The sequence below is a fragment of the Halobacillus sp. 12SKB genome (genome assembly GCF_052941655.1).
The window spans coordinates 2,033,553-2,090,209 of record NZ_JBRFWR010000001.1; the positions used below are offsets into that span (position 1 = coordinate 2,033,553).

Sequence of the window (56,657 nt, forward strand, 5' to 3'; positions counted from 1 at the left end):
TTCCTTGCCTTTATGGGCCACCTGGTATATATCGCTGGTGCTCCTGATTTCACTAAAGTAAAACCCTTTACTACCGTTGTTTCGTACCATGAAATTGCCCTTGCAGCGGCACATAGAGCGGATGTAGAGTCTCAAAAGGATCTTGCAGTTATCGGGAATGAAATGCTTAAGATGATGGTGGATGGTAAACTTTCTTCTCTACTGGAAGAAACCATTTCATTGGAAGAGGTTCCACAAGCTCTTGAGCGTCTGTCCGAACGGCATGTAAAAGGTAAAATCGTGGCAAAACTAAAATCATGATGAAGGAGTTTTAAATAATGTACCCATATCCAAGAAGTTTTTCACATATCGGTTTGTCTGTACCAAATTTAGAAAAAGCGATTGAGTTTTATACCGAGTTATTCGGGTGGTATGTCATTATGGAACCATCAGACGTCCATAACGATGATACACCAGTCGGTCAAATGTGCCGGGACGTTTTCGGCAACGATTGGGACACATTCAGAATTGCTCACCTATCGACCGGAGATAAAATTGGCATTGAACTTTTTGAGTTCCCGCATCAGGAAGAGCCGGAAAACAACTTCGAATATTGGAAAACAGGTATCTTCCATTTCTGTATTCAAGACCCGGATATCGAAGGCGTTGTGGAGAAAGTGAAGGCCAAAGGCGGGAAACAGCGCATGCCTATCCGCGAATATTACCCTGGAGAGAAACCGTACAAGATGGTTTATGTTGAAGATCCTTTCGGTAATGTCTTCGAAATTTACACCCACAGTTATGAATTGACCTATTCCAAAGGGGCTTACTAAGGAACCATTTTGAGAACAGGAAGCTTAGGTGAAGAAAAAGAGCCTGCGCATTGCGCAGGCTCTTTTTTTAGTCTTTATCGTCACCGATAATTCGAACTTCTCTTTCCAAATCGACGCCGAATTTTTCTTTCACCGTTTTTTGAACGTGCTCAATCAGAGAAATGTAATCAGAAGTTGTTGCATTATCTTTGTTAATGATAAACCCAGCATGCTTTTTAGAAACCTCGGCACCACCAATATTGGTCCCTTGAAGGTCGCTGTCTTGAATCAGCTTACCAGCGAAATATCCAGGAGGTCGTTTAAAGACACTTCCGCATGAAGGATATTCAAGTGGTTGTTTAGATTCACGCTTGTACGTTAAGTCGTCCATCACTTCTTTAATTTCATCATATTTCGCAGGTTTCAGATGGAAGGTGGCCTCTACTACGATATCTCCATTAGCAGAAATATTACTTGTTCGATAATCAAGATCAAGTTCAGCGGCGAGACGTTTCACGAGATTTCCATGCTTATCTACCACATACGCGTAATCAAGTACATCTTTAATTTCTCCACCATATGCACCCGCATTCATGTACAGAGCCCCTCCGACAGTTCCTGGGATTCCGCAGGCAAACTCCAATCCGGATAAATGCTTATCAAGAGCGTAACGAGAGGCATCAATGATACGGGCACCGCTTTGGGCGACCACTGTGTTCCCTTCAGAATAAATGGTGTCCAGATGTTTTAAGTTGATGACGATTCCACGGATGCCGCCATCTTTAATGATTAAGTTGGATCCATTTCCAAGCAAAGTGAAAGGAATGTTGTCTTCATTCGAAAGCTTAACGACATTTTGAACTTCTTCGTAGGATGTTGGAGTAATGAAAAAGTCGGCTTTTCCACCGAGCTTTGTGTACAAGTGGTCTCTCAACATTTCATCCACTTTCACATTTTCCTCTTTCACGAGTTCCAACAATTTATTATAGATCTTTTGTTTCTTATTCATAAACACCAGTCCTATTATAAGTTGATTATATTCTGATTGGACCTCAATCAGTCTTTCCAGCGATCTCTTTTAATACAATTTATGAAAGAACGTGGGAAAAGTTCATTTTGACCATTTACAATCACGCTTCCTATTCTATCACAAAACAAAGTGGTCATTGTGTAGGATTTTACTTCAGGTTTTTTATGGGCACCACTGACACGTATATTGAAAGTCCTATTAGCAGAAAATAACCGCTATAGGGAGGTGTAAGAGAATGGCGCTGGATGTAAAATGTGAAGTCCGAAACTGTGTTCATAACAATGACGGAATTTCCTGCGGAGCGGATGAGATTTTCGTTGTCAGTCATAAAGGTAAAAAAGCAAGTCACAGTGAGGAAACGGATTGTAAAACATTTGAACCTGCAAATGTGTAATATTCCCCCTATAGATCGAGGTCTGCTTTAATAGCAGGCCTTTTTTTCATTTTTTTCTATCAATGAAAGCGTTTTAATTGTAGGGAATGTTTATTATATTCAGAAAAATCATTGCTATGCTCCTTACTTGTTAGTATTATCATGGTAAGTTCATTCATTTACACAATGATTCGACCATTTTTTATAAGGAGTGTTAGGGATGGAGAAAACGAAAAAAGATCTAAGAATAAGAAGTAAAGACATCAGTGAAGGCGTCAATCGAGTCCCGAACCGCTCGATGTTGAGAGCTGTTGGATTTACAGACGAAGATTTCAAAAAACCGATGATCGGAATTGCGAGTACGTGGAGTGAGGTTACTCCTTGTAATGTACATATCGATAAACTTGCGCAAGAAGCGAAAAGTGGTGCAGGTAAAAATGGTGGAGCACCGATGATTTTCAATACCATAACAGTAGCTGACGGTATCGCGATGGGACACGAGGGGATGTTTTACTCTCTGCCAAGCCGTGAAGTGATTGCGGACTCCATCGAAACGGTCACCAATGCTGAAAGGTTGGATGGTCTGGTTGCCATTGGCGGCTGCGACAAAACGACACCAGGCTGTTTGATCTCCATTGGCCGTCTGAACATTCCTTCGGTGTATGTATATGGAGGAACCATTCAGCCAGGAAAGCTTGATGGAGAGGATATTGACATTGTGTCGTCGTTTGAAGCTGTAGGGAAGTACCATGAAGGGCAAATTGACGATGAACAGCTGCACAGAGTGGAATGTCATGCATGTCCAGGAGCGGGTGCTTGTGGTGGAATGTACACAGCGAACACAATGGCCTCTGCTGTAGAAGCTTTAGGGATGAGCATTCCTGGATCTTCCTCTACACCAGCGGATAACGATTATAAAGAAACGGAATGTAAACAAGCGGGCGAGCTTGTCATCGAGCTGCTCGAAAAAGAAATTTATCCTCGCGACATCATGACCAAAGAAGCATTTGAAAATGCTATCACCGTCGTTATGGCCCTTGGTGGATCGACAAATGCGTTCCTTCACCTCCTTGCCATGGCTCATTCTGCAGGAGTGGACCTGGATCTTGATGACTTTGAGCGTATCAGACAGGAAGTCCCTCACATTGCTGATATGAAACCGAGTGGGAAATACGTCATGCAGGACTTGTATGAAAGTGGCGGCGTACCGGCTGTTATGAAATTGCTCCTTGAGGAAGGTTTATTGCACGGGGACTGCCTTACAGTCACTGGGAAAACGGTCGCTGAAAACCTGGCAGAGGTCCCTTCTCTCAAAGAAGGCCAAAAGGTCATTGTTCCTTTTGACCAGCCAATTAAAGAAAAAGGACCACTCGTCGTCTTAAAAGGAAATCTGGCTCCAGAAGGTGCTGTAGCTAAAATGTCAGGACAGAAAATCAGCCGTTTCGAAGGACCTGCACGGGTGTACAACAGTGAAGATGAAGCGACGGAAGCCATCGTTAACGATGAAATCAAAGAAGGAGATGTCCTCGTCGTTCGAAACGTAGGTCCAAAAGGGGGACCTGGCATGCCTGAGATGCTTTCTATTACAGCCATGATCGTAGGTAAAGGGCTGGGTGGAAAGGTTGCGTTGCTTACGGATGGTCGTTTCTCCGGTGGATCACATGGTTTCGTAATCGGTCACGTGGCTCCTGAAGCAGTGGTAGGAGGTCCTATCGGACTGCTTCAAGAAGGAGATACTATCACGATTGATAGTGATACGCAGCAAATTAACTTTGAAGTTAATGATGAAGAATATGAGCGCAGGAAGAATGAGTGGAAACGTCCAGAACCTAAGCATAAAAGAGGCGTGCTGGCGAAATATGCCAGACTCGTATCTTCCTCTTCCAAAGGTGCCGTTACAGACTTGGACCTTGATGAATAAAATTATATGCCTCATGAAAAGCCCGGATTCCACTCCGGGCTTTTCTATTTAACCCACAACAATCTTCTACTAAAGCTCCCTTTCTTGAAGACTCAGTTTCGAGATGTTTCCGTTGTTCGTTGCCTGGTTGAGCGTTAGGGGTGGCCGGGAAGCAACTCGCTTTCCTGTGGGGGAGCGTCGAGCTTCCTCGGACTGCGTCCTGCGGGATCTCGCCTAACTCCTTCTCCCACGGGAGTCTCGCAGCTTCCCAACCACCTCATTTAATGTATGTCAGAAACGAACCCCTTTACCAAGTTGGATTTTCTTTCGGGTATCCCGATTGTTAAAAGCATAGAACGCTCTGTATTAAGCTCTCAGAGTGCAAATACCTGGGCACGGGGATTTTATCCTTTTTCTCCCATTAAACTGAATAGCTGATTATTCGGGGAGTGGTTTCGAGACACTGATATAGCAAAGGGGCGGAGGGGAATGGCGAGACTCCTAACTTAAGTGTGCTGGCGCCTCGATCAGCGGCGTATGGACTGGACTGAGCTGGCGGAGATAAAGGAAACACGAAGAACGGAGTGATTCGATGTTGACTTATCGTACAGAAGCGAGGGAAGTCTCACTAGCCGCTAGGCGCCGGAACCGGATATCGAAGAGGAAAAAAGTGCATGGTGAGACCCCACAGGACGCAGTCCGAGGAGGCTCACCGCGCTCCCGCGGAAAGCGAGTTATTCCCCGTAGCCCCCATCCACTCAATAAAAACCACGAAACTGAGCCTTCAAGAAACCTGCCATTATGTTTAATAAGCATTTATGAAGGAGGTAGGTTTGAAGGATATGATCGTCTTGTTGTAGAAAAAGAAGGAGGGAGGTGAAGGAATAATGACGAAGGTTGCATTGATTAGACATGGAAGTACACCATGGAATAAAGAAAAAAGAGCGCAGGGAAGCTCTGATATTCCTTTAGATGAAGAAGGCATGGTGGACGCTTGGCAATTAGCTGAGCGCTTACATAAGGAAACATGGGATGTGCTTTATTCAAGTCCTTTGAAAAGAGCGGAGCAGACAGCGGAATTCATCAGTGAAAAAGTAGGATTGACCATCCATTTTGACTCTCGGATAGAAGAAGCCAGTGGTGGTCAGATCGAAGGAACTACAGAACCTGAGAGAATCGAAAGATGGGGAGAGGACTGGCGTTCTAAGGAATTGGGCATTGAAACCCCTGAGAGTGTTGTTTCGAGGGGAATGTCGTTTGTGGATGATGTTTTGAAAAAGCATAAAGGGAAGAAAGTTATTGTTGTTAGTCATGGTGCTTTAATCAGCCATTTATTGAGGGAACTGGACAGTGAAAATGTTCGCGATGAACATATGAAAAACACTTCTTTATCAGAAGTTCATTTTAGAGAGGGACAATGGGTTTGTGATCGTTTTAATTGTACGATCCATTTGGATTGAGAGAAGCGGCTCAGAGGTGAGCCGCTTTATTTATTATTCTTTTGTATAGTTCAAATCCCAAGTTATTCCGTAAGGGTCTTTCACTTTCGCATAGATCGCACCCCAAAAGGTATCCTGAAGTTCCATTACCACGTTTCCGTCTTCTTTTAATCGGTCGTAATAGGTTTGAATTTCATCGGCACTGTCACATTCTATTACGAGGGCTATATGGTTCCCGGTCTTAACACTTTGATCAGTGAATGAATCAGAAACCATAAAGAACAAGGCATCTTTTTTGAACTGAGCATGCATGACTCGCTCGTCCATTTCCTTCGGTGTTTCAAATTCTGCCTCGCCGAAAGTTTGGAGATTGATAACGTCACCATGGAAAATTTGTTTGTAATAGTCCAGCGCCTCTCTTGCGTTACCATTAAAACTTAAATAAGGGGTAGCTTGATGCTTCATAGCCGCGAAACACTCCTTTTGGAATTTATTTGCTTCACCATCATTATAAGGTGTTGGGAGGAATAAAACAAGAACATTTGTTCGTTATTTTTTAAAGGCGTTATTCCATGCCTTCATCTTATCCAAGGCGAGCAAATCTTCCTTGATTTCTCCAGGTTTGACGGCATTGCCTATCACATAATCTTCGAATGGCATTCCTACAAAATCGAAAATATGACCGAACTGTTGAATTAAAGGCAACCCTGTGACATATGGATTGCTCCCGCCTGTTGTAATCACATAGGCCTTCTTACTGCGTACCTGTTTTTTGAAGTCAAATCGATCATCACGCATATATTGGGACCAGCGGTCGAAGAACAACTTCATGTGGGAAGTCATTCCAAACCAGTAAATTGGAGTGACAAAAATAATGAGATCATGAGCTAGAAAAGCCGACAGTACGGATTCATAGTCATCCTCAACAGGTGAAAAACCTTCATCCGTATGCCTCATATCAATGATAGGGTTAATCTTATAATCACTCAGACGTAACTGTGTATGCTCAAGACCTTCAAGTGCTTGTTTGACAAGGTATTCAGAATTACCGTTCTCTCTTGAACTTCCTAATATAGTCAATATTTTCATTAAACACGGCCTCCTTTGCTTCTAAAAAGTATATCATTGAACAAATCATCACAGTTATCTATACTTATCGATAATAACTATTGTAAAAAATGATAGAGGTGTATGTATGGATGTTTCTTATCTTTATACATTTAAAGAAGTAGCCAAGTGGGGGAGCTATACCCGCACAGGGGAAGAACTCGGTTATGCTCAGTCTAGTGTGACGACACAAGTGAAAAAACTTGAAGATTACTATGGGGTTAGACTTTTTGAGCGGGCTGGACAAACGATGCGTCTAACCCAGTCTGGTGAACAACTCTTATATTATGTCGACCAGGTCATCGACTTATTGGAAGAAGCGGAAAGCAAGCTTTCGGATTGTGTTCAAATGCGAGGGACTGTGAGAATTGGAGCTGTTGAATCCTTGGCCGCTTATTTTATATCCAAGTCTTTGAAAGCTTTTAAAGAGCAAAACCCCGACTTGCGCATTCAGTTGGAATCAGGACTTTGTCCAAATCTAAAAGATGATGTGTTAGAAAGCCATTATGATCTCGCTGTCGTACTTGATGAAGAAGTGAAGCATTCTCATTTGAAAGCTTTACTTCTTCGAAAGGAAAATATGGTTATGGTCGCTGCTAAGGAGCACCCACTAGTTGGTGAGAAGGAAATAGACTTGCAGTGTATAGAGGACGAAACACTCATTCTGACAGAAAAAGATTGTTCCTATAGAAACATGCTGGAGCGGCTTTTAAAGAAACGTGCAGTAGAACCCCGCTCGGTAATTTCCTTTACAAGTCTTGAAGCAATCAAACAATGTGTGATTGATCAACTGGGGATCGCCATGCTCCCAGAAATGACAGTCGCCAGGGAACTTGAAAATGGAAGTCTTTGTGCTTTGGATTTTGACCATGAAGAATTGGCTTTATACATCCAAATCATTCATCATCATAAGAAATGGTTATCTCCATCGTTGGAGAAGTTCATTGAATTGCTTTATGAGAAAAAATGAAGATGAATTTGTCTGTATTAAAACAGTAATTTTAGTCAAATCAAGTAGTATATTCATTTTTCAGTAAGAAACCAAAAGAAATTAAGATACAAAAAAGGCGCTGAATCCTTTCGCAGCGCCTTTTTTGTATGCGGCAAATGCCTAAATTAAAAAAACTTTCAGAAAACGGTTGCAATTTCCTCTTCCTCACAGTAAACTGTACCATAACAGATAAACAAAATAACTTCTGTTATAACAAAGGAGGAGCTAAAATGAAAAAACAACAGAATGTCCCTTGTCCGCAGTGTGGTTCTAAAATCGAAGGTCATACTTACAATTACATGATGGAATGTGATCGTTGCCTTTCCAAAAAAGATGAATAATTTTTTTGGTGTAACTGTTATATATCAGTGATTATTATTCGTTATTAGTATACAACAGAGGTGGCGATTCAATGGAAACCAAATTGTCTGGAATACAAATTCATGGAACGATGCACGACGGATTTTCAGAGATTTTAACAGACGAGGCATTATCCTTTATCATTCAATTGCATAAAAAATTTAATGACAATAGAAAACAGTTACTTGCAGACCGGCTCGAAACCCAAAAGAAAATTGATCAAGGAGTACGGCCTGATTTCCTGAAAGAAACCGAACATATCAGGAAATCTGACTGGACGATATCCCCCATACCTGACGATCTTAAAGATCGTCGGGTGGAAATTACAGGGCCTGTGGATCGGAAAATGGTGATCAATGGCCTGAATTCCGGGGCGAAAGTATTTATGGCTGACTTTGAGGATGCGAATTCTCCGACCTGGCTGAATACTATTCACGGCCAGATAAATTTGAGAGATGCGGTTAGAGGAAACATTCGTTTTGAGAATCCAAACGGGAAAGTATATGAGTTAAACGAAAACACCGCTGTACTCAAAGTACGCCCACGTGGCTGGCATTTAGATGAAAAGCATATGACATACAATCAGGAACGGCTCTCAGGTAGTCTCGTGGACTTTGGTCTCTATTTTTTCCATAATGCAAAAAAACTCATAGAAAATGGTTCGGGGCCGTATTTTTACTTACCGAAGCTTGAAAATCATCGAGAAGCGAAGTTGTGGAATGATGTGTTTGTCTTTGCTCAAGACTATCTCAATATCCCACAAGGTACTGTGAAAGCGACTGTCTTGATTGAAACGATTTTAGCTGCATTTGAGATGGATGAAATTCTTTATGAATTAAGGAATCATTCCGCTGGGTTAAACTGTGGCCGTTGGGATTATATTTTCAGCTACTTGAAAAAGTTCCGTCATGATGAAAGTTTTTTACTGCCTGACCGTGCGGATGTGACGATGACTGTTCCATTTATGAGGGCCTACTCGCGGTTAACGATTCAAACCTGTCACAAGCGGAACGCTCATGCCATGGGTGGGATGGCGGCTCAAATACCAGTGAAAAATGATAAAGAGAAAAACGAAGCTGCTTTTGAAAAGGTACGTGCAGATAAGGAGCGGGAAGTGAAAGATGGGCACGACGGGACGTGGGTCGCCCACCCGGCCATGGTAGAGACAGCGATGGATATTTTTAACAAACATATGCCTGATGAAAATCAGATTCAAAGAGATCAAGCAACCGTCTTTTACCGTGCAGAACAATTACTCGAAGTACCTGAAGGATCTATTACAGAGCAGGGGTTAAGAACAAATATTAATGTTGGGATCCAATATATGTCGTCATGGCTGGATGGCAGAGGGGCAGCACCGATCCATCACTTGATGGAGGATGCGGCAACTGCTGAAATCTCGAGAGCTCAAGTATGGCAGTGGATCAGACATCCGAAAGGCATATTAAAAGATGGCCGGGAGATCACGATGGAGCTTTACGCATCGTTGAAAGAAGAAGAGATGGAAGCGATACGGTGGGAAGTTGGAGAGAGTGCTTTTGAAAAAGGTTCCTATATGGAAGTCGCTCAGTTGTTTGACCAACTGATTCGAAACGATGAATTTGCTGAGTTTTTAACTTTAGAAGCTTATAACCATTTATCTTAAGGGGGATTTCATAATGAATGATCGTATAGAAAAGTTGCGTCACCAGTGGCAGGATGAGAGTCGATGGAGCGGGGTGCAGAGACCATATGAAGCCGAAGAGGTCATTCGGTTAAGAGGGTCCATGGATATTCAACATACCTTAGCGGAAAAAGGTGCTGAAAAGCTTTGGAAGTTAATGATCGAGGAAGATTATGTGCACGCTTTAGGTGCTTTGACAGGAAACCAAGCGATGCAGCAGGTGAAAGCAGGGCTGAAGGCCATCTATTTGAGTGGGTGGCAAGTGGCGGCTGATGCCAACCTTTCAGGTCACATGTATCCTGATCAAAGTTTGTACCCGGCTAATAGTGTACCGCAAGTGGTGAAAAGGATTAATCAAGCTTTGCAACGAGCGGATCAAATCCACCACATGGAAGGCAAAGACGATATCGACTGGTTTGCGCCTATTGTCGCAGATGCGGAAGCTGGTTTTGGAGGGCAGTTGAATGTGTTCGAGTTGATGAAAGGAATGATTGAAGCGGGTGCGGCAGCCGTTCACTTTGAAGATCAGCTTTCTTCGGAGAAAAAATGTGGTCACCTTGGAGGTAAAGTCCTCTTGCCGACACAGACGGCGGTTCGAAATTTGATTTCCGCAAGGTTTGCTGCGGATGTTATGGGAACACCAACGATCATCATTGCAAGAACCGATGCGAATGCAGCGGACCTGATTACGAGTGACGTGGACCCATACGATGCGCCATTCATTACTGGGGAGAGAACGGCTGAAGGTTTCTTCAAAACAAGGTCTGGGTTAGATCAAGCGATTGCACGTGGTTTGGCTTATGCGCCATATGCTGATCTTGTTTGGTGTGAAACATCGGAGCCTAACCTGGATGAAGCCCGTCGTTTTGCAGAAGCCATTCACGAACAATATCCTGGGAAGCTATTGGCTTATAACTGCTCTCCTTCTTTCAACTGGAAGAAGAAGCTGGATGATGAAACGATTGCAAACTTCCAGCGGGAGTTAGGAAAAATGGGATACAAGTTCCAATTTGTTACATTGGCAGGTTTCCATGCATTGAATCACGGCATGTTCGAACTTGCTCGTCAATATAAAGATCGTGGTATGGAAGCCTATTCAGAACTTCAGCAGGCAGAGTTTGCGAGCGAAATTCACGGATATTCTGCGACGCGACATCAGCGTGAAGTTGGAACAGGATATTTTGATGAAGTCGCTCAAGTCATCTCAGGTGGAACCTCTTCTACAACGGCATTGAAAGGGTCAACAGAAACGGAACAATTCAACACGGAAACCGTCAGCCCTTCTTCCTAATAGGAGCAAATAAATGAGTGAGAAACGTCGGGAGTGTTGAACTTCCTGGCGTTTCTTTTTATTGTCCATAAAGCACAATTCCCAGCCAAATTAATATGGTATGATATCAGTTATTTTCAGTGATTGCGAAAATCAGGAGTGATATCATGCCGGTGATTTCAGGAAAAGAATATATGAAACGGATCGATGCGATGCATGCGGAAGTGTGGGTAGCCGGTGATAAAGTGACGGGAAATATTTCTGAACATCCTGCTTTTAAAGGGATCATCAACAGCCAGGCGGAACTCTACGATCTTCAATGTGATAATAAGGAAGACATGACTTTTTCCTCGGAAACGACAGGGAACCCATTAGGGCTGTCTTACTTAATTCCAAGAACGAAAGGGGACTTGGAAAGAAGGAGAAAAATGATTCAACGGTGGGCTCTTCATTCTGGAGGAGTGATGGGGAGAAGCCCGGATTACATGAACACCGTGCTCGCTGCCTTCGCCGCATCTATTGATGTTTTGGACGGCGAAGAGAACTGTCATCCGGAACGGCTTCTGCAATTTTATGAATATGCCCGAGAGAATGATTTGTCGTTTACCCATACGTTCGTTAACCCTCAAAGCAACCGCTCCAAGTTAGCTTTCTTAGAAGAGGATGTCACCAATGCTCGAATCATGGACCGGACCGAACAAGGTTTGATCATTAAAGGAGCGAAACTTCTGGCCACTCAAGGAGGAATAACGGATGAGATCATTGTCTTTTCCGCTCCTGGTGCACAGGAAAATGCTCACGCCTACTGCTTTTCAATTCCGAGCAACACAAAAGGATTAAAGTTTATATGCAGGGAATCGTTCGCGAATCATGGACCATCTTATGATTATCCTTTATCCTCACGTTTCGAAGAGATGGACACGATCGTTATTTTTGATGATGTCCTCGTTCCATGGGAGCGGGTTTTCATCCACGATAATATCCGAGCAGCAACCCGTTTGTATGTGCAGGGGAAATTTGTTCCTTTTACGTTACACCAAATTGTTTCACGGCAAATCATTAAAACCGAATTTTTACTAGGAATTGCTCAAGGAATCGTGGACACCATTCAAATCGGTGATTATCAACATGTTCAAAGTAAAGTTGTGGAAATAGTCAAAGGATTGGAAGTTATGAAGGCACTTATCATCAAGTCCGAACAGGAAGCGTCTGTGGATGCTTCAAGGATTATGGTTCCTGCAAAGCAACCGTTATATGTGGCTGTTAATCAATTTCAAGAATCCTATCCGAGATTTGCTGAGATCCTTCAGATTCTTGGAGCCAGCGGGATGATGTCAATTCCGCAAAAGGCAGATTTTGAAGGGGAAGTCGGAGAGCAACTGGACCATTTTTTACAGGGGGTCGAGGTGAGTGGGAAAGATCGAGTCTCCCTTTTTCGGTTAGCCTGGGATTTGACGATGAGCAGTTTTGGTTCCAGACAAACGCTTTATGAACGATTTTTCTTCGGGGATCCTGTCCGGCTCTCGCAAACCATTTATCAACTTTATGATGAAAATCATGCTTTGAAAAGCATTCAAGCGTTCTTACCAAAAAAAGCTGACAAGTAAATGTCAGCTTTTTAACGTTTAGCGTTCGCTTTTTTTGCTTTTTGTTCTAACTGAGAGCGAGGTTGCTGATCGGCGACATCTTCAGAAAGTCCCTGCGGGTTTACCGTATTGCCGGCATTTCTTTTAAATGCATTGCTTTTCTTACTCATAAGCACACCTCCTATTGCTTATTTTGGAATATTGATCGATTTTTATCCATGTTTTTAATAGGCAAAAGCTTACAACGAATGGGTTGTTCAAACATGCAAAGGCTAAGCTTAAAGGAGGAATGAGGTATGAAGCAAAAGCAAGATAAGCGTAAACATAATCAGGACACGAGCGACTTCGGTTCCCAGGGCTTAGCCATTACACAGGAGCAGGTATCCGACACGCTCACGGAGGGGACGTATGATGCCAAGATTGATGAAGTGGATGAAAATGGTCAGTTGATCAGCCATAAAGGTGAGGATATCAAAAAAGGAAAGAAGCGTGACTGATCATGGCTCGAAGAAATAAACTGCTTGTTCCAGAAGCGAGGGCAGGGCTGGATCAAATGAAAGCTGAACTCCTCCAGTCCTCCTCTCCTGATCAGACGAAATATGAAGTGGCAGAGGAACAGGGAATCCCCTTAAAAAGAGGAAACAATGGTGATCTGTCTACGCGGGATGCAGGTAAAATCGGAGGGCAGATTGGCGGACGAATGGTAAAAGAATTGATTCGCAGAGCCCAACAACAAATGGAAAAAGATCAAAGGTAAGAGGCGCGAAGCAGCGCCTCTTTTATGACACTGTATGCTATTCGGAAAAGCTTATGTTTTATTAGCTAACATGTCTTTTGGATGCATCATTCTTAACTGATCAAGTTCTTTTTTATGGTAAAGGAATTCGGATTTATTTTTATATACAAGGGCCTGATCAATCTGGTGTTGATGCACAAGAATGGCTAATTCAAGATCCATTTCTGTATAGAGTGAACGGTCCTCATATTTTTCATCAATAAAAGGAATCGACATATAAAAAGGGTCCGCATCATTTTTTCTAACCGCGATATACCATCCTGCATTGTCTACATAAAAAGGATCTTCCAGGATGTGAAGGTGATCCCCTTGGTTGAATTCAATGATTTCATGGCACGTGCATTCTTGATTGCCTTTTTCGTATGTGAACGTTTGTAGAACGGTTAAGGTATTCTCCATAGCCATTCTCCTTTCAAGGTGATAAAACAATAATAATTGATAATGATTATCAATGTCAAACAAAAATCCACTTCTTTTTCTGATAATTTTGGTATAATGATATAAATAAAATGGATTTTTCATAGAGGAGAATCTTTATGGGGAATATCAAAGATTTGGTTGGAAACGTACAGTTTGATGGGAATTGTGCCATCGTTGTACCTCGTGAATTCCAATGGATCGGCCAAGGAAGAAGTGCCGTGGTGTACCGGTTGAAAGGGACAGATACAGCGATAAAGATTTTTTATCCAGGTTATGAGGATCTGGCCCTTATTGAAGCAGAAGTTTATGAGAAGCTTAATAATCATGAGTTTTTTCCAGCTTTTTATGAAAAAGGAGAAGGTTATTTAACCATGCAGTACGTGGAAGGGATCACTTTTTATGACTGTCTCGTAAACGGGGTGGCTATCACGGAAGAGATGGTCCAACGTGTAGATGAGGCGCTTGAATTTGCCTGTCGTTTAGGCTTCAACCCTTCTGATACTCATTTGAAGAACATCCTGCTTACTACTGATGGTGAAGTGAAAGTGATTGATGTCGTTCGTTTCACTCAGGAATTTGATTGTCCGCATTGGCGTGATTTGAAAAAAGCCTATGCAACCTTTTACCAACGCCGCTATGTCCCGAAAAAATTCCCGAGATTTTTTATAGAGTTTATCATTCGCTTGTATCGTAAAAGGTTGCTGCCGATTTAAACATTCCCGTTGTTTGATCATCCAATTTTCTGGGAAAACCATGAACTAGAAAGGTGGAATGTGATCATGACACAGCATCGTTTAAGTGATGTAGAAGTCGGTAAAAACTACAAGGCCAAAGAGTTAGACAGTTTTGTATCCACAACTGATGTTCTTGTTCTTTCCAACAATGATTCACAACTTTTCACAGAACCTGAAAGGGAGTATAAAGTTGTCGATGTATTTGGAGGTTTTTTTGAACATTCCTCTGAAGATGGAGAGAAATATTTCCGTGAAAAGAAAGCCTATGTCGTTGAAAAGGTATAGAAAAAAGGCGTCCAGGAAGGGCGCCTTTTTATGTTGAAAAATCAGTATCTTAATTTCATGAGAATTTCCCTGATGTCCTCGTCGGCGATGAGAATTTCCTCGTATTTCTTCGTAATTTCAGTCAATGCCACATCATGGTAGAAGAATTCAGTAAAGAATTTCACTAATGGTTTGGATAAGGTATGAATCCCCTGAAATGCATCCCCCTCCACACCTGCAAATAAAATTTCCTCATGATCAATAATTATAAGCTTGTGCCTCTCAAGGGCTTCGTGTTTTTCGTCGGGAAGGAGGATATGGGTGTGCAGTTTTTCTGAATCCAGTTCACCGACAGAAAGCAGCTCTACTTTTATACCTTCTTTCTTTTTTTCTTCCAAAAGGGGAAGTAGGGGAGCCAATTCATCACTCCATCCAGTAACGAGTATTTCCTCCGTTGCGGTTTGAATCCGCTCTTTTAATAATGCATTGATAGAAGCATCATTTTGAATCGTCCACACACGTTCATCTGAATCATGAAGCTTAAAAGTCGAATTTCTTATTTCGTCTATGTTGGATTGAAATTCAGTCGTCAGCTTCTCAATCGTGGTCTCCAGTGAAAGGGCGGTGTAAAGTTTTTTTCTTTCTTGAAAAGAAGTAAGAATCAACCCTTTTTCTACAAGACGCTGAAGGACTTCATAGATCTTCGATTTCGGGACTTGTGAATATTTGACGATGGATGTGGCATCCATAGGCTCTTCACTTGCTGTAAGGACTTCGAAAACTTGGCTTTCATACTGAGTGAATCCGAATTTCTGTAACATCATGTACCTCGCTTTTTGTGAACAGATTTTAGATTAATTGTAGAATAACCTTATTCAATATAATGGCAGGATTGTGGCAGACTCAGTTTCGAGATGTTTCGGGGTTCGTTATCGTGTTGAGCGCCAGGGGTGGCTGGGAAGCTACTCGCTTTCCTGCGGGGATGACGGCAAGCCTCCTCGCGCTTCGCACTGCGGGGTCTCGCCAGCCAATCCATTCCCGCGGGAGTCTCGCAGCTTCCCAACCACCCCTTTCAGTGTAAGGGAGAAACGAACCCTTGTACCAAGTTGGAGGGTCTTCCACTATCCAACTGTTAGAGGTATAAACCGCTGTGGATTAAGCTTCTAAGTTTATGGAGGTGTTCTATAACCCACTTCCCATAATTATATGAGCTGACCTTTTGGTAGTGGTTTCGAGGATCTTCCTTGGCAAAGGGGCGGAGGGGGATGGCGAGACTCCTGCGGGAAAAAAGGGCAGGGTGAGACCCCACAGGACGAAGTCCGAGGAGGCTCACCGCGCTCCCGCGGAAAGCGAGCTATTCCCCGCAGCCCCCCATCCACTCAACAAAACTCTCGAAACTGCCACAAACGGGAGCTTTAGTATAATGCAATCATTTTATTGATGCTTTAGATTTAGAATACATGGAGGAATGAAAAACGTAAACATTTCCTCTTGTTTTATCCTTTCCTAATGGTTACCATTGTAGTGGTAACCTAATAGAAAGGGTCATGCAATCATGAATAAAAAAGTTTATTTGTTAGCACTTGTTGCATTTGTTGTTGGAACCGTTGAATTGATTATCGGTGGGATTTTAGACCTTGTTGCTGATGATCTAGGGATTACTCTTGGTCAAGCTGGTCTATTAATCACTATTTTTTCCTTAGTATTTGCGGTGGCATCACCGATTTTACTCACGGCAACCGCCCGGTTTGACCGAAAAAAATTGATGCTTGTCACGTTGGTTATTTTCTTTCTTGGAAACATGCTCGCCTATTTGAGTCCGAATTATTCCACAATCATGCTGGCGAGGGTAATAACAGCAGCGAGTGGATCATTGCTTGTAGTGCTGGCTGTGACGATTGCCTCTGCAATTGTGACTAAAGAGTACAGAGGTAGAGCGATTGGTACCATTTTTATGGGCATCAGTGGTTCTCTTGTTCTTGGAGTTCCTATTGGATTGACGATTGGGAACAGCTTTGGCTGGAGAGCACCTTTTTTACTGATTAGTGTACTGTCTTTGCTCTCTTTTGTGGCCGTTTGGATTTCATTAGGGAAAATTGCTCCGAAACCCGTCATTTCTATTAAGGAGCAATTGAGAACGTTGAAAGATAAAAAGATTTTCTCTGCACAGCTGACCTCATTTTTGTTTTTAACGGGTCACCTTGCTCTGTATGCTTATCTGACTCCATTTCTTAAGTCGGAAATGGGGATGAACGGGACTTGGGTGAGCATTGTTTACTTCATCTTCGGTGTCGCTGCCGTTATGGGTGGAGGAGTCGGAGGATTCTTGTCAGACAAATTTGGATCTGAGAGAAGCATTCTGGGCATTATTCTAGTTTTTGCGGTCGCTATCTTTACCATTCCGCATGTCACGTTCTCTCTACCCTTATTTTTAATGGTGATGGTGATTTGGAGCGCATTAAGTTGGGCGGTCACACCTGCACAGCAAAATTATCTGATTTCCTCAGCACCTGAAACTTCAGATATTCAGCAAAGCCTGAACAACTCTGCGTTACATTTCGGGATTGCTTTTGGTTCTTCTATCGGTGGTATTGTCATCGAGCAGACTTCGGTCATTCATAATGCAACCGTTGGAGGATTTTTCGTGCTTATCGCTCTGGCTACCGCCTATTTTTCCATTACTCGCGGAAGACAAATGTATGAAAAAGAAGCTTTGCAGCAATAGCAGTAAAACCCACCGTACTCGGTGGGTTTTTTTATTCTCCTTTATATTCAATAGCAATCATGTCCCAGTATTCCAAGTGAGGGAGGGTGAAGGAAAGTTGCTCACCGGTTTGCTCAAATTCAACAGGAACCGGGATCCCTTTCTTCAAATCAGGGGAGGCCATCCAAACTTTCTCTACTTGTCGTGTTTCATCCATTTGAATAGAGAGATCATTTTTCACTTCTGGTTTCTTTTGTGTTCCATTGGGATCACGCCAGTTCATATGCTCAGCATCTGTAAAGTTAAGAAGGTGAACAATCTTTTTGTCCTTGGTTTTTTTGCTGAATGTATAAACCGAACCCTTTTCTGGTTGAAGAGAGATATTTGTTGTATTTGAAGCGATAGCTAACTCATCGGGGGAAAGCTCATCTCCTCGTAAAAGGTTTTGATAGCCGACCATAAAATCATAGTAATGGACGAGACGCTCTTCCAAGTTTTTTGTCATCGTCAAGTGATCGTTTGGAAAGTACTCTTTGGACAGCATATGTTCTCCAAGTTCTATATGGGCGCCGCCATGAGCAAAAATCAATGCGTCTGTAAGCAAAATGCCTGGAAGGTTAAACACGCCTTCCTGATCTGCAAGGTCATAGTTCATGTATGCAGCCAAGACGGTATTTTTATTCCATTTTTGCTCGTTTTCAATCAAGACGTTCTTTAATTGTTCGTAGGTAGTGATTGGATCCCATACTTCCGTGTAAAGAAATGGAGCACCAGCATTGGAAATTTCCTCTTGGCCATATTGATTGACCGCATTCATAATGAAAGAATAATCAGGAAACCTTGACCTCACAGCCTCGAGAAAATGTTTGTAACTTTTCTTCATGAATAAGGGGTCACCAGAATTTTTGTAAACATCCCCACGCTCTCCTAATTGATCGATATGCCAACCATCAAAGGAAAGAGCATCATACACGTTCTGTTGTTTTGCAAAAATGTAGTCCTGCCATTCAGGGTTTCCTGGGTCGGTTAAGAAGATATCACTCTTCCAATTGTCAGGAAGGGCGTGGCGGTCTACTTCAATCGTATCCTTGTCTTTATAAACATACCATTCCGGACGAACACCATCATGCTCAGCACCTGATAGAGTCCCGTATAAAAGGTTGTAAGCCATTGCCTGCATGTCTTTCTCGTGAGCTAAATCAATGTAATGGTCTAATGTATTAAATGCTACGGGCTCATTGGCTATGTTGGACCAGAGATTGAGTGGTTCTTCATTAATCATATTTAAAGGCTGGTGGTGCTCGTCATGCCAGTCATAAAATTGAAGCGCATTGATATGGAAACGACTCAAGCGATTGATGACTTCCTGCTGCTCTTTTTCTTCCATCATATGAAATTCAGATAAGAACCCATATCTAGGGAAGGCTGTCCATGAAGAGGAAACATCAACAGCGATCGTCTTCGTTGCCTTGCTGTCATTAGAAGGCTTCACTTCAACTAAATATCCCTGGTGATCTCTTTTCGGTGGAGTCCAGGTCCATTCTAGGGATTCTCCCTCTTGTTCAACGGTGGTACGTTCGATGAGTTGGCCTTTGTAATAATATTGAACAACAAAATTGGTCATGTCCTCGTTATTGATTTTCGCTGTAAATTCTACAGCCTCTCCCGGGTTATATTTGGCCTGGTCTTTGGAAAGCTGTTGGATTTCCACATGAGGTTCTGGTTTGTCATTACATATTGTAATGATTACCAATGCTTGGAATAAAAGGAGGATTACTAGTACGATCGATTGTTTGTTCATGAAATCAGCCTTTATGACAAATGGCTAGCAGAAAGACTGCTAGCCATTTGTATATTATTTAAAATGGTTAAAGAAAGCGAAATGGAATTTTTCTTTAAAGAATTGGAAGAAGATCGAATATAGTTCTTGTTGTCTTTCTTCTTTAGATTTCTCTTCTTCTTTATCTTCTGATTGATCACTCTCGTGGTCATCATCCTTATTCCATTCAGATTTCTTATCGCGATTCTCTTGTTCATCACGATCGTTGTCTTTGTCTTCCTCATGTTCATCATCACGATCTTGTTGCTCATCGCGGTGGTCATCTTTGTCTTCCTCATGTTCATCATCACGATCTTGTTGCTCATCGCGGTGGTCATCTTTGTCTTCCTCATGTTCATCATCACGATCTTGTTGCTCATCGCGGTGGTCATCTTTGTCTTCCTCATGTTCATCATCGCGATCTTGTTGCTCATCGCGGTGGTCATCTTTGTCTTCCTCATGTTCATCATCACGATCTTGTTGCTCATCGCGGTCGTCGTCTTTGCTTTCCTCATGTTTATCATCGCGTTCATTTTGCTCATCACGTTTGCCTTCATGATGACCAGGTTTGTCGTCTTTCTTACCATTGAAGAAAATCTTCACTTTATGTTTCTCATCTGCTGGTACATTCACATAAAGAGCTTGTTCTTCATTGTCATAGAAGAAGGACTCTTGATTTGATTTTACTTCCTCTACAGAGCTGACTTCCATGTATTTCGCTTTTGCAGCACGTACACGTGTAGGTGCTTCTTCTCCATTAAGCTTCAGTGTATAAGATTCTAAGTCAGTATCGTAGCCTGTAGCTTTTTCTTTTTTCTTGAATTCAATGTGTTTCCCTTTACGTTTCACTTCCAGGTCCGTCACATTGTACTCGCCATCCTTGTAATCTAATGTTGCGCCATCATCTTCATAGAAAGAGTAGGTTGCTTTCTCATCCAAGTAGGTGTCTAGAACAAGGTTTTCAAGTGGCTTTTCACCGGTATATTGCTGAACTTCACGTGTAGGGATCATGGAATCCTTTTTAACGTAAATGGGAAGGTGGTCCAGTTGTGCTTCTGTCGTGATGGTCTGACCGCCGTCAAATTCTTCACCCGTCCAATAGTCCACCCATGTTTCTCCTTCAGGCAGGTATACGTCACGTTCCGTTTGCCCCTGCTTAACGACAGGTGCAAGCATCATTTCTTTACCAAACATGAATTGATCACTTACGTCATAGGTGTTCTCGTCTTCTTGGAATTGGTAGACAAGCGGTTGCTGGACAGGTGTTCCATTTTCAGCCGCGTCGATGAATGCGTTGTATAAGTAAGGCATGAGTTGATAGCGCATTTCGATGTATTTTCTGCTGATGTCTTCCACTTCTTGACCGAAAGCCCAAGGTTCTTGAGCTTGTTTCTTTCCTTCTGCTTTCTTATCACTATCATAGTGTACACGGGAGAATGGCAGGAATGCCCCTACTTCCATCCAGCGTGCAAACATTTCGGCATCTGGTCGACCTGCGAACCCGCCGATATCGTTTCCTACGAATGGAACACCAGAAAGTCCAACGTTCATGTTCATAGGTAGAGACATGGCTAAGTGATCCCATTCACTTACATTATCGCCTGTCCAAAGAGCAGCATAACGTTGAGAACCTGCATACATATCACGTGTCAATACGAATGGACGCTCGTTCGGCTTGTACATTTCGAAAGCATTGTATGTAGCTTCTGCTTCGTCATGTCCATAAAGGTTATGATATTCTTCGTGTGTTCTTTGTTTTTCGCCTTCGCCAAATGTTACATCCAACGGCATGGTGTGATAAGGACCATCGAAGACAGCTGGTTCGTTCATATCATTCCAAACCCCATCGATTCCTTTATCAAAGAGGATGTCATGCTTGCCTGCCCACCAGTCACGCACTTCTTCTTTTGAGAAGTCAGGGAACATGGAGTCTCCAGGCCAAACTTCTCCTACAAAGTTTGTTCCATCAGGATTTTTGGCCCAGTAGTCGTTGGCTGTACCTTCGTCGTACATGAAGTAACCAGGATCTTTTTTAACGGCAGGATCGTTAATTGTGATTTTTTTGAAGTTCATGTCATCCAGTTTTTGGTGTAGAGCTTCGTCACCAAATTTATCGGACCATGTAAAGACACGGTATTCATCCATATAGTCAATATCGAAGTGCATCGTGTCTACAGGGATCTCTTTTTCACGATACGTTTCTGCTACACGTTCGATATCTTCCGCTGAATATTCCCATTTGGATTGGTGCAAACCAAGCGTCCACTTGGCGGGCTTGTCCATTTTACCCGTCAATTCTGTGTAACGATCAAGAACATCTTCAATTTCAGGACCATACATGAAGTAGTAGTTTAATGTGCCGTCATCGGCGTAGAAGTAATAGTAATCGTCGCTTTCACTCGCCATTTCAAAATAAGAACGGTTCGTGTTATCGAAAAACATTCCGTATGCTTTTTCATTTTTCAAACCGATGAAGAAAGGAATGGATGTGTATAAGTATTTCGTGTCTGTTTCATATGCATATGCGTCCGTATTAAACATTCCAATGCTTTCACCACGCTGGTTCACATCAAGCCCAGATTGTTCGCCAAATCCGTAAAAAGCTTCATCTTCTGTCGTTTTCTTATATACGTATGGCCTTTCACCATCATATCCAGAACCGTTTTCCATGTAATCTTCGTTGATTACATTCCCATCCTTATCAAGGAATTTAACGCCGAAAGGTTCTTTTTTGATTTTGATGGTGATCTCTTCAGTGGCGAGAGTAATTTCGCCTTCTGCATCAGACATATCAAAAGAAGGGGTATTCCATTCTTTTTTGCTGATGGCTTCAGAGAAGTACTCTTCTTCTCCCTCTTTTAAAATCGAAACTTTTGCCATGTCTTCAGAAAAAAGACGGATAAAAGCGGTTTGATCAGAGGATAAATCGAGCTTCACTCCATTTTCAAGCTGTTCAACACCTTCTACCTGAAGTTGTTTCTTTACAGCTTCCTGGTTCAGCTCTTGATCAGGGTGGGGTTGTGTTACCGCTAGTACGTTCGGTGCTTGTGCTGCCAGTACCGTAGCGGCAATAGCCGTTGTAGCAACTAAGCGGGAAATTTTTCTGGATGGTTTGTTCATCTTCGTTATTCACCTCGAATGGAAATATTTGCGTCAACCGGTTGCGCAAATCAACTGTATACCGAGAGTGAAAAACTGACAATATAGGAAATATGGAATCGTTACCATAAGTCATAAGAACCATAAGCCTTATGATTAAGGCAATGGAAGCGGTTGATAGAGATTTTGTAAGAGTTTCCAAAAAAAAGTGAGATTCCAACCAATGGTTCATGATTTACGATTCCTTAACAAATGTGGGGACTTTGGGTTCTTTTTATGTAAAAAGTGTGTGAACCCCCATAAAGGCATTGTTCGAACCGAATATTCGGCCACTGAGGTTTTATGATAAGAATATTTTTGGCGATTCGAAAAATACTATCCTTGTTCCAATTAAAAAGGAGGGGAAGAACATGGGTAGAGACGAACACCGTAAGAACAAAGGAAAACAAAAACGTAAGTTACCTCAAACTCCTAAAAATCAGAAGAACATTGATGTAGAGTTCTCTGAAGAATTAGCGGATCGTGAAGATAAAATCGCTCAACAAAGAGCGGAAGCTGCAGACCGCCGCGCTCACAAAAAACAATAATTGGTAAAAATAGCCACACCAGGTCATCCAAAATATGGATGACCTGGTGTGGAATATTCATACAGAAAAACATTTTGTACAGTATAAATTGTTTGAACTTAAATTACTTCATGATATAATTTTAAATTGTGTTTAAAAGATCAATCACATAGTAAATGAATGAATACTTAGAGGAGGTCATTTGTTATGAAACAATGGCGTAAATGGTTACCGGCTGTATTGCTTGGTATTCTCTTAACTTTAGCTGCATGTGGCGGAGAGTCAGGAGAAGATACATCAAATGGTAACGAGAACGAAGGTGAAAGTGCCGAAACTTCTGAAGAAAAAGGAACCGTCAGAATTGGAATGAACAATTGGGCGGAAAACGTTGCCGTTTCGAATATGTGGAAACTTGTCCTTGAAGAGAAGGGCTATACCGTAGAGCTGGAGCAAGTAGAGAAAGGTTTCTTATATGAAGCTTTATCCAGTGGAGATTTGGATATTGGTATGGAGATCTGGCTTCCGAACACGGACAAAGCGTTCTATGAGAAATATAAAGAAGATATCGACTGGCGTGAAACTTGGTATGAAGGAACAAAACTAGGTCTGGCTGTGCCAAGTTATATGGAAGATATCAATTCTATTGAAGATTTGAAAGGCTCCGATGCATTTTCTGACAAGCAGATTGTAGGGATTGATGCAGGAGCAAGTATTATGTCCCTGACAGAAGAAGTCATCAATGAATATGACCTGGATTATACGCTTGCCGCTTCATCTGAGCCAACAATGATCACAGAGTTGAAAAGTTCCATGGAAAGTGAAGAACCTATCGTTGCGACTCTTTGGAAGCCACACTGGGTATTCTCTGAAATGGACCTGAAGTTCTTGGAAGATCCTAAAAACGTTTATGGGGACTCTGAGAATATTTCTTACGCTGCGCGAAAAGGATTAAATGAGGACCAGCCTCAAGTGGTCAAGTGGTTTGACAACTTTATGTTGAACGATGATGAGCTTGGCAGCCTGATGGCCAGTATCAATGAAGCTGGCGACGCACAAGAAGGTGCACAGAAGTGGATTGATGAACATCAAGATCTTATTGATAAATGGACAAAAGAATAAGACACCCAAGACCCGCTTTTCTCTTAGCGGGTCTTTTTTTTTTTGCTCTTAATATCCGGGTACATACTAATAAGATCCTTAAGGAAGAAGAGGTATAATCCTCTCCCGTGGAAAGCGAGCTTCTTTTCAGACCATCCATTTATCCATCGGTCTTCATGTATATGATTTAGGTTTGAATTTCATAGGATATAAGAATCATCTGAATTAAAAGAATTATCTAACACAATTTGGTATAATGGGTAACTGAAGTTTTAGTACAAAGGAGCCCTTTACATAATGAGTATAGAGAAAATAAGAAAAGCGAAAGAAACGATTGGCCGGGTAATTCTCGGTAAAGATGAAGTTGTAGAACTGCTGTTTGTCTCGATCATTGCAGATGGACACGCACTTCTGGAAAGTGTGCCTGGATCTGGGAAGACGAAACTTGCTAAAAGTTTCGCTAAAGTGATGGATGGAAAATTCTCACGGATTCAGTTCACTCCAGATGTCCTCCCGAGTGATGTCACAGGTATTCAATTCTTCAATCCTAAGACACAAGAATTTGAATTGCGTGAAGGTCCGGTCATGACGAATGTCCTCCTCGCAGATGAAATCAACCGGGCAACCCCTAAAACGCAGTCCAGTTTGCTTGAGGTCATGGAGGAGAAGCAAACGACTGTGGATGGCAAAACGTTAACGATTGCTCCACCACTCTTTGTCATTGCAACTCAGAATCCTGTGGAAGGAAACCATGGGACATTTCCTCTTCCTGAAGCCCAATTGGATCGGTTCTTATTCAAAATCGACATGGGATACCCAACAGAACATGAAGAAAAAAATATTTTAAGAACATATCAAAAAAATGAACCATTTGAAACACTTGCCCCCAAAATTTCCTTAGAAGAAATTTTGGATATTCGAGCACAATCAAAAGATATTACCATTGCTGAAGATACAATGAATTATCTTTTAGATCTCGTTCGTATGACGCGTGAAAATGAAGATATCGAGTTAGGGGTCAGTACGAGGGGGGCCCTCGCTTTCATGAGAGCAAGTCAGGCGCGAGCATTACTATTGGGGAATGATTTTGTCCGCCCGGAAGATGTGAAATTCCTAGCCCCTTACGTATTAGAACACCGTATTGTGCTCTCCATGGAGGGGTCCATACGGAAAACAAAAAGCCAGGTGATTCGAGAAGTGATCCAGGAAGTTCCTGTTCCCGTTGAAGCAGGTTCGGTACAGTGAATCATTGGGAAAAGCAACTTGGGTTGGGAAGAAGGTTTTATGATGGCGTTTTGGCTGTGGTTATCCTAACCGGATTGGTGGGGTTTATTATCAATCAGCCGATTTTTTATTTCCCTACAGGACTTCTCATTATATTTATACTTGGGAGTAAAATTTTTGATCATTTCAGTGGTTCAAATTTTGAACTGCATAATGATAAACATTCCATTCGATTGTTTCCAGGAGATGAAGCTGAATGGGAAATCCGTGTGAACAATTATTCAAGGGTTCCTATGTTAAATGGAACGTTATCCTTTGAGACAGGAAAAATGGTAAGTAGTAGAGGAGAAATGATGAATGAATTGAACCATTCCTTTTCTTACAAATTACCTTTTTCGTTAATGAGTCGTGGGGAGTCCGTGGTCCATGTACCAGTGAGAGCTGAAAAACGCGGGGTAACAAAAGCAAGCAATATGTCGTTCCGATTCCCTCACTTACTTAATTTCACTCCTATAAAAATGTGGTATAAAAAGCCGTATCAAACCGAATTTATCGTTTATCCAACTCCGGAACCTGTACTGGGTGTCAAAGAATATATTCATCCGTCCATTGGGGAACAACGTTCAAATTTTTCGCCCTACGAAGATGTTTTAACGCCTTTGGGTACCCGTGATTATGAACAGGGAGATCCCTTTCATAAAATTCACTGGAAAGCGAGTGCGAAATCACAATCTTTGAAGACGAAAGTATTGGAGCGTCAGGTGGATGGGAGTTGGACGATCATTGTCAATGTAGTGGAACAAACAAGACTTGGAAATGAACACTTGTCACCTCGCCTTGAGTCATTATTATCTTATGCGTGCTATTTATGCTATACGGCCACAGAGAGAGGTTATCCATATGAGATGATTATCAATATGCGCAGACCTCAAAGAAATTCTTATTTTTATCAAGAAAAGGGGGAAGGAAACGTTCATTTACGTCAATCCCTGGAAATGTTGGCCCGAATTGACAAAGAACAACGGCTCCTGCCTATGGATCAATTGTTCCACTGGTTTGGGTCCCGCGGCTTAAGCAGTAAAGTTGTTCTCATTGTGGGGGAAATCCCTGATGGAACCATAGATCAGTTAAAAGACTGGGAATCTAAAGGTACTGTTGTCGTTCAGGTGCAGACCAATGGTTCATCTGCCTATTTACGTCCCTTGTTACAAAGGGGGAGGGTTTGAATATGGTGGAAGGAAAAAAGAATATCATTTTTGTATATCAGACCTTAGGGGAAGCCATGCTTTTCTTTGTGCTTTTTTTTCCTTTGATTCAATGGGCATCTCTATCCCTTTCCTATATTCTTTTTAGTACATACGTGATCGTTAGTATGGTTTTATTTTTCCTTATGAGAAGGTGGTTGACAGACTTTACTCCCTATTTAGTTGGTTTAGTGGCATTAATAGCGGCTGCCTATATTATGGGAGACAGTATATTAGTAGCACTCGTGGTCGGATCCTTTCTAGTATGGAGATATTACCGGCACGAAACGGATCCTGATTTGAATAATGAAATTTCATTAATTATATATGCAACGGTTTTCACTTTTATCATGATCTTCTTCTTCCAGTCCTGGGATCTTGTCTACGCATTGATTTCCCTTTACGTGGTCACGTGGGGAGGATATGCTTTTTCACATTATTACAACGTAAATAAAAGGGAGAGAAGAGGTGGGGGGAAAAGTCTTTTCGTCATCTTTCTGTCTTTAATCACAGGCACCTCTCTTATGCTGCTTCTTTTTCCATATCTACGTTTATTAATCGGAACACTCTGGAGTGGGGTTTCGTACGCCTTCCTTGTAGGAGTGAACGGAATTTTGACGCTGCTCGCCAAAATCGGTCTTGATGTATCTAAAATCGAGCCTGTGGAAGAAGATTCTTTGCCGAAAATGAAATTTTCATCTCAGGAAAGGCAGGAAGAGCTCCAACGAATGAATGATAGCAATCAGGAAACTACTCAAAAAGTAGCAGAGGCAATTGAGACAGGAACACTGGTTCTGATTGTCATTGCCATTCTTTTGGCTTTGGTCATCTTTTTCTTTTTAAGAAAAAGAGCGACCATGGATATGGGTCCCGCCTCTGATACTCTCAACTATCAGTATCATGCGTATGATAAAGGAAACAAAAAAAGGTCCTCCTCTTCCATTCCTTTTCGAAGATCACTTACAGAAGGATGGGAAAGAAAGCAGTTTCGATCATTTGAACATTTTGCAAAGCGGCATGGATATGGCAGATATCCCAATGAATCACTGGAAGACTGGTTTGATAGAATCGGGCTTGCTATTGAATCGACGGTCCTTTATCAAAAAGTGCGGTATGGCAGTCAAAAATTAACCTCCGACGAAAAGGATCAATTTGCGCTTGAATTGAAAGAACTGAAACAAAAAATCATCGATAAAAAACATTGACCTCCAGGAAATGAGTTTAAGCACTTCTTTTTCAGGAAACATACAGAATAGATTACATTTACAATTCTTGAAAGGAGTCGCTGTTTTATGGACTTAAATAAAGAAATAAAGAAACTAGAGGCAGTACATTTAGAAAAACCACAAAAAGTATTTACGATGTATTTAAACACCGACCCTTCCGACCCTGATCAACAAGGGGGAGAATGGAAGATCCATTTGAAGAACGGATTGAATAATTTCGAATCTTATCTCCAAGAAGATGGCGATTCGGACGAAAAGAGAAACTATTGGGCAGTAAAAGAAAAAGTGGAGCAATTCATAGAAGAAAATGAACAAAACTTTGCTAAAAGCGTTGTCCTATTCGCCACTGGCGATGATACGGTATGGTTTGCGGAGCGCTTCCAAATGCCTGTGAAAACAGAATTCTACTGGGAAGAAACTCCTGTCCTGGATCAATTGAAAGAAATGCAGAATAAGTTTCCTAAGACAGGAATTATCTTAACTCAGAAAAATCAAATTAAATTGATTGATGCAGAACTTGGAACGTTGAATGACACTCAGTTGTTTGAACTTGATCTGGATACGGAAGATTGGAGACAGCATCAAGGGCCGCACCGTGCACAGCCTTCTATGGGATCTGGTGGTGCCAAAACTTCCAAGAGGGATCAATTTCAAGAGCGCTTTGAAGCCAATCGATATCGTTGGTACAAGAGTGTAGCTCCTAAGATTGATAAACTGGCTAAAGATTATGGCTGGGAGCGCTTCTACCTTGTCGGTGATAAAGAAGAGTTAAAAGACCTGCAGGATAACATGAATAAAGAAGCGGATGATATGATCAACAAGAATCTTCTGGATCATGAAGAGATGCATGTACTTGAGGAAGTTGTACAATAGTAGGAGAAAGAGAGAAGGTGCTGGTGTGATAGCCGGCACCTTTTTTAATGCATGGAGAGTTCTGGACTAAGGAGGTGTTCCCTCGTTTGGAATAGGAACAACCTCCGTCTCTAAAGTCTTGACCATATTTATAGTTGTGGATTATCCCCATGAGGTTTTTGTACATATATTTGATAGCTTTAAGGAGAATCTTAACATTATACATAGAAGAAATAGGTATGATAAAATATTATTTAATGAAAATAAATAGATTGGGGAATGACACATGTTCGTCGTAGATTCTATGGTGCAGGTACCAGATCATAAAGCGGATGATTTAATTGATATATATAGAAAACGATCCCGACTTGTAGATCAGGCGGATGGTTTTATTTCGTTTCAACTGCTGCAGAACGACAGGAAGCCCGGGGAATTAACGGTACACTTGGAATGGGAATCTAAAGAGGCATACCTCAATTGGGCCCGTAGTGAGCAATTCAAGAAAATCCATGAATTAGAAAAGCAATATCCCGATCAGGAACTTCAGGGAATCGTGCCGAAGGTATCTAAATACGAGGTGGTCGCAACGTGAATAAGTCGGAGCAGAGCCGCTTAGTTCAATTAGTAGCAGATGAAATTTATGAGGCTTATCCATACCTTTGGCAAAAATTCGGTCAGAACGGAAGAGACCGGACCGAAGAAGATAACTTTCATCACTTAGATCATTTGCAGGCGGCCTATGAGATGGATAGTGTCGATTTTTTTATTGATTATACGAAGTGGCTGAATACAGTCCTTACCTCGAGGGAAGTTCCTACTTCCCTGATCATTGATAATTATGAACGCCTGGTGCGCCTTCTTAAAGACATGGAGGTTGTGGACGAGGCCCAAAAACAGTGTTATATCAAATATTTGGACGAGTCCTTACAACATTTGTATACACTTTCAAAGAGGTGAATACTTTGGACGTGCAACACGAAATTTTAGCCCATTATTTCCTTCAAGGGGATGAACAAGGGGCAGAAGAATATATTAAAACTTTATTAGAAAAACATCCGAGAGCATATTTGTATGAAGATATCATTACTCCCGCCATGTATTATATTGGAGAACTTTGGGAGAGGAATGAAATATCCGTTGCGGACGAACACCTGGCTACAGCCATCTGCGACTTCGTGCTTTCAAAACTTCACTCAGAAAGCGGTCTTGTAAGTAGAAGACACCAAAAGAATTTCAAAGCTATGTTATTCGGTGTAGAAGAAGAACAACATTACATAGGTTTGAAAATGGTGGCTGATACATTTAAAGACCATGGGTGGAGAGTGCGTTATTTGGGACCGGACCTTCCTTTGGAACACTCTTTTACCCAAATTGAAACATACAGACCTGATGTCATTGGAATATCCGCGGCCTTGCCTTATCGTCTAAAAACAATTAAGAGGTTGTTGGAGCAATTTTCTCAATTAGAATGGAATCCGCTAATTATGATTGGCGGAAGAATAGTGAAGAAGTATGACTTGAAAGAATTTGAATCTAAACACGTGATGGTTGTCAAGGATCTGGATCATCTTAAACGTTGGTTCAATGAAGGAAGGGAAGAAACGATCAATGAAACGAGTTGAACGCAGCTTTCCTTTGCCGCACGTTATCATCAATAAAAACTTTAAGATTGAATCCTTATCGGATGAGGCTGTTGAGATGTTCGGCGAAATAAACAATCTTCTAAATATCATGGATGAAGGTAGCCTCACCAAGATTGATAAATGGGTCACCCCGGATGTTCATAAACTTTCTGTAGAAATTGCAATCAAGCCTTCTGATGAAAATCAGAACCCTATCACATGCGATATGCATGTGAAGTGGAAAAATGATTTGTATGCAGAAGTGTTGATCATACCAAAAGATGAACAGTTATTGAAAGTTACCAAAACTATGGATCAATTGCGGTCCCGTTTGAATGATACAAACTTTCAACTGCTTGAAGAAAAAGAAAAATTGGAAGACGCAATCCAACATGGGAATCGACTCTCGGCTCCGTTTATACGCTTAACGGAAGAAACCGCCTTAATTCCACTCTTTGGTCATATTACGGCTGATAAAATGTACACAGTGGAAGAGCCATTGCTGAAAGCCACACAGAATGGGGATACAGAGAAGGTTCTTTTTGATTTTACGGCAGTAGGACAAATCGACGAGGATGGAGCTCAACTATTGAAAAATTTAATGACTTCCTTATGTTACATGGGTTCACAAGTCATCATTACCGGGATTCGTCCAGAGCAGGTGAAACGAATCCAAATGATTCATTTTTCTTCAGAAATTACTTTTATAAATTCTCTGCATCAGGCATTAAAGAAGTATTGCAGCTATTAAAACTACCCGCTCCTTAAATTAGGAAGCGGGTTTTTTAAATAATCAAAGGTCATCTTTTATTAATATTAAGTTAAGAAATCATTCTTTTGTGGAATAGTTCAATAAGAGCTTAGATTCAGAAAGGGTGTAAGATCATGGAGATGACTTTAGAAGTAAATGGTATGACTTGTAATCACTGCGAGCAGTCCGTAAAGGGTGCCCTTCAAGAATTGGAAGGGGTACATGGTGTTGAAGTTGATCTGGACAGTGGGAAAGTAAATATCACATATGATGAAGCTTATGTAAGCAAAAAAATGATGAAGAAAGCCGTAGAAGCTCAAGGATATGAGCCAGTAGGGTAAACAAAAAGAAGCCCGGAATACCCGGGCTTCTTTTTTAGGTCCACAATCCTTATAAATTACTGGACATTGTATGGCAATTGAGTCTTGTACCCTGTGAATTGTTGATACGTCTGGTCGATTTTTTGTTTCTCCGCCTGCTCAAGGGCATACCACCCATTTTTAAACATGAGGTTATATAAGTTGCGTTGGCAGTCCTGTGTTTCTTTAAAGATTGTAGCAAGATCCTGATAAAGGTTTTGGTTGCTGGCTTCGTTCAACGCAATGTTATAAGAGGCTGTCATGTATTTTTCAGTGGTCAGCTGATCGTTAACAAAGTCTCTCTCATTCATTTGTGGAGTTTTAGGTACGTTTGTTTCAGGATTCTGTATCTTTTGCGTCTGATTCATGCTGTTCCTCCTCAGTTGGTTGTTTGGGATTGAGAATTCAAATGATTAAGGAGCTTATCATAGTGCCGCTGGTGCATTTGCCCAGCTTCTTCTAAAGCTGCCTGAATTTCCGGTGTTTGGCAATTTTGTGCAAAGAAATGAGCTTTTTTACAAGCATTCAAATTCCAGGACAACATATCAGCAAGATAAAGCTGATCTTTTGTGCTCACGATGTTGGGTACTTGAGACATAGGCTGGGATTGCTGCATCGATTGATTTTGTTGTTGCATCACGTTTCCTCCTTCTTTTTTCATTTTTTATTATGACCTTCATCTTCATTTCTATAAGGAAAAATCACTCCATTAAGGCTAGGTAGTAATTCCATTGTGAAAGAGAGGAGGGTTTGTCGAAGAAAACATTATTTTTACCCAATTCATCTAATAAATGATAAAATAGTAGTATGTTTACGATTACATGACAGAAAAATCAGAACGAATTTTGTGAACGGGAACAAGGTTTAGGGGGTTGGAGAATGGAACGGATACTCAGAAACTTTTTTCTTTTTTTATCAAAAAATCGCTTTTTTACAAAGTTAGCAAAAAAATATGGTCTTCGCTTTGGTGCAGGGAAGTTCGTAGCAGGAGAAACTGTTCCTGATGCCGTTGAAACAATCAAAGAATTAAATAAGAAAGGGATGGCTGTGACCATCGATCATCTAGGGGAATTTATTGATAGTGAAGCAGAAGCAAGGGAAGCAGCGGAAGGCTGCATAAAAGCGATCGAGGCGATTGCAGAACATCAGTTGGACTCTCAGCTTTCTTTGAAGTTAACGTCTATGGGCCTTGATATATCTGAAGACCTTGTCATGGAGAATATGCGCAGGATCCTGGATGTCGCTGAAGAAAAAGATGTGTTTGTCACCATTGACATGGAGGATTACGAAAGATGTGAAAAGACGCTTGAAATATTCAAGCGGCTGCGTGAGGATTACGAACATATTGGAACCGTACTACAGTCCTACTTATACCGCACCGTAGAGGATATAAAAGAACTCGATAAGTATAATCCCAATTTAAGACTTGTGAAAGGCGCCTACAAAGAGTCGCCGAAGGTCGCTTTCCCTGATAAGAAAGATGTAGACGAAAATTTGAAAAAAATCATCCGTATCCATTTGCTGAATGGAAATTATACAGCTGTAGCCAGCCATGATGATCGAATGATTGAATATACGAAATCTCTAGTTGAAGAAAAGGATATCTCAAAAGAACAATTCGAATTTCAAATGCTCTATGGAATCAGAGTGGAAAGACAGGAGGAGTTAGTAAAAGAAGGGTACAAGATGCGGGTCTATGTTCCTTATGGCAATGACTGGTATGGATACTTCATGAGAAGGCTGGCAGAGAGACCGGCAAACGTTGCTTTCGTGTTAAAAGGTGTGTTCGGAAAATAATCAACTGCCCGCAGAACTGCGGGCAACCTATGGGATGATCGTGCATAGTATATATGAACAGTAAAAAATTCCAAGGAAGATTTTACAGAATTATGGGGAAAAGGATTGCGAAATGTCTGAAAATATTTTATATTATACATAGATACGAATTAGCCGTACTTATTTTTTTGGCTGTAAAATGAATGAGTATTCATTCAAATGAGATAGGGGGAAATGTAATGAATCACAAAATCAAGCGGGCAGCCGTCCTTGGATCAGGAGTAATGGGCGCAGGGATCGCCGCACACTTAGCCAATGTAGGAATTCCTACATTAATGATGGATATCGTCCCTCGCGAATTGACGGATGCAGAGGCAAAAAAGGGGCTCACGTTAGAAGATAAAGCTGTGAGGAACCGAATTGCTGCTGATAATAAAAAAGCACTTCTTAAACAAAAACCTTCACCACTGACAAGTAAACAAAATCTAAACCTCATTGAAGTTGGAAACTTCACAGACGATATGGAACGTCTAGCCGAAGTCGATTGGGTCATTGAAGTAGTCGTTGAGAACCTTGATATCAAGAAAAAGGTTTTAGCAGATGTGGATCGTCATCGTAAGAAAGGCTCATTTGTTAGTTCCAATACATCTGGTATATCTATTGAAGCGATGTCTGAAGACTGCAGCGAGGATTTCAAAGCCCATTTCCTAGGTACACACTTCTTCAACCCGCCACGTTATTTGAAGTTATTAGAAGTGATTCCTACGAAGCATACCAGTCAAGAGGTTCTCCAATTCATGAAAGAATTCGGAGAAGATGTTCTTGGCAAGGGTGTCGTTGAAGCGAAAGACACGCCGAACTTCATTGCCAACCGAATTGGAACATACGGTCTTTTAGTTACCGTCCAACAGATGCTCGAAAAAGGATACACAGTCGGTGAAGTGGATTCAGTAACCGGACCTACGATAGGCCGTCCAAAAAGTGCTACTTTCCGAACGCTTGATGTTGTTGGGTTAGATACTTTTATTCATGTAGCGAACAATGTGTACGACCAGGTGGATGGAGAAGAGAAAAAAGCTTTCGAAATTCCTTCTTTCATGAAAAACATGCTTGAAAAAGGATGGCTGGGATCAAAGAGCGGGCAAGGATTCTTCCTTAAACAGAAAGGTGATAAGGGAAGTGAAATCCTGCAGCTTAACCCTGAAACCCTTGAGTATGAAAAACGAGGCCGGCTGAAAACCAAGGCCACTGAGATGGCGAAACAGGAAAAAGGGCCACAGCGGAAATTGAAAACCCTCGTAAACGCTGAAGGAGACCGTGCTGGAGACTTGGTCTGGTCTGTTGTAAAACCTGTCCTCCTCTACTCAGCAGAATTGTATGGTGAAATTGCGGATGATGTACCATCTATTGATGAGGCCATGCGATGGGGATTCGGATGGGAGCTGGGTCCATTTGAGATGTGGGACAGCATCGGAGTAAAAGCTTCTGTTGAGCGTATGAAGAAAGAAGGAGAGACAATTCCGGCATGGGTAGAGAAGATGCTGGACGAAGAATTTACTACATTTTATAAAAAAGAAAATGGAAACGTTTACTTCTATCATGAAGGAGAATACAAGCAGCAGTCCTTCAATGAAAAGGTTATTAATATTAAACGCTTGAAAGAAGAGCGGGAAGTTATTAAGAAAAATGCCGGTGCGAGCTTAATTGATCTTGGCGACGGCGTTGCAGGACTAGAGTTTCACTCCAGAAGCAACGCCATTGGGCTTGATATCATTCAGATGATCAATTTTGCCATCGATCATGTTGATGAGAATTTTGAAGGTCTCGTCATTGGAAACCAGGCGAAGAATTTCTGTGTGGGTGCAAACCTTGGCATGATTCTTATGGAAGCTCAAGACTTCAACTTTTTTGAAATCGAGATGGTCGTTAAAAGTTTCCAGGACAGCATGATGAAAATGAAATATTCGGATAAGCCGGTCGTTGCCGCACCTTTTGGAATGACCCTTGGGGGTGGAGCAGAGGTTTGTCTGCCTGCTGATGCCATCCAGGCTTCACAGGAAACCTATATGGGGCTGGTAGAAGCTGGTGTCGGTCTAATCCCAGGTGGTGGTGGAAATAAAGAACTTTATATCAAGCACTTGAGGAACATACCTGAAGGCATAGATTTTGACCTTCAAAAGGTTGCAAACAGTGTGTTTGAGAAAATCGCTATGGCGAAAGTTTCTACTTCTGGGGAGGAAGCGAAGGAGAATGGTTTCTTAGATTCACGAGATGCGATTAGTGTCAACGGTGATCACCTTCTTCATGATGCCAAACAAAAAGTGCTCGGGTTAGCTAGGTCAGGCTACCAGGCACCTAAACGGACAAAAATACCGGTAGTTGGCGAGCAGGGCTATGCAACGATGGTTCTAGGAGCTAAATCCCTTGCTTTAAGTGGATATGCGAGTGAACACGATCTTAAAATCGCTGAAAAACTAGCTTTTGTCCTATCTGGAGGGAAGTTGAAAGAAGGAACGCTCGTGGATGAACAGTATTTATTAGATCTTGAACGTGAAGCCTTTTTAAGTCTTGTAGGTGAGGCGAAGTCTCAAGCACGTATGCAGCATATGCTCATGAAAGGCAAGCCGCTACGTAACTAATTAAAAAAAGAGGGGGAAGAGCCGTGAAAGAAGCAGTAATCGTATCAGGAGCTCGTACACCAGTCGGTCGGGCGAAGAAAGGGTCACTTGCACATACGCGTCCCGATGACCTGGCCGCTTTGACAATTAAAGAAACTTTGAAAAGAGCCAACAATTATGAGGGCAACATTGATGATGTCATTATCGGGTGTGCGATGCCTGAAGCAGAACAAGGAATGAACATGGCTAGGAACATCGCAGGTCTTGCTGGACTTCATCATAAAGTACCAGCCATAACAGTTAACCGTTATTGTTCCTCTGGCTTGCAAAGTATCGCTTATGCAGCAGAAAAAATCATGCTTGGTTACAGTGACACAGCCATCGCAGGTGGAGCAGAGTCCATGAGCCTCATTCCTATGGGGGGACATGTGATAAAGCCGAATATCCAGTTGGTCGAAAACGCTCCAGAGTATTATATGTCCATGGGTCATACCGCTGAAGAAGTAGCGAATCGTTTCGAAATCTCAAGAGCAGATCAGGATGCATTTGCGGTTCAGAGTCACGAACGTGCAGCTAGAGCGATTCAGGAAGGGAAATTTGAGGATGAGATCGTTCCAGTTGAAGTGACAAACCGGGAGCTTGGGAAAGACAACAAAGTAAAAGAAACGAAAACCCTATTCTCAATGGATGAAGGAGTTCGAGCAGGTACTACGCCTGATGTACTCGGTAAACTGAAGCCTGCCTTTTCAACAAAAGGTTCTGTAACCGCCGGAAACTCTTCGCAAATGAGTGATGGAGCAGCAGCTGTTATGGTGATGGACCGGGAGAAAGCAGAAGCTGAAGGCCTTACACCTTTAGTTAAATTCCGCTCTTTTGCAGTGGCTGGAGTGGAGCCAGAGATCATGGGAGTTGGACCGATTGAAGCGGTACCGAAAGCTTTGCGGATGGCTGGTCTTTCTTTATCCGACATTGGACTTTTCGAATTGAATGAAGCGTTTGCTTCTCAATCTCTTCGAGTCATACGTGAACTGGGATTAGATGAAGGTAAAGTAAATGTGAACGGTGGAGCCATTGCTCTAGGTCACCCGCTAGGATGTACAGGAACAAAGCTTACGTTGAGCTTGATTCATGAAATGAAACGCAGAAATGAGCAATTCGGTGTTGTGACTATGTGTATTGGCGGCGGCATGGGAGCCGCAGGAGTGTTTGAACTAATTTAACTTGGGGAGGAACAGAAAGATGAGCGATTTAAAAGAGATGATTAAAGGCGGAGGATTTATTGTTGAAGATTTGGCTGCAGAGGATGTTATTACACCAGAAGATTTCACTGATGAACATTTAATGATTGCCAAAACGGCAGAAGATTTTGTCCTTGGTGAGGTTGTTCCAAAGATCGAAAATCTCGAGAACCATGAGTTCGAGCATTCCGTTGCCTTACTTAAACAAGCAGGTGAGTTGGGATTGTTGGGTGCCGATGTACCAGAAGAGTATGGCGGGTTACAGTTGGATAAAATCAGCTCTTCACTAATCACTGAAAAGTTTTCTCGTGCGGGAGGCTTTTCCGTTACTCATGGTGCTCACGTAGGAATCGGATCACTGCCGATTGTTTTCTTTGGTAATGAAGACCAGAAACAAAAATATCTTCCCCTCCTTGCGACTGGGGAAAAAATTGCAGCTTATGCTCTGACAGAGCCTGGTTCAGGTTCCGACGCTCTTGGAGCGAAAACGACAGCCAAGTTAAATGATGCAGGTACTCATTATGTTCTAAATGGTGAGAAGCAGTGGATTACGAACTCTGCTTTCGCTGACGTCTTTGTTGTATATGCAAAAATCGACGGCGATAAGTTTACTGCTTTTATCGTGGAGCGTGATTACCCAGGAGTATCGACAGGACCTGAAGAGAAGAAGATGGGGATAAAGAGTTCTTCCACTCGTACATTGATTCTAGAAGATGCCGAGGTCCCTGTTGATAATGTTCTTGGGGAAGTTGGCCGCGGGCATGTCATCGCATTCAACATTTTGAACGTTGGTCGTTATAAGCTCGCTATTGGTGGAGTAGGTGGATCTAAGCGAGCAATTGAACTTTCTGTCAAGTATGCCAAGGACCGCAAACAGTTCAAGACTCCAATTGCAAGCTTTCCATTGATTCAGGAGAAGATTGGTTCCGTAGCAGCCAACACCTATGCCAATGAAAGCTCCGTGTATCGTACGGTAGGGTTATTCGAACAAAGCATGGGTAAATTGTCTGACGAAGAGCTGAAAGATGGCGCTGCCGTTGCTAAAGTAATTGCAGAATATGCGATCGAATGTTCACTGAACAAAGTGTTTGGTACAGAACTCCTTGACTTTGCCGTTGATGAAGCGGTACAAATCCATGGTGGATACGGGTTCATGGCTGAATACGAAGTAGAAAGAATGTACCGTGACTCCCGAATCAATAGAATCTTTGAAGGAACGAACGAAATCAACCGTATGATCGTTCCAGGCACGTTGTTGAAGAAAGCAATGAAAGGCGAGTTGCCTCTCCTTCAGAAAGCGCAAGCCCTTCAAGAAGAAATCATGATGATGATGCCGGAAGAACCAGGAGTAGAAGTACTGGAACAAGAGAAATATCTGCTTAAAAATGCGAAGAAGATTGGCCTCCTTGCCGCAGGTCTTGCCGCACAGAAATACGGAGAAAAACTGGAAAATGAACAAGAACTTCTTGTGAATATCGCGGATATGGTAGGCGAGATTTATAACATGGAATCTGCCGTTCTTCGAACTGAAAAAGCGATCAACAAATCGGGTGAAGAGAAGAACAAACAAAAACTTCTTTATACGCAAGTGTATGTGCAGGAAGCCTTTAACCGTATTGAAGGACATGCGAAAGAAACATTAATCGCAGCGGAATCCGGTGATTCTTTGAGAATGATGCTCGGTGCCCTGCGTAAACTGACACGCCATACACCGACGAATGTTATTCCTAAGAAGCGTGAAATCACCAAAACATTGATCGAAACAGAAAAATATACAGTCTAAGAATACAGGGTGAATGTGACACAGGGCCTGCACTTTCGAAAACGCGAAGGTGCAGGCCTTTGTTTCTTCCCTTCTTCTTAAACAATATGGCAGGTTTCTTGAAGACTCAGTTTCGAGACTTTTATTGAGTGGGTGGGGCTGCGGGGAATAGCTCGCTTTCCGCGGGAGCGCGGTGAGCCTCCTGATATGAACGAAACTGTCAAGATACCCCTACTACATTTATCGTTGGATTAAAATAAGACGCTTTAAAGAAGAGAAGCTGTTTTTAGCTTCTTTATCAATGGTGGATTTTTGTCTTGATAAGACACAGTGGGTCCTTCTTTAGCTTACTGATTCCTTCTCATCCCTTGGAGTGGCTGTCAAGTGCTTTCCTTGACTGTCACTCCAAGGGATGAGACTCTATTTTCAAGCTTAAGAAGATACTTTCCTCCTTTTCGTTAGACGATGAGGGCACGGCACGAAGGCAAAAACTCAGCTGCGGTTAGCATTCTGATATTCGTGGGTTTTCACATTTTATCTTTCCGTATAAAGGACGTTTCCACTAACTCGGAACGTGCGTTAATCTGAGTAGATATAGCACAAAGGAGGCACGTGGGTTTTCCTTTCCGGTGTTCTTCTTTGCCTTCGAGCCCTAATCTCATAAATCTATGGGTAAGAGACTTACGTTTCATCTTTTTATATCTCAGTGCTTAATGGCAGATTTCTTCATCTAATTCTTGAGTCACAGCCCAAATAAATCCTGCCAATTCTCTGGCTACGGCGGTGATTGTTTTCCCCTGTTCTTTTCCTCTAGATAATAAACGAAAGTATTTATTGTGAAGTCTGTGTTGGGCTTTCCAAGAGATCGACAGAATATTGGCCGGCTGTCCTTTTTGTCGTTTTTTCAAATCTCCTTTTACAGCCGGTTGGTGTCGATAACTCCAAGAAGACTCAATCAATAAACGCCTCACATGACGATTTCCTGTTTTCGTGATACTTCCTTGTTTACGACTTTCCCCACTCGACGATTCGCTCGGAATCAACCCTACATACCCCATGAAATGTTTAGCGGTTGAAAAGCGTTTAAAGGAACCAATCTCAGCGACAAGACTTACAGCCGTAATCTGAGCTATTCCCCTTAAGGATTGGAGAGCTTGAATCGTAGGTGCATGAATGCCTTCCGCCGCTTGGATATGAATTTCTTCTTCAAAGCGTTTAATACGCTGTTCAATTTCTTGAAGATGGTGGTAATATTCTTGAAAGACGCAACGTAATAAAGAATTTTCAAGCTTAAGCGCATTTAGCCATTCCCGATATTTCTTTGTCCATGCGTTTACTCCGCTAGGTGGTTGAATGGAATGGCGAAGTAAGAACTTGGTCAAACGGTGTTTAGCCCTTAACTCGTCTTCTTTCGCATCTTCGCGAGCTCTCACAAGATCACGAAGAGCTTCGTCTTCGTGGGTAGGAACATAAATCGAAGTTAACTCACCAGCTCGGTATAATTGAGCGAGGCGGATGGAATCTCGTCGATCGGTTTTAATACGTTCCCCTGGCCTTTGGGGTATTAGAGACGGAGCAATAACCTCACAATGAAGTCCTAAGGCAAGAAACTGCCTGTACAATGGGTATCCAGTAGGTCCAGCCTCATAGCAGAAACGCAAGGTGGAGGGATCTCCGAGTTTTTTCACTAAGTTTCTTATTCCTACTGGGGTGTGAGGAATAACTCCAAAATACCTCGGATTCTCTCTACCTTCCTCCGCAATAGCAACAGCAATTTTTTCTTTTGATACGTCTAAACCTACGTATTTAATGGTATCCTTCATAGTAACTAGCTCCTTCCGTAATGTAGCTCTGATTTAGGTAGTGTTTTTAACAGTAAACAGTCTACCCAACTCAACCTACGATTTTACGAGTAAGGGGCTAGTTTCGTTCATGATAACTCGGACTGCGTCCTGTGGGGTCTCACCCTGCACTTTTTTCCCGCAGGAGTCTCGCCATTCCCCTCCGCCCCTTTACCATGGTAGATTCTCGAAACCACTACTTGGAAGATCACCTTGTATGGTTATGGGAAGTGAATCATATAAACTCTACTCAATGGACATTTAGAAAACGTAAATGCTTGATACAAAGCACTTTATGCCTGCCTATGCGGGGGAAATTGGAACTTCACTTATAAGTTTAGGGGTTCTATAATCCACCTTCCATAATCATAAGAGCTGACCTTTTAGTGTTGGTTTCGAGAATCCTTTCCATGCCAAAGGGGCGGAGGGAAACGGTGAGACTCCTATGGGACGTGTGGGACAGGTGAGACCCCGGAAGGCGTAGCCTGAGGAGGCTCACCGCCCGCCCCATGGAAAGCGAATCTTTTCCCGGAGCCCCTAGAACCACATAATCGTCTCGAAACTGAGTCTTCAAGAAAAGGGAGCGATTATGGAAGAGCTTTTGGTGAATATGGAGACAATCTTAGAAATAAATGAAATCTTTACCTTCATTATGATAAAATATTAGACAATAAGAATGAAGGAGGGTGTGTAGATGTCTTTAACCTTCTATTGGTACCCGAATTGCGGTACTTGCAAAAAAGCTAGAAAGTGGTTGGATGAGGAAGGGATTGAATACGAATCTGTACATATTGTCGATCATCCCCCCTCAGAAGAACAGTTGAGAAGCTTTGTTGCTACTAGTGACAAGCCTGTAAAGAAATTCTTTAACACTAGTGGGAAAAAGTATAGAGAACTGAATATGAAGGAAAAGCTAAAAGAAGCAGAGGAAGCCGAAATGATGGAGTGGCTTGCATCTGATGGGATGCTGATTAAGCGGCCCATCCTTACTGATGGTGAAAAAACAACGGTGGGGTTCAAACAGGAAGAGTTTGAAAATGTTTGGGCTCAGTGAGCACATTATTGGGAATAGAAGCCTATAGCTTTTATGTTTATATTAGTTTTTGAACTATAATTATTTTTTTGGAGGTAATTTAAATGAGCGTACCTAAAGATCTGCGTTATTCTGAAGAACACGAATGGGTAAAAGAAGAAGGGGAGAAGGTTAGAGTCGGTATTACTGAATTTGCGCAATCAGAACTCGGAGATATCGTATTCGTAGAACTTCCTGAAGTTGGGGATGAATTAGAAGCGGATGAGCCATTTGGCAGCGTAGAATCTGTCAAGACTGTTTCTGAACTTTATGCCCCTCTTAGTGGTACAGTTGTAGAAGTAAACGAAGACCTGGAAGACAGTCCGGAGTTTGTGAATGAATCTCCATACGATAAAGCATGGATGGTTGTTGTTGAACCAAGTAACAATTCTCAAATCAACGACTTGATGACCCCGGAAGAATATGAAGCAATGATCGATGAAGACTAATAAAAGTGCATTGGACAGGCAGGGCTTTAAGAAACCTTGTCTGACATGATCGCGTTTGATCTTAATCATGTTCAGACCATGCCTGATTGGCATGGTCTGTTTCTATATAGTAGGTGATGAAGATGGATGGAGAACGAATCGTCATTGTTGAAGGAATTACGGACAAGAAGAAGTTGAATAAAGTTCTTGATGAAGAGATTGAAATCATCTGCACCCATGGTACTTTAGGAATCGAGCGCATGGAAGAAATGATATTTGATCATAACTTAGATGATCGTACTGTGTATATTTTAGTAGATGAAGATGACTCTGGTTACAAACTAAGAAAACAATTGACTGAAGAGCTTCCTCACGCCGAGCATATCTATATAGATAAGGCTTTCAGGGAAGTGGCAGCTACCCCGGAACCTGAATTGGCAAGAGCCTTACTCAGTAGACATTTCAACGTAAAGTCGATCTATTTAATATAGGAGGATGACTTTTGGAGGAAATAAAAACAACAGAAGTAAACAAGCTCTTCAATACTCCACAAAGGACCCTCACATTCGTTCACAGCCCTTTTTGTGCAACTTGTCATTTAGCACGTCAAATGCTAACAACACTTGAAGCTGTTTTTAATAGAGAAGTTTTTATGGAAATGAATGCTTCTCTACACCCCGAGTGGATGCAGCATTATAAGATAGAAAGTGTCCCATGTCTGCTTGTGACCAGAGGAGGAGAGGTAGAGGAAAAGATTTATGCGTTTCACTCTGTCTCCTATATGTATGAGAAAGTGGTAGGTTTTGTTGAATAGTGTTTATATTTCCCAGGAAATGACCGCTAGTGTAGAATTAAAAATTCTCTTCAATATTTAAGTGAGATGTGGAAGTTATTCAATAATAAAAAAGACAGCAAAGACGTTCCAACGTCTTTGCTGTCTTTTTTATGAAAATTACACGATTTCTCCTAATTTACTAACAATATCTAAAAAAGAGGCCTGATCGCCAAAATTAGCATGGATATCTCCTTGTTGATCAATGATGATGGTGGAAGGAACACCATGACAATTGTAGAGGTTATAAACGGAAGTTCCGTCATCAGAAAGAGTAGGTTGTGTTAGAAACTTTTCTTTGAATTCAATGCTCTCCTCTACATTCCGCTCTCTTCCAGTTACATTGATCGTCATCATCTTTACTTTATCATGGTCCATCGTTTTGTACAGCTGTTCTTTCATAGGTAAGTCTTTTCCGCAATCGGGACACCATGAAGCCCAAAAGGTCAAGACGATAACTTTCCCTAAGTCATCCTCAAGTTTATAAATAGAAGAGTGGTCGTTCATATAAGACAGTTCAAATAAAGGGGCTTGTTTACTCAAGGTCATTCTCCTTTTATTTAGCGGTGGTTATGGATTGACGCTCATCTATTCCCCATGCTAACATAATTATTAATTTCATATCGACATCTTCACTTATCCAGAGTGGCGGAGGGACTGGCCCTACGATGCCCGGCAACCGGCAGGTACACTGCACGGTGCTAATTCCTGCGAAGTCTTATGACTTTGATAGATGAGAAATGTAAAAATGACGAATCTCTTCTATTAAAGAAGGGATTTTTTTATTTTTTAAATTGATGGAATATTGGATGTTTTTGTGTGGATGATTTAAGGATTTCATTAGTGCAGGTGGGTTTTATTTTTCTGAACAATCTGTTTATGAGTTGACACAAAATTCGTACGGTGCTAAAATCCTCTTTGTACTACTTAAACGAGTTAAAGCAATAATAAGTTAATAAATTAAAATCTCTTATCCAGAGTGGCGGAGGGACTGGCCCGATGATGCCCGGCAACCGGCAATACTGTTTTGCTCAGGTGCCAAATCCTGCAAAGTATAAAGCTTTGACAGATGAGAGAACAGATTTTTAGGTATGAATAAAAACGCCATTCTGTTCTCAAGGACAGAATGGCGTTTTTTTGGAAGTGGAGGGAAAACAGCATGATTAAAATTAAAGGACTATCTAAGATATTCCACACGAAAGATCAAGATGTACGAGCAGTGGATGATTTAAGTCTAAATATTAACAAAGGGGAAATTTATGGGGTCATCGGCTATAGTGGGGCCGGTAAAAGTACATTCATTCGTTTACTGAACCGATTGGAAGATCCCACTGAAGGAAGTGTTCTTGTCGATGATCAGGAACTTACGTCTTTAAGCAAAGGGAAATTAAGGTTGGCCAGACAAGAAATAGGAATGATCTTCCAGCACTTCAATTTGCTCTGGTCACGAACCGTTCATGATAATATCGCTTTTCCTTTGGAAATTGCAGGGATCCCGAAAGCAGAAAGGCAAAAACGTGTCGATGAATTGATAGAGTTGGTAGGGTTAAAAGGCCGAGGGGGTTCTTATCCATCCCAATTGAGCGGTGGACAAAAGCAAAGAGTGGGAATAGCCAGAGCGCTCGCAAACAATCCTAAAGTTCTTTTGTGTGATGAAGCCACATCCGCGTTGGACCCTGAGACCACGGATTCGATTCTTGATCTTCTAGTGGATATCAACGAAAAACTCGGACTTACTATTGTTCTAATCACACATGAAATGCACGTCATCCGCAAAATTTGTCATCAGGTGGCGGTTATGGAAGATGGAAAGCTTGTTGAACAAGGAGAAGTGCTGGATGTCTTTCTTCATCCTCAAAAACCGGTTACGAAGAAGTTTGTGGATCAGGTGATGGGGGACCCGGAAAAAGAGACGTCCCTGCAGTTGATCAAAGATAATTATCGGTCCGGAGAAATCATACGCCTTCACTTTGTGGGAGAAAGTACAAATCAGGCATTAATCAGTGATTTATCAAGGAAGTTTGAAGTGGATGTCAATATTCTGCATGGAAAGATTACCCAGACGCAGAAGGGGGCGTACGGGACAATGTTTGTTCAGTTTGACGGAGACCAAACAGAAGTCCAGCGTGCCATTGAATATATTGAATCAACATCTGTAGAAGTAGAGGTGAATCCACATGTTTAATCAATGGTTCCCGAACGTAAGAATGGAAGACATGATTACAGCTACAAACGAAACTCTTTATATGACGCTGGTTTCTGTCGCTGGGACATTTGTTTTAGGTTTGCTTTTAGGGCTCCTCCTTTACTTGACCGGGCCCGGAGGTCTTTGGGCAAATAAAACGTTGAATTGGATCACTGCTTCCATCGTTAACATATTTAGAGCGATTCCTTTTATCATTCTCATATTATTATTGTTCCCGTTTACTGATTTTCTGCTGGGGACCATACGAGGACCGCAAGCAGCATTACCTGCATTGATTATCGGGGGGGCGCCATTTTATGCCCGTCTGGTGGAAATTGCGTTGAAAGAAGTTGATAAAGGTGTTGTTGAAGCAGCAAAATCTATGGGAGCGAAGTATTCCACCATCATTTTCAAAGTATTGCTTCCGGAATCGATGCCAGCTTTAATATCAGGGATTACCGTAACAGCTATCGCATTAATTGGATACACCGCAGTAGCCGGTGCAATCGGATCTGGTGGTCTCGGCGATTTTGCCTATTTCTACGGGTTCCAACGAAGTAACTTTGATGTTGTATTCATTTGTACCATTTTAATCATATTCATTGTGTTTATATTCCAATTTATCGGAGATGCCATCTCACGGAAATTGGATAAAAGATAAAAAATAAAAGGGAGAGAATTAAAATGAAAAAAATCTGGACAAGTTTAATTGCCGTGTTGCTTATCGTTGTTCTCGCAGCTTGCGGGTCATCGAGTGAGGATGAAAATACATCAGGAGCTGAAGGTGAAGAAGGTGGAACCAAAGAGATAAAGGTAGGAGCTACCAGTGTTCCTCATGCTGAAGTTCTTGAAAAAGCAAAACCTTTGCTTGAAGAAGAAGGAATTACGTTAGAGATTGAAGAATATCAGGATTACATTTTACCGAACCAGGACTTAGATGAAGGCCGTATAGACGCGAACTATTTCCAAACGATCCCTTATATGGAGATCCAAGAGGAAGAGAAAGGGTATGACTTTGCAAACCTTGGTGGTATCCATATTGAGCCTATCGGAGTTTATTCTCAAAAGTATGAAAGCCTGGAAGACGTTGAAGAAGGTACGACACTAGTTATGAGTCGTTCTGTCTCCACTCACGGTCGAATTCTGTCGCTCTTAGAGAAAGAGGGACTGATCAAGTTGGATGAAAGTGTTGAAAAAGTAGATGCTACTGTGCAGGATGTTGTAGAAAACCCTAAAAACATTGAATTTGATACAGGAGTAGATGCTGCCAACCTTCCACAAGTTTACCAACGTGAAGAAGACGTACTTGTTGCGATTAATACGAACTATGCCATTGAAGCGGGACTGTCGCCTAGCGAAGATTCAATTATTCTGGAGGAATCTGATTCTCCATACGTGAACGTTGTTGCTGCAAATAGTGATGATAAAGACAATGAAGCATTGAATACACTTGTAGAAGTTCTTCGTTCTGAAGAGATCGTGAACTTCATAAAAGAAGAATATGATGGTGCTGTTGTGCCGGTATCAAGTGATGCTGAATAACGGATAAAATGGGTGGCTGCGGTTTATACTAACCGCAGTCACTTATTTTTATTGGGAGGTTTTCATATGCAGGAGCAAAATATGACGTGGACGCAAACGTATTTACATGATTATAAAGAAGGAATGGGAGCCTTCAGAGAGCACATGCCGGAAGTTTCTCATAAGTTTGATGAATTTACACAAGAATGTTTTAAAGCTGGAGAACTATCTAAAAAAGAGAAGCAATTGATGGCATTAGGAATCAGCATTGTTGCACAGGATGAGTATTGTATGATCTATCATACGAAAGGCTGCGTCGATCAGGGCGCAACAGAAAAGGAAATACTGGAAGCTTGTGGTGTTGCAGCTGCATTTGGTGGGGGAGCGGCTTTAAGTCAAGCTGTAACACTTGTACAGGATGCGTACATGGATTTGACGACAACGGTCAATTAATTTAAATAATTAGAAAATTGAAGTAAATTGAATGTATTCTATATGCTCGCCTGCGGTAAACGCTTACATTAACGATGAGGATTTGTTTTGCATGAATTTAAAGTTTCAAGGGGTTTTATTTGGGTATAAGAATTATGGTATTTTAAATTGTGTAAATAATCTGAAAGGATTGATTCGTTATTAGTGACGATCTGAACTTGAATTACACTGCTGATATGGAGAAAGCCATGCACCAATCCCATAACATGAGTTATGCGGAGTACAGCAGAAAGTTGGATACACGCTTGAAAGTAGAGGAAAAACGCCAACGTGAATTCGAAAAGAGTCAGAAAATGTTTGCCCAGGTCGACCGTCAATTGCATAGATAATAAATGATAAGAAATGAAAAAATCAGGTGTGTTTAGCCACCTGATTTTTTCATGTTATAATACACATGAAAAATGTAGAAATTTGTTTGTTGTCTGGTCATTTCCTTGGCTTCAGCTAATGGGAAAAAGTTGATAACAAGCACTAAATGATATAAGATTGTAATGAGAATAAATTGAGAATAGTTCTTTGTTTCCGATTAACTTGGACATTCTATAAAAATAGATACTGGAGGTATTCATTTATGGCAGGATCAACTTTAGAAATCAAAGATCTTCACGTAGAAATCGAAGGTCAAGAAATCCTTAAAGGTGTTAATTTAACAATCAACGGTGGGGAATTCCACGCTGTTATGGGACCGAACGGAACTGGTAAATCCACACTAGCTTCCGCAATCATGGGTCACCCTAAATATGAAGTGACAAAAGGTGAAGTATTGCTTGATGGCGAAAACGTCCTTGAAATGGAAGTGGACGAGCGAGCTCAAGCAGGTCTATTCCTAGCTATGCAATATCCTAGTGAAATCAGTGGTGTAACAAACTCTGACTTCTTACGTTCTTCTATTAACGCACACCGTGAAGAAGGCGATGAAATCTCTCTTATGAAATTCATTAAAGAGATGGATGCGAAGATGGACACACTTGATATGGATAAAAATATGGCACAGCGTTACCTTAACGAAGGTTTCTCCGGTGGTGAGAAGAAACGTAATGAAATCCTGCAGTTAATGATGATTCAACCAGCAATTGCCATCTTGGATGAAATTGATTCTGGACTAGATATTGATGCACTGAAAGTAGTCGCAAAAGGAATTAACGAAATGCGTAACGATGCTTTCGGTTGCTTAATCATCACTCACTACCAGCGTCTATTGAACTACATTACTCCTGATAAAGTACACGTTATGATGCAAGGACGTGTTGTCAAATCTGGTGGACCAGAACTTTCCCAGCGTCTGGAAGCGGAAGGTTATGATTGGATTAAACAGGAACTTGGCATCGAAGACGAAACCGTTAACGCGTAATTAAGATAGGAGGGTAACCATGACAGTAGAAGTCTCACTACCATATGACAAAGAGTACATCTCACAATTCTCCCAAGGGCAGAATGAGCCTGAATGGATGAAGAACCTTCGTCTTAGCGCCCTGGAGAAATCGGAATCTCTACAACTTCCGAAACCAGATAAAACGAATATCTCCAAATGGAACTTCACGGAGTTCGAACATCACGTAACGGGTGATCGTATTGAATCCCTTGATGAACTTCCAGTTGAAATCAAAGATTTCTTAGATGAAGAAAAAGAACAACAAAACCTGGTCATTCAGCGTAACCATACAGTAGCATACGGAACAATTGATCAGAAATTGAAAGATCAAGGTGTCATTTTCACAGATATCGGAACGGCACTTAGAGAGCACAGTGAATTGGTAGAGAAGTATTACATGAACGATGCTGTTCACATGGATGACCATCGTTTGACAGCTCTTCACGCAGCTCTTATGAACGGAGGAATTTTCCTTTATGTTCCAAAAAATGTGCAGATAGAGGATCCTATTCAGGCGATTTTCTGGCAGGAAGATCCAAAAGCTTCTCTAATCAACCACATTTTGGTCGTCGCAGAAGAGAATAGTTCTGTAACTTATGTTGAGAACTATATTTCTCACAATAAAGAAGATAAAACTTCTGCAAACATTGTGACAGAGGTCATTGCTAAAGATGGAGCGAAAGTATCCTTTGGAGCTGTCGACAACTTCGAAGCAGGCACTACCGTGTATGCCAATCGTCGTGGAGTTGCTTACCGCGATTCAGTCATCGAATGGGCTCTGGGGCAAATGAATGAAGGGAATACTGTTTCTGAGAACATCACACACTTGATTGGTGATAACTCTCACTCTAATGCGAAAACAGTTGCCATTGGACGTGGAACACAGAAGCAGAACTTCACAGCCAACATTACCCACTTCGGAAAAGGTTCTGATGGTTATATTCTTCAACACGGAGTAATGAAGGATAAAGCATCTGCTATATTCAACGGAATCGGAAAGATTGAACATGGGGCAAGCAAATCCAATGCAGAACAAGAGTCACGTGTTCTTATGCTGAGCAGTGACGCACGCGGAGACGCAAACCCAATTCTTCTCATTGATGAAGACGACGTAACTGCAGGACACGCAGCTTCTGTTGGACGTGTAGATCCGATTCAACTGTATTACTTGATGAGTCGAGGAATTTCCAAGTTTGAAGCCGAGCGTTTAATTATCCATGGTTTCCTAGCTCCAGTAGTAAACCAATTACCTGTAGATGCTGTGAAACGACAGTTGAAGCAAGTGATTGAAAGGAAAGTATATTAATGGATGTAAAAGCGGTACGCGACGAATTTCCAATTCTGCATCAAGAAGTTAATGGACATCCGCTCGTGTATTTGGATTCATCAGCGACTTCTCAGAAGCCGATAAAGGTGATTGAAAAGCTTGATGAATACTATCGTGGTTACAACTCCAATGTCCATCGAGGTGTACACACGCTTGGTACAAAAGCGACAGACGAGTACGAAGGGGCACGGGAGAAAGTGAGACGCTTCATTAATGCGTCCAGTACCCAGGAGGTTATCTTTACACGTGGGACAACAACCGCTATCAATACCGTAGCAGCAAGCTATGGCCGCGCGAACTTGAGTGAAGGTGATGAGGTTGTCATCACCCCTATGGAACACCACAGCAATATTATTCCATGGCAGCAGATTGTTAAGGATACGGGTGCTACTTTGAAGTATATCCCGTTGCAGCCTGATGGCACGATTCATTTAGAAGATGTTCAGAAGACAGTAACATCTAAAACGAAAATTGTTGCCGTTATGCATGTATCGAATGTTCTTGGAACGATCAATCCGGTGAAAGAGATAGCGCAAATAGCTCATAACCAAGGAGCTGTGATGCTTGTTGATGGAGCTCAAAGTGCTCCTCACATGAAGATTGATGTTCAAGACTTGGATGCTGATTTTTATGCGTTTTCAGGTCATAAGATGTGCGGTCCAACTGGAATTGGAGTTCTATATGGCAAAAAAGCGCTTCTTGAAAAAATGGAACCTGTCGAGTTTGGTGGAGAAATGATTGATTTCGTTAACCTCTATGATTCGACTTGGAAAGAGCTTCCGTGGAAGTTTGAAGGCGGTACACCCATCATAGCGGGAGCTGTCGGTCTCGGTGCAGCCATTGATTTCCTTACTGATATCGGTTTGGATGAAATTAAAGACCATGAAGAGAAGCTTGCTTCTTACGCCATGCAGGAAATGAATAAAGTCGATGGCATGACCATCTATGGTCCAGAGCATCGGGCGGGACTTGTCACTTTCAATCTTTCAGATGTCCACCCTCACGATCTTGCGACGGTCTTGGACGCTGAGGGAATTGCAGTACGTGCAGGACATCATTGCGCGCAGCCATTGATGCGTTGGTTGGAAGTTTCAGCGACGGCAAGGGCAAGTTTTTACTTGTATAATACTGAAGAAGATATTGATCGACTTGTTGCAGGATTAAAAACAACAAAGGAGTATTTTGGCGATGTCTTTTAATAACCTGGATACACTTTATCGTCAAGTCATCATGGATCATTATAAAAATCCGCGCAACCGTGGTTCCATCGAAGGTAACCCTATGACTGTAGATATGAACAACCCTACATGCGGGGATCGCATACAGCTGCAACTGCTGGTTGACGATGGTATGGTAAAGGATGCTAAGTTCGATGGTGAGGGCTGTTCCATCAGTCTATCCTCAGCCTCCATGATGACACAGGCAATCAAAGGAAAGCCAGTTGACGAAGCACTGAAAATGTCTGAGCTCTTTTCTGATCTGATGCAGGGGAAAGATATTGACGAAGGCGATATAGACCTTGGAGATATCGAGGCTCTGCAGGGAGTTTCCAAGTTCCCTGCTCGTATTAAATGTGCGACGCTTGCTTGGAAAGCAATGGAAAAGGGTGTAGATGTAGAGAAGGAAGACTAAGCTTTTCTATACCAAAAGGAGGTATATAACATGGCCAAAAAAGCGCCAGAAGTGGGAGAGTATCAATACGGTTTCCACGAAAAAGATGTTTCGATTTTCCGTACGCAAAAAGGTTTGACGAAAGAAGTCGTTGAACAAATCTCCAACTATAAAGAAGAACCGAAATGGATGCTCGACTTCCGATTGAAGTCTTTGGAGCAGTTCTATAAAATGCCGATGCCTCAGTGGGGCGGCGATCTTTCTGAGCTTAATTTCGATGACATCACTTATTACGTGAAGCCATCTGAACGTTCAGAGCGTTCATGGGATGAAGTCCCTGAAGAAATTAAAAACACATTCGACCGTCTGGGAATTCCTGAAGCGGAGCAGAAATACCTTGCAGGTGTATCCGCTCAGTATGAATCCGAGGTCGTCTATCACAATATGGAAAAAGATCTTGAAGATCTAGGTGTTATTTTTAAGGATACAGACTCTGCCCTTAAAGAGAATGAAGACCTTTTCAAAGAGTACTTCGGGAAAGTCATTCCACCGTCTGACAACAAATTCGCAGCATTGAACTCTGCGGTTTGGTCCGGAGGTTCGTTCATTTATGTACCGAAAGATACGAAAGTAGAAACGCCTCTGCAAGCGTACTTCCGTATTAACTCTGAGAACATGGGGCAATTCGAGCGTACGTTGATCATTGCGGACGAAGGATCTTCTGTCCACTACGTGGAAGGCTGTACAGCACCAACGTATTCTTCTAGCTCTCTGCACAGTGCCGTTGTAGAAATTTTCGTTAAAGATAACGCTTATTGCCGTTATACAACGATCCAAAACTGGGCGAACAACGTCTATAACCTTGTTACGAAACGTGCGGTTGCTGAGTCAAACGCTACGATGGAATGGGTCGACGGAAACCTTGGTTCTAAATTGACAATGAAGTATCCTGCTGTGCTTCTTAAAGGTGAAGGAGCGCGTGGTATGACGCTGTCCATCGCTCTAGCTGGTAAAGGGCAGCACCAGGATGCCGGCGCTAAAATGCACCACTTGGCACCGAATACATCTTCTACGATCGTGTCTAAATCCATCTCTAAACATGGTGGTAAAGTAACGTATCGCGGAATCGTTCAATTTGGTCGTAAAGCTGAAGGTGCTCGTTCCAACGTTGAGTGTGATACGCTCATCATGGACAATGAGTCCACATCCGATACGATTCCTTACAATGAAATCATGAACGAAAACATCTCTCTTGAGCATGAAGCGAAAGTTTCTAAAGTGTCAGAAGAGCAGTTGTTCTACTTGATGAGCCGCGGTATTTCTGAAGAAGAAGCGACAGAAATGATCGTTATGGGCTTTATCGAGCCATTCACAAAAGAACTACCAATGGAGTATGCCGTAGAAATGAACCGCCTAATCAAATTCGAGATGGAAGGTTCTATCGGTTAATATTAGAAAAAAGCCGTGCAGATATCATCTGCACGGCTTTTTCATCGTGGGCTGGTAATTTTATTATGATAGTAGTTATTAAAGTATATAGCAGGATTGTGGAAGACTTGATTTCGAGATGTTTGTGTGGATTTAGGGGCTCTAGGAAAAGGTTCGCTTTCCGTGGGCGAGTGATGAGCCTCCTCGAGCTAACGCTCTGCGGGGTCTCATCTACCACGCACTTCCCACAGGAGTCTCACCGTTTCCCTCCGCCCCTTTACCAAATGAGGTTCTCGAAATCCCTCTTATAGTAACCTGCCTAGTTGTGTTGTGAAATCCTGCTTAATCTGCATCGGTATAGGATTCTTAACTACAAAAGCTCTTATTACTGGAAGGTAGTTTCGAGAATGTCTTACGAAAAGTGGGCGGAGGGGAATGGCGAGACTCCTAACTTAAGTGTGCAGGCGCCTTGATCAGCGGCGTATGGACTGGACTGAGCTGGCGGAGATAAAGGAAACACGAAGAACGGAGTGATTCGATGTTGACTTATCGTACAGAAGCGAGGGAAGTCTCACTAGCCGCTAGGCGCCGGAACCGGATATCGTAGAGGAAAAAAGTGCAGGGTGAGACCCCACAGGACGCAGTCCGAGGAGGCTCACCGCGCTCCCGCGGATAGCGAGCTATTCCCCGCAGCCCCCTCCACTAAAAAAAGTCTCGAAACTGAGTCTTCAAGAAAAGTGAGTTTATCTATAATTAATGGGGAGGTTTGATTCTCCAGTGGAGGCAAGATGTTTTATGAATACAAAACATGATACTATAATATTATCTATTAAGAGTTAAGGAAGATTCGATATGTATTTGATTATGTTTGTGATCGGTTTAATTACCGCCCTGGTCGGAAGTGTGGCAGGCCTTGGAGGAGGAGTTATTTTAGTTCCTGTTCTCCTGTTTTTAGGTGATCATTATGCTTCCTTCAATTGGGTAACTCCCCAGGCGATTGTGGGAATTTCTTTAGTCGTGATGATTTTTACGGGGATGTCTTCGGCCATCTCATATATGAAGCACCACCGTGTGGATACGGGAATTGGGCTGGTTTTTTTATGTGGAAGCATTCCGGGAGGCATTTTCGGCTCCTGGCTGAATCAATTTTTTGAAACGGATGGTTTCTCACTTTTCTTTGGAATTGTTATGATTGCGGTTTCTTTATTGTTTTTCATTCCGAGAAGACAAGCAGGCCAATTGTTATTTAAAACAGGTATGTCTAGAGAAAAAACAGTGGACGGGAAAGTGTATAAATACCGGATGCCTTTTTGGGTTGGGTTTCTCTTATCGTTTGGCGTAGGGATGTTATCTGGTCTATTAGGCATAGGTGGAGGATCTTTAATGGTGCCGGCAATGATTTTATTATTGAACATCCCTCCTCATATTGCGACAGCGACCTCTATGTTCATGATTTTTTTTGCAAGTATAACAAGCTCTGCGACACATATTCTTTTAGGGCATGTGGATTGGAGTCATACACTTTGGTTTATTCCGGGAGCTTATTTGGGGGGAACACTTGGCGCATGGGTCAATCGACGACTTGATGGACAGGTAGTGGAAAGATTCCTCAGAGTGCTGCTCGTATTAATTGGCATACGTTTAATATGGCAAGGTTTAGGGTGAGGAGACTGATGATGAAGGAAAAATTATACTTTTATTATACAAGCGATCTGCACAGTCACTTTGAAAATTGGCCACAAATCGTCGGTTATTTTAATGAACAGAAAAAGAAGCATGAGAAAAAAGGCGAAGAGTACTGGCTTTTTGATAATGGAGACCATGTGGATCGTTTCCATCCGATTGCGGAAGGGTTGATGGGAAAAGGCAATGTTGAACTATTGAATGATGCTGGATATGATGTGGTAACAATCGGTAATAATGAAGGCATCACTTTAGCAAGTGAAGATCTTCATTCCTTATACGATCATGCGACTTTTCGAGTCGTTTGTGCCAACTTGGATTGTAAGAGTTCCTCTTCACCTGCTTGGTTAAAGCCTTATCACATTCTTGAATCCAAATATGGGACGAAAATCGGTGTATTAGGCTTTACTGCACCATTTCAAGCGTTTTACCAGCAGTTGGGATGGGATGTGGTTCCTCCCTTGGACATTCTGGATGGTGTAATCGATGAGTTGAGGAATCAAACCGATATCATTATCTTATTATCACACCTTGGTATAAATGAAGATGAAGAAATTGCGAGGCGTTATTCAGACATTGATATTATCATTGGGGGACACACCCACCACCTCTTCAAGAATGGTGAATATATTGATGGTGCTTTATTAACAGCGGCAGGTAAACATGGGACGCATCTTGGTGAAGTTGTTGTTGAATGGAACATCGACACCCGTCATTTGGAAAAGAAAGAAGCCTATGCTATACCAACGGAACAACTGAAAAAAGATGATGAAGTAACTAAGAAAGTCAAGGAGATACGTTCTAAGGCTGTTCACGAACTAGGTACTCCCGTGTCTTATCTCAAGGAACCTCTGCATATTGCTTGGTTCCAAGACACCCCGCTTATGAACCGCTTAACTGAACAATTACGCTTATGGACATCGGCGGATATAGCGATGTTGAATGCAGGTGTGCTTCTTGACCATTTATCCGCTGGAGAGATCACTTATGAAGATATTCATCGCATTTGTCCACACCCCATGAATCCCTGCCTTGTGGAGTTGAAAGGGGATGAGTTGCTGGAAGTGATACGAGCGGCTCATACGAAAGAACTTACGGAAATAAGGCTGAAAGGTTTTGGATTCAGGGGCGAAGTAATCGGAAAGATGGTTTTTGCTGGTATTGACATAGAATTGGGGATAGATGATGATGGAGGTGAACATGTAAAGCGTGTCACGTTTGATGGTGAACCGATTGATTATTATCGAACCTATCAGTTTGCTACAGCTGACACATTTACGTTTGGCCGATTCTTTCCTGAAATTGCCTATGCTAAGTCAAAGAAATATTTTATGCCGGAACTATTGCGTGATTTATTATCTGAAGCACTTAAATCATAACACTGAGAGCTACCTTTGCAGGTAGCTCTCTTACATAACGGGTCGATAGGAGTTAATTATGAGAGGCTGGATGGATTAGGGTATCCGTATTAAGAGTGGTGAATTTATCTATATGGAAAAATCCTTGCCATTGCTGCGTGAAGCGATTGTAGATAAACAGAACCCAACTGTGTGCAATCGTCCCATAGTAAGGGAAATAAACAAAGTTGGGACGAGAGGAAGAGACATTGACTTGTCCAAGGAATTGAATATTATGATTTCCAATTGTCATCTGACATCAGTAAGTTAATGCTTAAACCCTTCTCTTCTTTCATATAGATAGATGAGGAGGGTTGTTCTATGCCAAAAAAGAGTGCGACTACTGGTTCCACGATCGGAAAAAGGATTGTGCTTAGTCTGCTGTTTTTCGCCCTTTTCACAGCGTTAAGTCTTTGGTTCATTAACCGAGGGGTAACTCCAGCGCTTGTTGAAATTGCTGAAACAAAAGCTCAACAGCTGGCTAGGGATGCCATAAATGAAGCCGTCAGCAAAACGATCGCAGAAGATTTACAATTTAATGATCTTGTGAATATGGAGAAGGATAACCAAGGAAACATCGTTTATATGGGTTGGAACTCTGTCGTAGTTAACCGGGCACTTCGCGATACGACCATACGTGTTCAAAACTTTCTCAAAAGAATGGAGCTTGGAGAGCTTCCTATGGAGGATACGTCTTTAGAGCCGAATATTGATCCCGATCGCACACAGGAAGAACTAGGAGAACAGCCGGCAACCTTAATTGAACTTCCTATCGGGGTAGCGACG

60 protein-coding genes and 2 riboswitches (2 of these 62 cut by a window edge) are annotated in these 56,657 nt (G+C 42.0%); of the genes, 48 read left to right on the top strand and 12 right to left on the bottom strand.

The genetic code is table 11. The features are described from left to right. Nucleotides 1–300, top strand: the final stretch of a protein-coding gene (locus tag ACQ4XT_RS09750) for a zinc-binding dehydrogenase (protein ID WP_446853519.1). Its footprint begins 681 nt before the window's first position; 300 of the gene's 981 nt are visible here — the last part of the coding sequence; the start codon falls outside the window, past its left edge; the stop codon is at nt 298–300. 17 nt (nt 301–317) lie between these two features. Continuing rightward, nucleotides 318–812: a lactoylglutathione lyase family protein gene (locus ACQ4XT_RS09755; protein ID WP_446853520.1), complete on the top strand. Its 495-nt coding sequence runs from the start codon at nt 318–320 to the stop codon at nt 810–812. A gap of 67 nt (nt 813–879) precedes the next feature. On the opposite strand, the gene murB is transcribed toward ACQ4XT_RS09755, so the two are convergent. After that, a complete protein-coding gene (gene murB, locus ACQ4XT_RS09760; RefSeq protein ID WP_446853521.1) occupies nt 880–1,800 on the bottom strand; it encodes a UDP-N-acetylmuramate dehydrogenase in 921 nt (306 codons plus the stop codon). A 256-nt stretch (nt 1,801–2,056) separates the two neighbouring features. On the opposite strand from murB, the gene ACQ4XT_RS09765 reads away from it, so the two are divergent. The 3 genes from ACQ4XT_RS09765 (at nt 2,057) to ACQ4XT_RS09775 (ending at nt 5,554) form a co-directional block, all read left to right on the top strand. Then, complete coding sequence (locus tag ACQ4XT_RS09765; RefSeq protein ID WP_089651397.1) at nt 2,057–2,215, top strand: DUF1540 domain-containing protein; 159 nt, start codon at nt 2,057–2,059, stop codon at nt 2,213–2,215. Nucleotides 2,216–2,414: 199 nt separating this feature from the next. Continuing rightward, nucleotides 2,415–4,115, top strand: a complete 1,701-nt coding sequence (ilvD, locus tag ACQ4XT_RS09770) for a dihydroxy-acid dehydratase (protein ID WP_446853522.1) — start codon at nt 2,415–2,417, stop codon at nt 4,113–4,115. An 866-nt stretch (nt 4,116–4,981) separates the two neighbouring features. Then, nucleotides 4,982–5,554: a histidine phosphatase family protein gene (locus ACQ4XT_RS09775; RefSeq protein WP_446853523.1), complete on the top strand. Its 573-nt coding sequence runs from the start codon at nt 4,982–4,984 to the stop codon at nt 5,552–5,554. A 33-nt stretch (nt 5,555–5,587) separates the two neighbouring features. On the opposite strand, the gene ACQ4XT_RS09780 is transcribed toward ACQ4XT_RS09775, so the two are convergent. Both ACQ4XT_RS09780 and ACQ4XT_RS09785 read right to left on the bottom strand, forming a co-directional pair. Continuing rightward, nucleotides 5,588–5,998, bottom strand: a complete 411-nt coding sequence (locus tag ACQ4XT_RS09780) for a VOC family protein (protein WP_446853524.1) — start codon at nt 5,996–5,998, stop codon at nt 5,588–5,590. 84 nt (nt 5,999–6,082) lie between these two features. Further along, complete coding sequence (locus tag ACQ4XT_RS09785) at nt 6,083–6,622, bottom strand: flavodoxin family protein (RefSeq protein ID WP_446853525.1); 540 nt, start codon at nt 6,620–6,622, stop codon at nt 6,083–6,085. 106 nt (nt 6,623–6,728) lie between these two features. Here ACQ4XT_RS09785 and ACQ4XT_RS09790 point away from each other — a divergent pair, with 106 nt between their 5' ends. The 5 genes from ACQ4XT_RS09790 to hpaB all read left to right on the top strand — a co-directional run bounded on the left by ACQ4XT_RS09790 (nt 6,729) and on the right by hpaB (nt 12,531). Beyond that, complete coding sequence (locus ACQ4XT_RS09790) at nt 6,729–7,610, top strand: LysR family transcriptional regulator (RefSeq protein ID WP_446853526.1); 882 nt, start codon at nt 6,729–6,731, stop codon at nt 7,608–7,610. A gap of 251 nt (nt 7,611–7,861) precedes the next feature. Then, nucleotides 7,862–7,972 carry a YhfH family protein gene (locus ACQ4XT_RS09795; RefSeq protein ID WP_115822687.1) on the top strand — a complete coding sequence of 37 codons (111 nt, stop codon included), beginning with the start codon at nt 7,862–7,864 and terminating at the stop codon, nt 7,970–7,972. A gap of 71 nt (nt 7,973–8,043) precedes the next feature. Next, entirely contained in the window at nt 8,044–9,636 is a 1,593-nt protein-coding gene (gene aceB / locus ACQ4XT_RS09800) for a malate synthase A (protein ID WP_446853527.1), read from the top strand. 13 nt (nt 9,637–9,649) lie between these two features. Continuing rightward, complete coding sequence (aceA, locus tag ACQ4XT_RS09805) at nt 9,650–10,945, top strand: isocitrate lyase (RefSeq protein WP_446853528.1); 1,296 nt, start codon at nt 9,650–9,652, stop codon at nt 10,943–10,945. A 146-nt stretch (nt 10,946–11,091) separates the two neighbouring features. Continuing rightward, the gene (hpaB, locus tag ACQ4XT_RS09810; protein ID WP_446853529.1) at nt 11,092–12,531 is read left to right on the top strand and encodes a 4-hydroxyphenylacetate 3-monooxygenase, oxygenase component; all 1,440 of its coding nucleotides are present in this window, start codon (nt 11,092–11,094) and stop codon (nt 12,529–12,531) included. Nucleotides 12,532–12,542: 11 nt separating this feature from the next. Here the strand turns inward: hpaB and ACQ4XT_RS09815 are convergent, their stop codons facing one another. Further along, the gene (locus tag ACQ4XT_RS09815; protein ID WP_167356006.1) at nt 12,543–12,680 is read right to left on the bottom strand and encodes a hypothetical protein; all 138 of its coding nucleotides are present in this window, start codon (nt 12,678–12,680) and stop codon (nt 12,543–12,545) included. 126 nt (nt 12,681–12,806) lie between these two features. Here ACQ4XT_RS09815 and ACQ4XT_RS09820 point away from each other — a divergent pair, with 126 nt between their 5' ends. Further along, the gene (locus tag ACQ4XT_RS09820) at nt 12,807–13,007 is read left to right on the top strand and encodes a DUF4025 domain-containing protein (RefSeq protein ID WP_446853530.1); all 201 of its coding nucleotides are present in this window, start codon (nt 12,807–12,809) and stop codon (nt 13,005–13,007) included. Between the two features lie 2 nt (nt 13,008–13,009). Next, nucleotides 13,010–13,267: an alpha/beta-type small acid-soluble spore protein gene (locus ACQ4XT_RS09825; RefSeq protein WP_446853531.1), complete on the top strand. Its 258-nt coding sequence runs from the start codon at nt 13,010–13,012 to the stop codon at nt 13,265–13,267. A gap of 51 nt (nt 13,268–13,318) precedes the next feature. On the opposite strand, the gene ACQ4XT_RS09830 is transcribed toward ACQ4XT_RS09825, so the two are convergent. Further along, on the bottom strand, nt 13,319–13,768 hold the full coding sequence (locus ACQ4XT_RS09830) for a hypothetical protein (RefSeq protein WP_446853532.1): 450 nt from the start codon (nt 13,766–13,768) through the stop codon (nt 13,319–13,321). 74 nt (nt 13,769–13,842) lie between these two features. Between ACQ4XT_RS09830 and ACQ4XT_RS09835 the strand changes: the two genes are divergently transcribed. After that, nucleotides 13,843–14,439: a serine/threonine protein kinase gene (locus ACQ4XT_RS09835; RefSeq protein WP_446853533.1), complete on the top strand. Its 597-nt coding sequence runs from the start codon at nt 13,843–13,845 to the stop codon at nt 14,437–14,439. Nucleotides 14,440–14,505: 66 nt separating this feature from the next. Beyond that, complete coding sequence (locus ACQ4XT_RS09840) at nt 14,506–14,745, top strand: hypothetical protein (RefSeq protein ID WP_446853534.1); 240 nt, start codon at nt 14,506–14,508, stop codon at nt 14,743–14,745. 41 nt (nt 14,746–14,786) lie between these two features. Here the strand turns inward: ACQ4XT_RS09840 and ACQ4XT_RS09845 are convergent, their stop codons facing one another. After that, complete coding sequence (locus tag ACQ4XT_RS09845; protein ID WP_446853535.1) at nt 14,787–15,545, bottom strand: TrmB family transcriptional regulator; 759 nt, start codon at nt 15,543–15,545, stop codon at nt 14,787–14,789. A 734-nt stretch (nt 15,546–16,279) separates the two neighbouring features. Between ACQ4XT_RS09845 and ACQ4XT_RS09850 the strand changes: the two genes are divergently transcribed. Then, nucleotides 16,280–17,449 carry an MFS transporter gene (locus ACQ4XT_RS09850; RefSeq protein ID WP_446853536.1) on the top strand — a complete coding sequence of 390 codons (1,170 nt, stop codon included), beginning with the start codon at nt 16,280–16,282 and terminating at the stop codon, nt 17,447–17,449. Nucleotides 17,450–17,480: 31 nt separating this feature from the next. Here ACQ4XT_RS09850 and ACQ4XT_RS09855 read toward each other — a convergent pair whose 3' ends face one another. Both ACQ4XT_RS09855 and ACQ4XT_RS09860 read right to left on the bottom strand, forming a co-directional pair. Beyond that, nucleotides 17,481–19,229, bottom strand: a complete 1,749-nt coding sequence (locus ACQ4XT_RS09855) for a glycoside hydrolase family 66 protein (protein ID WP_446853537.1) — start codon at nt 19,227–19,229, stop codon at nt 17,481–17,483. 54 nt (nt 19,230–19,283) lie between these two features. Continuing rightward, a complete protein-coding gene (locus ACQ4XT_RS09860; RefSeq protein WP_446853538.1) occupies nt 19,284–22,367 on the bottom strand; it encodes a glycoside hydrolase family 31 protein in 3,084 nt (1,027 codons plus the stop codon). Nucleotides 22,368–22,756: 389 nt separating this feature from the next. Between ACQ4XT_RS09860 and ACQ4XT_RS09865 the strand changes: the two genes are divergently transcribed. The 11 genes from ACQ4XT_RS09865 (at nt 22,757) to copZ (ending at nt 31,270) form a co-directional block, all read left to right on the top strand. After that, nucleotides 22,757–22,933, top strand: a complete 177-nt coding sequence (locus tag ACQ4XT_RS09865) for a YfhD family protein (RefSeq protein ID WP_089654190.1) — start codon at nt 22,757–22,759, stop codon at nt 22,931–22,933. Nucleotides 22,934–23,119: 186 nt separating this feature from the next. Next, entirely contained in the window at nt 23,120–24,031 is a 912-nt protein-coding gene (locus ACQ4XT_RS09870) for a glycine betaine ABC transporter substrate-binding protein (protein ID WP_446853539.1), read from the top strand. Nucleotides 24,032–24,307: 276 nt separating this feature from the next. After that, the gene (locus tag ACQ4XT_RS09875; RefSeq protein ID WP_446853540.1) at nt 24,308–25,255 is read left to right on the top strand and encodes an AAA family ATPase; all 948 of its coding nucleotides are present in this window, start codon (nt 24,308–24,310) and stop codon (nt 25,253–25,255) included. Continuing rightward, nucleotides 25,252–26,460: a DUF58 domain-containing protein gene (locus ACQ4XT_RS09880; RefSeq protein WP_446853541.1), complete on the top strand. Its 1,209-nt coding sequence runs from the start codon at nt 25,252–25,254 to the stop codon at nt 26,458–26,460. The genes ACQ4XT_RS09875 and ACQ4XT_RS09880 overlap by 4 nt, the downstream gene beginning before the upstream one ends. 2 nt (nt 26,461–26,462) lie before the next feature. Further along, nucleotides 26,463–27,683, top strand: coding sequence for a hypothetical protein (locus ACQ4XT_RS09885; RefSeq protein WP_446853542.1), 1,221 nt, complete (start codon nt 26,463–26,465; stop codon nt 27,681–27,683). 87 nt (nt 27,684–27,770) lie between these two features. Next, a complete protein-coding gene (locus ACQ4XT_RS09890; protein WP_446853543.1) occupies nt 27,771–28,577 on the top strand; it encodes a VLRF1 family aeRF1-type release factor in 807 nt (268 codons plus the stop codon). Nucleotides 28,578–28,842: 265 nt separating this feature from the next. Continuing rightward, on the top strand, nt 28,843–29,148 hold the full coding sequence (locus ACQ4XT_RS09895) for an antibiotic biosynthesis monooxygenase family protein (RefSeq protein ID WP_146816746.1): 306 nt from the start codon (nt 28,843–28,845) through the stop codon (nt 29,146–29,148). Continuing rightward, a complete protein-coding gene (locus ACQ4XT_RS09900; protein WP_446853544.1) occupies nt 29,145–29,513 on the top strand; it encodes a hypothetical protein in 369 nt (122 codons plus the stop codon). Before ACQ4XT_RS09895 ends, ACQ4XT_RS09900 begins: the two co-directional genes overlap by 4 nt. 11 nt (nt 29,514–29,524) lie before the next feature. Next, the gene (locus ACQ4XT_RS09905; protein ID WP_446855645.1) at nt 29,525–30,178 is read left to right on the top strand and encodes a cobalamin B12-binding domain-containing protein; all 654 of its coding nucleotides are present in this window, start codon (nt 29,525–29,527) and stop codon (nt 30,176–30,178) included. Beyond that, complete coding sequence (locus tag ACQ4XT_RS09910; protein WP_446853545.1) at nt 30,165–30,929, top strand: STAS domain-containing protein; 765 nt, start codon at nt 30,165–30,167, stop codon at nt 30,927–30,929. Before ACQ4XT_RS09905 ends, ACQ4XT_RS09910 begins: the two co-directional genes overlap by 14 nt. Before the next feature lie 134 nt (nt 30,930–31,063). After that, nucleotides 31,064–31,270 carry a copper chaperone CopZ gene (gene copZ / locus ACQ4XT_RS09915; RefSeq protein WP_446853546.1) on the top strand — a complete coding sequence of 69 codons (207 nt, stop codon included), beginning with the start codon at nt 31,064–31,066 and terminating at the stop codon, nt 31,268–31,270. A gap of 56 nt (nt 31,271–31,326) precedes the next feature. On the opposite strand, the gene ACQ4XT_RS09920 is transcribed toward copZ, so the two are convergent. Together ACQ4XT_RS09920 and ACQ4XT_RS09925 are read right to left on the bottom strand one after the other, a co-directional pair. Further along, a complete protein-coding gene (locus ACQ4XT_RS09920) occupies nt 31,327–31,656 on the bottom strand; it encodes a spore coat protein (RefSeq protein WP_146816736.1) in 330 nt (109 codons plus the stop codon). Nucleotides 31,657–31,667: 11 nt separating this feature from the next. After that, on the bottom strand, nt 31,668–31,925 hold the full coding sequence (locus tag ACQ4XT_RS09925; protein ID WP_146816734.1) for a hypothetical protein: 258 nt from the start codon (nt 31,923–31,925) through the stop codon (nt 31,668–31,670). A gap of 242 nt (nt 31,926–32,167) precedes the next feature. On the opposite strand from ACQ4XT_RS09925, the gene ACQ4XT_RS09930 reads away from it, so the two are divergent. The 4 genes from ACQ4XT_RS09930 (at nt 32,168) to ACQ4XT_RS09945 (ending at nt 38,703) form a co-directional block, all read left to right on the top strand. Further along, nucleotides 32,168–33,085, top strand: a complete 918-nt coding sequence (locus tag ACQ4XT_RS09930) for a proline dehydrogenase family protein (RefSeq protein ID WP_446853547.1) — start codon at nt 32,168–32,170, stop codon at nt 33,083–33,085. Between the two features lie 218 nt (nt 33,086–33,303). Beyond that, a complete protein-coding gene (locus tag ACQ4XT_RS09935) occupies nt 33,304–35,703 on the top strand; it encodes a 3-hydroxyacyl-CoA dehydrogenase/enoyl-CoA hydratase family protein (RefSeq protein WP_446853548.1) in 2,400 nt (799 codons plus the stop codon). 23 nt (nt 35,704–35,726) lie between these two features. Further along, nucleotides 35,727–36,902 (top strand): acetyl-CoA C-acetyltransferase, encoded by a 1,176-nt coding sequence (locus tag ACQ4XT_RS09940; protein WP_446853549.1) that lies wholly within the window; start codon nt 35,727–35,729, stop codon nt 36,900–36,902. Nucleotides 36,903–36,921: 19 nt separating this feature from the next. Next, nucleotides 36,922–38,703 carry an acyl-CoA dehydrogenase FadE gene (locus tag ACQ4XT_RS09945; RefSeq protein ID WP_446853550.1) on the top strand — a complete coding sequence of 594 codons (1,782 nt, stop codon included), beginning with the start codon at nt 36,922–36,924 and terminating at the stop codon, nt 38,701–38,703. A gap of 689 nt (nt 38,704–39,392) precedes the next feature. Here the strand turns inward: ACQ4XT_RS09945 and ACQ4XT_RS09950 are convergent. Further along, nucleotides 39,393–40,505: an IS110 family RNA-guided transposase gene (locus ACQ4XT_RS09950; protein ID WP_446852965.1), complete on the bottom strand. Its 1,113-nt coding sequence runs from the start codon at nt 40,503–40,505 to the stop codon at nt 39,393–39,395. Between the two features lie 712 nt (nt 40,506–41,217). Between ACQ4XT_RS09950 and ACQ4XT_RS09955 the strand changes: the two genes are divergently transcribed. The 4 genes from ACQ4XT_RS09955 to ACQ4XT_RS09970 all read left to right on the top strand — a co-directional run bounded on the left by ACQ4XT_RS09955 (nt 41,218) and on the right by ACQ4XT_RS09970 (nt 42,837). Continuing rightward, nucleotides 41,218–41,577, top strand: coding sequence for an arsenate reductase family protein (locus ACQ4XT_RS09955; RefSeq protein WP_446853551.1), 360 nt, complete (start codon nt 41,218–41,220; stop codon nt 41,575–41,577). 83 nt (nt 41,578–41,660) lie between these two features. Continuing rightward, entirely contained in the window at nt 41,661–42,044 is a 384-nt protein-coding gene (gene gcvH, locus ACQ4XT_RS09960) for a glycine cleavage system protein GcvH (RefSeq protein ID WP_226591847.1), read from the top strand. Nucleotides 42,045–42,166: 122 nt separating this feature from the next. Continuing rightward, nucleotides 42,167–42,514, top strand: a complete 348-nt coding sequence (locus tag ACQ4XT_RS09965; protein ID WP_115822662.1) for a toprim domain-containing protein — start codon at nt 42,167–42,169, stop codon at nt 42,512–42,514. A gap of 11 nt (nt 42,515–42,525) precedes the next feature. Beyond that, nucleotides 42,526–42,837 carry a thioredoxin family protein gene (locus ACQ4XT_RS09970; RefSeq protein WP_446853552.1) on the top strand — a complete coding sequence of 104 codons (312 nt, stop codon included), beginning with the start codon at nt 42,526–42,528 and terminating at the stop codon, nt 42,835–42,837. 138 nt (nt 42,838–42,975) lie between these two features. On the opposite strand, the gene ACQ4XT_RS09975 is transcribed toward ACQ4XT_RS09970, so the two are convergent. Beyond that, nucleotides 42,976–43,398, bottom strand: a complete 423-nt coding sequence (locus ACQ4XT_RS09975) for a TlpA family protein disulfide reductase (RefSeq protein WP_446853553.1) — start codon at nt 43,396–43,398, stop codon at nt 42,976–42,978. 90 nt (nt 43,399–43,488) lie between these two features. Then, nucleotides 43,489–43,595, top strand: a riboswitch (SAM riboswitch). Nucleotides 43,596–43,822: 227 nt separating this feature from the next. After that, nucleotides 43,823–43,931, top strand: a riboswitch (SAM riboswitch). Between the two features lie 83 nt (nt 43,932–44,014). Here ACQ4XT_RS09975 and ACQ4XT_RS09980 point away from each other — a divergent pair. The 14 genes from ACQ4XT_RS09980 to yunB form a co-directional block, all read left to right on the top strand. Further along, on the top strand, nt 44,015–45,040 hold the full coding sequence (locus ACQ4XT_RS09980; RefSeq protein ID WP_446853554.1) for a methionine ABC transporter ATP-binding protein: 1,026 nt from the start codon (nt 44,015–44,017) through the stop codon (nt 45,038–45,040). After that, complete coding sequence (locus ACQ4XT_RS09985; protein ID WP_446853555.1) at nt 45,033–45,701, top strand: methionine ABC transporter permease; 669 nt, start codon at nt 45,033–45,035, stop codon at nt 45,699–45,701. The genes ACQ4XT_RS09980 and ACQ4XT_RS09985 overlap by 8 nt, the downstream gene beginning before the upstream one ends. 23 nt (nt 45,702–45,724) lie before the next feature. Beyond that, the gene (locus tag ACQ4XT_RS09990) at nt 45,725–46,582 is read left to right on the top strand and encodes a MetQ/NlpA family ABC transporter substrate-binding protein (protein WP_446853556.1); all 858 of its coding nucleotides are present in this window, start codon (nt 45,725–45,727) and stop codon (nt 46,580–46,582) included. A gap of 66 nt (nt 46,583–46,648) precedes the next feature. Then, the gene (locus tag ACQ4XT_RS09995; protein WP_089654166.1) at nt 46,649–47,014 is read left to right on the top strand and encodes a carboxymuconolactone decarboxylase family protein; all 366 of its coding nucleotides are present in this window, start codon (nt 46,649–46,651) and stop codon (nt 47,012–47,014) included. A gap of 197 nt (nt 47,015–47,211) precedes the next feature. After that, nucleotides 47,212–47,382, top strand: coding sequence for a YuzK family famiily protein (locus ACQ4XT_RS10000; RefSeq protein WP_446853557.1), 171 nt, complete (start codon nt 47,212–47,214; stop codon nt 47,380–47,382). A 242-nt stretch (nt 47,383–47,624) separates the two neighbouring features. Next, complete coding sequence (gene sufC / locus ACQ4XT_RS10005) at nt 47,625–48,404, top strand: Fe-S cluster assembly ATPase SufC (protein WP_089654165.1); 780 nt, start codon at nt 47,625–47,627, stop codon at nt 48,402–48,404. A gap of 19 nt (nt 48,405–48,423) precedes the next feature. Beyond that, a complete protein-coding gene (sufD, locus tag ACQ4XT_RS10010) occupies nt 48,424–49,731 on the top strand; it encodes a Fe-S cluster assembly protein SufD (RefSeq protein WP_446853558.1) in 1,308 nt (435 codons plus the stop codon). Then, nucleotides 49,731–50,951 (top strand): cysteine desulfurase, encoded by a 1,221-nt coding sequence (locus tag ACQ4XT_RS10015; RefSeq protein ID WP_446853559.1) that lies wholly within the window; start codon nt 49,731–49,733, stop codon nt 50,949–50,951. Before sufD ends, ACQ4XT_RS10015 begins: the two co-directional genes overlap by 1 nt. Then, nucleotides 50,941–51,384 (top strand): Fe-S cluster assembly sulfur transfer protein SufU, encoded by a 444-nt coding sequence (gene sufU, locus ACQ4XT_RS10020; RefSeq protein ID WP_226591832.1) that lies wholly within the window; start codon nt 50,941–50,943, stop codon nt 51,382–51,384. The genes ACQ4XT_RS10015 and sufU overlap by 11 nt, the downstream gene beginning before the upstream one ends. 30 nt (nt 51,385–51,414) lie before the next feature. Next, nucleotides 51,415–52,812 (top strand): Fe-S cluster assembly protein SufB, encoded by a 1,398-nt coding sequence (gene sufB / locus ACQ4XT_RS10025; RefSeq protein ID WP_446853560.1) that lies wholly within the window; start codon nt 51,415–51,417, stop codon nt 52,810–52,812. An 831-nt stretch (nt 52,813–53,643) separates the two neighbouring features. Further along, nucleotides 53,644–54,456, top strand: a complete 813-nt coding sequence (locus tag ACQ4XT_RS10030; RefSeq protein ID WP_446853561.1) for a sulfite exporter TauE/SafE family protein — start codon at nt 53,644–53,646, stop codon at nt 54,454–54,456. Nucleotides 54,457–54,467: 11 nt separating this feature from the next. Next, on the top strand, nt 54,468–55,853 hold the full coding sequence (locus tag ACQ4XT_RS10035) for a bifunctional metallophosphatase/5'-nucleotidase (protein ID WP_446853562.1): 1,386 nt from the start codon (nt 54,468–54,470) through the stop codon (nt 55,851–55,853). 112 nt (nt 55,854–55,965) lie between these two features. Next, entirely contained in the window at nt 55,966–56,142 is a 177-nt protein-coding gene (locus ACQ4XT_RS10040) for a hypothetical protein (protein WP_446853563.1), read from the top strand. 50 nt (nt 56,143–56,192) lie between these two features. Beyond that, nucleotides 56,193–56,657, top strand: the 5' portion of a protein-coding gene (gene yunB / locus ACQ4XT_RS10045) for a sporulation protein YunB (RefSeq protein ID WP_146816690.1). The gene runs 306 nt beyond the window's last position; 465 of the gene's 771 nt are visible here — the first part of the coding sequence; it begins with the start codon at nt 56,193–56,195; its stop codon lies off the right edge, out of view.

Coding starts and splice junctions, on each gene's coding strand:
- ACQ4XT_RS09755 (WP_446853520.1), top strand. CDS start 318: ATGTACCCATATCCAAGAAGTTTTTCACATATCGGTTTGTCTGTACCA.
- murB (WP_446853521.1), bottom strand. CDS start 1,800: ATGAATAAGAAACAAAAGATCTATAATAAATTGTTGGAACTCGTGAAA.
- ACQ4XT_RS09765 (WP_089651397.1), top strand. CDS start 2,057: ATGGCGCTGGATGTAAAATGTGAAGTCCGAAACTGTGTTCATAACAAT.
- ilvD (WP_446853522.1), top strand. CDS start 2,415: ATGGAGAAAACGAAAAAAGATCTAAGAATAAGAAGTAAAGACATCAGT.
- ACQ4XT_RS09775 (WP_446853523.1), top strand. CDS start 4,982: ATGACGAAGGTTGCATTGATTAGACATGGAAGTACACCATGGAATAAA.
- ACQ4XT_RS09780 (WP_446853524.1), bottom strand. CDS start 5,998: ATGAAGCATCAAGCTACCCCTTATTTAAGTTTTAATGGTAACGCAAGA.
- ACQ4XT_RS09785 (WP_446853525.1), bottom strand. CDS start 6,622: ATGAAAATATTGACTATATTAGGAAGTTCAAGAGAGAACGGTAATTCT.
- ACQ4XT_RS09790 (WP_446853526.1), top strand. CDS start 6,729: ATGGATGTTTCTTATCTTTATACATTTAAAGAAGTAGCCAAGTGGGGG.
- ACQ4XT_RS09795 (WP_115822687.1), top strand. CDS start 7,862: ATGAAAAAACAACAGAATGTCCCTTGTCCGCAGTGTGGTTCTAAAATC.
- aceB (WP_446853527.1), top strand. CDS start 8,044: ATGGAAACCAAATTGTCTGGAATACAAATTCATGGAACGATGCACGAC.
- aceA (WP_446853528.1), top strand. CDS start 9,650: ATGAATGATCGTATAGAAAAGTTGCGTCACCAGTGGCAGGATGAGAGT.
- hpaB (WP_446853529.1), top strand. CDS start 11,092: ATGCCGGTGATTTCAGGAAAAGAATATATGAAACGGATCGATGCGATG.
- ACQ4XT_RS09815 (WP_167356006.1), bottom strand. CDS start 12,680: ATGAGTAAGAAAAGCAATGCATTTAAAAGAAATGCCGGCAATACGGTA.
- ACQ4XT_RS09820 (WP_446853530.1), top strand. CDS start 12,807: ATGAAGCAAAAGCAAGATAAGCGTAAACATAATCAGGACACGAGCGAC.
- ACQ4XT_RS09825 (WP_446853531.1), top strand. CDS start 13,010: ATGGCTCGAAGAAATAAACTGCTTGTTCCAGAAGCGAGGGCAGGGCTG.
- ACQ4XT_RS09835 (WP_446853533.1), top strand. CDS start 13,843: ATGGGGAATATCAAAGATTTGGTTGGAAACGTACAGTTTGATGGGAAT.
- ACQ4XT_RS09840 (WP_446853534.1), top strand. CDS start 14,506: ATGACACAGCATCGTTTAAGTGATGTAGAAGTCGGTAAAAACTACAAG.
- ACQ4XT_RS09845 (WP_446853535.1), bottom strand. CDS start 15,545: ATGTTACAGAAATTCGGATTCACTCAGTATGAAAGCCAAGTTTTCGAA.
- ACQ4XT_RS09850 (WP_446853536.1), top strand. CDS start 16,280: ATGAATAAAAAAGTTTATTTGTTAGCACTTGTTGCATTTGTTGTTGGA.
- ACQ4XT_RS09855 (WP_446853537.1), bottom strand. CDS start 19,229: ATGAACAAACAATCGATCGTACTAGTAATCCTCCTTTTATTCCAAGCA.
- ACQ4XT_RS09860 (WP_446853538.1), bottom strand. CDS start 22,367: ATGAACAAACCATCCAGAAAAATTTCCCGCTTAGTTGCTACAACGGCT.
- ACQ4XT_RS09865 (WP_089654190.1), top strand. CDS start 22,757: ATGGGTAGAGACGAACACCGTAAGAACAAAGGAAAACAAAAACGTAAG.
- ACQ4XT_RS09870 (WP_446853539.1), top strand. CDS start 23,120: ATGAAACAATGGCGTAAATGGTTACCGGCTGTATTGCTTGGTATTCTC.
- ACQ4XT_RS09875 (WP_446853540.1), top strand. CDS start 24,308: ATGAGTATAGAGAAAATAAGAAAAGCGAAAGAAACGATTGGCCGGGTA.
- ACQ4XT_RS09885 (WP_446853542.1), top strand. CDS start 26,463: ATGGTGGAAGGAAAAAAGAATATCATTTTTGTATATCAGACCTTAGGG.
- ACQ4XT_RS09890 (WP_446853543.1), top strand. CDS start 27,771: ATGGACTTAAATAAAGAAATAAAGAAACTAGAGGCAGTACATTTAGAA.
- ACQ4XT_RS09895 (WP_146816746.1), top strand. CDS start 28,843: ATGTTCGTCGTAGATTCTATGGTGCAGGTACCAGATCATAAAGCGGAT.
- ACQ4XT_RS09910 (WP_446853545.1), top strand. CDS start 30,165: ATGAAACGAGTTGAACGCAGCTTTCCTTTGCCGCACGTTATCATCAAT.
- copZ (WP_446853546.1), top strand. CDS start 31,064: ATGGAGATGACTTTAGAAGTAAATGGTATGACTTGTAATCACTGCGAG.
- ACQ4XT_RS09920 (WP_146816736.1), bottom strand. CDS start 31,656: ATGAATCAGACGCAAAAGATACAGAATCCTGAAACAAACGTACCTAAA.
- ACQ4XT_RS09925 (WP_146816734.1), bottom strand. CDS start 31,925: ATGCAACAACAAAATCAATCGATGCAGCAATCCCAGCCTATGTCTCAA.
- ACQ4XT_RS09930 (WP_446853547.1), top strand. CDS start 32,168: ATGGAACGGATACTCAGAAACTTTTTTCTTTTTTTATCAAAAAATCGC.
- ACQ4XT_RS09935 (WP_446853548.1), top strand. CDS start 33,304: ATGAATCACAAAATCAAGCGGGCAGCCGTCCTTGGATCAGGAGTAATG.
- ACQ4XT_RS09945 (WP_446853550.1), top strand. CDS start 36,922: ATGAGCGATTTAAAAGAGATGATTAAAGGCGGAGGATTTATTGTTGAA.
- ACQ4XT_RS09950 (WP_446852965.1), bottom strand. CDS start 40,505: ATGAAGGATACCATTAAATACGTAGGTTTAGACGTATCAAAAGAAAAA.
- ACQ4XT_RS09955 (WP_446853551.1), top strand. CDS start 41,218: ATGTCTTTAACCTTCTATTGGTACCCGAATTGCGGTACTTGCAAAAAA.
- gcvH (WP_226591847.1), top strand. CDS start 41,661: ATGAGCGTACCTAAAGATCTGCGTTATTCTGAAGAACACGAATGGGTA.
- ACQ4XT_RS09965 (WP_115822662.1), top strand. CDS start 42,167: ATGGATGGAGAACGAATCGTCATTGTTGAAGGAATTACGGACAAGAAG.
- ACQ4XT_RS09980 (WP_446853554.1), top strand. CDS start 44,015: ATGATTAAAATTAAAGGACTATCTAAGATATTCCACACGAAAGATCAA.
- ACQ4XT_RS09985 (WP_446853555.1), top strand. CDS start 45,033: ATGTTTAATCAATGGTTCCCGAACGTAAGAATGGAAGACATGATTACA.
- ACQ4XT_RS09990 (WP_446853556.1), top strand. CDS start 45,725: ATGAAAAAAATCTGGACAAGTTTAATTGCCGTGTTGCTTATCGTTGTT.
- ACQ4XT_RS09995 (WP_089654166.1), top strand. CDS start 46,649: ATGCAGGAGCAAAATATGACGTGGACGCAAACGTATTTACATGATTAT.
- sufC (WP_089654165.1), top strand. CDS start 47,625: ATGGCAGGATCAACTTTAGAAATCAAAGATCTTCACGTAGAAATCGAA.
- sufD (WP_446853558.1), top strand. CDS start 48,424: ATGACAGTAGAAGTCTCACTACCATATGACAAAGAGTACATCTCACAA.
- ACQ4XT_RS10015 (WP_446853559.1), top strand. CDS start 49,731: ATGGATGTAAAAGCGGTACGCGACGAATTTCCAATTCTGCATCAAGAA.
- sufU (WP_226591832.1), top strand. CDS start 50,941: ATGTCTTTTAATAACCTGGATACACTTTATCGTCAAGTCATCATGGAT.
- sufB (WP_446853560.1), top strand. CDS start 51,415: ATGGCCAAAAAAGCGCCAGAAGTGGGAGAGTATCAATACGGTTTCCAC.
- ACQ4XT_RS10030 (WP_446853561.1), top strand. CDS start 53,644: ATGTATTTGATTATGTTTGTGATCGGTTTAATTACCGCCCTGGTCGGA.
- ACQ4XT_RS10035 (WP_446853562.1), top strand. CDS start 54,468: ATGAAGGAAAAATTATACTTTTATTATACAAGCGATCTGCACAGTCAC.
- ACQ4XT_RS10040 (WP_446853563.1), top strand. CDS start 55,966: ATGGAAAAATCCTTGCCATTGCTGCGTGAAGCGATTGTAGATAAACAG.